48 protein-coding genes and 1 pseudogene (1 of these 49 running past the window's edge) are annotated in these 57,671 nt (G+C 45.0%); 18 read left to right on the forward strand and 31 right to left on the reverse strand.

Features of this window, described 5'->3' with window-relative positions; all coding sequences use genetic code 11:
- Positions 1-80 precede the first annotated feature (80 nt).
- Together AB4371_RS12545 and pomA are read right to left on the reverse strand one after the other, a co-directional pair.
- Complete coding sequence (locus AB4371_RS12545; protein ID WP_017060777.1) at positions 81-1,028, reverse strand: flagellar motor protein MotB; 948 nt, start codon at positions 1,026-1,028, stop codon at positions 81-83.
- 12 nt (positions 1,029-1,040) lie between these two features.
- Complete coding sequence (gene pomA / locus AB4371_RS12550; RefSeq protein WP_081229496.1) at positions 1,041-1,805, reverse strand: flagellar motor protein PomA; 765 nt, start codon at positions 1,803-1,805, stop codon at positions 1,041-1,043.
- Between the two features lie 297 nt (positions 1,806-2,102).
- Here pomA and xseB point away from each other — a divergent pair, with 297 nt between their 5' ends.
- The 3 genes from xseB to dxs are packed head-to-tail and all read left to right on the forward strand — an operon-like array spanning position 2,103 to position 5,155.
- A complete protein-coding gene (gene xseB, locus AB4371_RS12555; protein ID WP_004734405.1) occupies positions 2,103-2,345 on the forward strand; it encodes an exodeoxyribonuclease VII small subunit in 243 nt (80 codons plus the stop codon).
- A gap of 20 nt (positions 2,346-2,365) precedes the next feature.
- Positions 2,366-3,250: a (2E,6E)-farnesyl diphosphate synthase gene (gene ispA, locus AB4371_RS12560; protein ID WP_372137953.1), complete on the forward strand. Its 885-nt coding sequence runs from the start codon at positions 2,366-2,368 to the stop codon at positions 3,248-3,250.
- Between the two features lie 21 nt (positions 3,251-3,271).
- Positions 3,272-5,155, forward strand: coding sequence for a 1-deoxy-D-xylulose-5-phosphate synthase (dxs, locus tag AB4371_RS12565; protein WP_102331960.1), 1,884 nt, complete (start codon positions 3,272-3,274; stop codon positions 5,153-5,155).
- A gap of 119 nt (positions 5,156-5,274) precedes the next feature.
- Here dxs and pgpA read toward each other — a convergent pair whose 3' ends face one another.
- From pgpA to AB4371_RS12635, 14 genes are all read right to left on the reverse strand, one after another.
- Positions 5,275-5,781 carry a phosphatidylglycerophosphatase A gene (gene pgpA, locus AB4371_RS12570; RefSeq protein WP_372149878.1) on the reverse strand — a complete coding sequence of 169 codons (507 nt, stop codon included), beginning with the start codon at positions 5,779-5,781 and terminating at the stop codon, positions 5,275-5,277.
- Positions 5,781-6,755 carry a thiamine-phosphate kinase gene (gene thiL, locus AB4371_RS12575; RefSeq protein ID WP_017066823.1) on the reverse strand — a complete coding sequence of 325 codons (975 nt, stop codon included), beginning with the start codon at positions 6,753-6,755 and terminating at the stop codon, positions 5,781-5,783. The genes pgpA and thiL overlap by 1 nt, the downstream gene beginning before the upstream one ends.
- Positions 6,756-6,869: 114 nt before the next feature.
- The gene (gene nusB, locus AB4371_RS12580; RefSeq protein WP_004734399.1) at positions 6,870-7,337 is read right to left on the reverse strand and encodes a transcription antitermination factor NusB; all 468 of its coding nucleotides are present in this window, start codon (positions 7,335-7,337) and stop codon (positions 6,870-6,872) included.
- Complete coding sequence (ribE, locus tag AB4371_RS12585) at positions 7,337-7,807, reverse strand: 6,7-dimethyl-8-ribityllumazine synthase (protein ID WP_004741508.1); 471 nt, start codon at positions 7,805-7,807, stop codon at positions 7,337-7,339. Before ribE ends, nusB begins: the two co-directional genes overlap by 1 nt.
- A gap of 287 nt (positions 7,808-8,094) precedes the next feature.
- Positions 8,095-9,204 (reverse strand): bifunctional 3,4-dihydroxy-2-butanone-4-phosphate synthase/GTP cyclohydrolase II, encoded by a 1,110-nt coding sequence (gene ribBA, locus AB4371_RS12590; protein WP_017060784.1) that lies wholly within the window; start codon positions 9,202-9,204, stop codon positions 8,095-8,097.
- A gap of 108 nt (positions 9,205-9,312) precedes the next feature.
- A complete protein-coding gene (locus AB4371_RS12595) occupies positions 9,313-9,969 on the reverse strand; it encodes a riboflavin synthase (RefSeq protein ID WP_010436361.1) in 657 nt (218 codons plus the stop codon).
- 69 nt (positions 9,970-10,038) lie between these two features.
- Positions 10,039-11,118, reverse strand: a complete 1,080-nt coding sequence (ribD, locus tag AB4371_RS12600; RefSeq protein WP_372149906.1) for a bifunctional diaminohydroxyphosphoribosylaminopyrimidine deaminase/5-amino-6-(5-phosphoribosylamino)uracil reductase RibD — start codon at positions 11,116-11,118, stop codon at positions 10,039-10,041.
- 40 nt (positions 11,119-11,158) lie between these two features.
- Entirely contained in the window at positions 11,159-11,608 is a 450-nt protein-coding gene (nrdR, locus tag AB4371_RS12605; RefSeq protein ID WP_004734394.1) for a transcriptional regulator NrdR, read from the reverse strand.
- Positions 11,609-11,764: 156 nt separating this feature from the next.
- Positions 11,765-13,015, reverse strand: coding sequence for a glutamate-5-semialdehyde dehydrogenase (locus AB4371_RS12610; protein WP_372149880.1), 1,251 nt, complete (start codon positions 13,013-13,015; stop codon positions 11,765-11,767).
- Positions 13,016-13,081: 66 nt separating this feature from the next.
- Positions 13,082-14,266: a glutamate 5-kinase gene (gene proB, locus AB4371_RS12615; RefSeq protein ID WP_012604650.1), complete on the reverse strand. Its 1,185-nt coding sequence runs from the start codon at positions 14,264-14,266 to the stop codon at positions 13,082-13,084.
- Between the two features lie 76 nt (positions 14,267-14,342).
- Positions 14,343-14,732: a sigma factor-binding protein Crl gene (gene crl / locus AB4371_RS12620; RefSeq protein WP_017060787.1), complete on the reverse strand. Its 390-nt coding sequence runs from the start codon at positions 14,730-14,732 to the stop codon at positions 14,343-14,345.
- A gap of 144 nt (positions 14,733-14,876) precedes the next feature.
- A complete protein-coding gene (gene frsA, locus AB4371_RS12625; RefSeq protein WP_017060788.1) occupies positions 14,877-16,130 on the reverse strand; it encodes an esterase FrsA in 1,254 nt (417 codons plus the stop codon).
- Positions 16,131-16,219: 89 nt separating this feature from the next.
- Positions 16,220-16,684 (reverse strand): oxytetracycline resistance phosphoribosyltransferase domain-containing protein Tet(34), encoded by a 465-nt coding sequence (tet(34), locus tag AB4371_RS12630; RefSeq protein ID WP_009847475.1) that lies wholly within the window; start codon positions 16,682-16,684, stop codon positions 16,220-16,222.
- 84 nt (positions 16,685-16,768) lie between these two features.
- Positions 16,769-18,058, reverse strand: a complete 1,290-nt coding sequence (locus AB4371_RS12635) for an NCS2 family permease (RefSeq protein WP_017060789.1) — start codon at positions 18,056-18,058, stop codon at positions 16,769-16,771.
- Positions 18,059-19,121: 1,063 nt separating this feature from the next.
- On the opposite strand from AB4371_RS12635, the gene AB4371_RS12640 reads away from it, so the two are divergent.
- Positions 19,122-20,594 (forward strand): aminoacyl-histidine dipeptidase, encoded by a 1,473-nt coding sequence (locus AB4371_RS12640; protein WP_017060790.1) that lies wholly within the window; start codon positions 19,122-19,124, stop codon positions 20,592-20,594.
- 138 nt (positions 20,595-20,732) lie between these two features.
- Here the strand turns inward: AB4371_RS12640 and AB4371_RS12645 are convergent, their stop codons facing one another.
- Positions 20,733-21,272, reverse strand: a complete 540-nt coding sequence (locus AB4371_RS12645; RefSeq protein WP_017070352.1) for a DUF3332 domain-containing protein — start codon at positions 21,270-21,272, stop codon at positions 20,733-20,735.
- Positions 21,273-21,543: 271 nt separating this feature from the next.
- On the opposite strand from AB4371_RS12645, the gene AB4371_RS12650 reads away from it, so the two are divergent.
- Positions 21,544-22,590, forward strand: coding sequence for a succinylglutamate desuccinylase/aspartoacylase family protein (locus AB4371_RS12650; RefSeq protein WP_017060792.1), 1,047 nt, complete (start codon positions 21,544-21,546; stop codon positions 22,588-22,590).
- Positions 22,591-22,791: 201 nt separating this feature from the next.
- Here AB4371_RS12650 and AB4371_RS12655 read toward each other — a convergent pair whose 3' ends face one another.
- The gene (locus AB4371_RS12655; protein ID WP_017069509.1) at positions 22,792-23,109 is read right to left on the reverse strand and encodes a DUF3622 domain-containing protein; all 318 of its coding nucleotides are present in this window, start codon (positions 23,107-23,109) and stop codon (positions 22,792-22,794) included.
- A gap of 354 nt (positions 23,110-23,463) precedes the next feature.
- Between AB4371_RS12655 and AB4371_RS12660 the strand changes: the two genes are divergently transcribed.
- Positions 23,464-24,474 carry an adenosine deaminase gene (locus AB4371_RS12660; protein WP_372149882.1) on the forward strand — a complete coding sequence of 337 codons (1,011 nt, stop codon included), beginning with the start codon at positions 23,464-23,466 and terminating at the stop codon, positions 24,472-24,474.
- Positions 24,475-24,565: 91 nt separating this feature from the next.
- Here AB4371_RS12660 and AB4371_RS12665 read toward each other — a convergent pair whose 3' ends face one another.
- On the reverse strand, positions 24,566-25,750 hold the full coding sequence (locus tag AB4371_RS12665; protein WP_017084194.1) for an NnrS family protein: 1,185 nt from the start codon (positions 25,748-25,750) through the stop codon (positions 24,566-24,568).
- A gap of 308 nt (positions 25,751-26,058) precedes the next feature.
- Between AB4371_RS12665 and AB4371_RS12670 the strand changes: the two genes are divergently transcribed.
- Complete coding sequence (locus AB4371_RS12670) at positions 26,059-26,613, forward strand: gamma-glutamylcyclotransferase family protein (protein WP_102495364.1); 555 nt, start codon at positions 26,059-26,061, stop codon at positions 26,611-26,613.
- A gap of 46 nt (positions 26,614-26,659) precedes the next feature.
- Here AB4371_RS12670 and AB4371_RS12675 read toward each other — a convergent pair whose 3' ends face one another.
- The gene (locus AB4371_RS12675; protein WP_004734420.1) at positions 26,660-26,992 is read right to left on the reverse strand and encodes a tRNA-binding protein; all 333 of its coding nucleotides are present in this window, start codon (positions 26,990-26,992) and stop codon (positions 26,660-26,662) included.
- 197 nt (positions 26,993-27,189) lie between these two features.
- Between AB4371_RS12675 and AB4371_RS12680 the strand changes: the two genes are divergently transcribed.
- Positions 27,190-28,188, forward strand: coding sequence for a substrate-binding domain-containing protein (locus AB4371_RS12680; RefSeq protein ID WP_372149885.1), 999 nt, complete (start codon positions 27,190-27,192; stop codon positions 28,186-28,188).
- A gap of 219 nt (positions 28,189-28,407) precedes the next feature.
- On the opposite strand, the gene galM is transcribed toward AB4371_RS12680, so the two are convergent.
- From galM to galE, 4 genes are all read right to left on the reverse strand, one after another.
- Positions 28,408-29,487, reverse strand: coding sequence for a galactose-1-epimerase (gene galM, locus AB4371_RS12685; protein ID WP_017063325.1), 1,080 nt, complete (start codon positions 29,485-29,487; stop codon positions 28,408-28,410).
- Between the two features lie 111 nt (positions 29,488-29,598).
- On the reverse strand, positions 29,599-30,759 hold the full coding sequence (gene galK, locus AB4371_RS12690) for a galactokinase (protein ID WP_017060799.1): 1,161 nt from the start codon (positions 30,757-30,759) through the stop codon (positions 29,599-29,601).
- Between the two features lie 234 nt (positions 30,760-30,993).
- On the reverse strand, positions 30,994-32,046 hold the full coding sequence (locus AB4371_RS12695) for a UDP-glucose--hexose-1-phosphate uridylyltransferase (protein WP_372149887.1): 1,053 nt from the start codon (positions 32,044-32,046) through the stop codon (positions 30,994-30,996).
- Positions 32,047-32,274: 228 nt separating this feature from the next.
- Positions 32,275-33,285, reverse strand: a complete 1,011-nt coding sequence (galE, locus tag AB4371_RS12700) for a UDP-glucose 4-epimerase GalE (protein WP_136978116.1) — start codon at positions 33,283-33,285, stop codon at positions 32,275-32,277.
- Between the two features lie 393 nt (positions 33,286-33,678).
- On the opposite strand from galE, the gene ebgR reads away from it, so the two are divergent.
- The 9 genes from ebgR (at position 33,679) to AB4371_RS12745 (ending at position 49,214) form a co-directional block, all read left to right on the forward strand.
- A complete protein-coding gene (ebgR, locus tag AB4371_RS12705) occupies positions 33,679-34,662 on the forward strand; it encodes a transcriptional regulator EbgR (RefSeq protein WP_017069515.1) in 984 nt (327 codons plus the stop codon).
- Between the two features lie 324 nt (positions 34,663-34,986).
- Entirely contained in the window at positions 34,987-38,118 is a 3,132-nt protein-coding gene (ebgA, locus tag AB4371_RS12710; RefSeq protein WP_372149890.1) for a beta-galactosidase subunit alpha, read from the forward strand.
- 3 nt (positions 38,119-38,121) lie between these two features.
- Positions 38,122-38,574: a beta-galactosidase subunit beta gene (locus tag AB4371_RS12715; RefSeq protein ID WP_017066026.1), complete on the forward strand. Its 453-nt coding sequence runs from the start codon at positions 38,122-38,124 to the stop codon at positions 38,572-38,574.
- Positions 38,575-38,716: 142 nt separating this feature from the next.
- Positions 38,717-40,141 carry an amino acid permease gene (locus tag AB4371_RS12720; RefSeq protein WP_017063320.1) on the forward strand — a complete coding sequence of 475 codons (1,425 nt, stop codon included), beginning with the start codon at positions 38,717-38,719 and terminating at the stop codon, positions 40,139-40,141.
- Between the two features lie 573 nt (positions 40,142-40,714).
- Entirely contained in the window at positions 40,715-42,148 is a 1,434-nt protein-coding gene (locus AB4371_RS12725) for an amino acid permease (protein ID WP_017069519.1), read from the forward strand.
- Between the two features lie 427 nt (positions 42,149-42,575).
- Positions 42,576-43,640, forward strand: coding sequence for a protein YgjJ (ygjJ, locus tag AB4371_RS12730; protein WP_004734431.1), 1,065 nt, complete (start codon positions 42,576-42,578; stop codon positions 43,638-43,640).
- Between the two features lie 15 nt (positions 43,641-43,655).
- Positions 43,656-46,049: an alpha-glucosidase gene (gene ygjK / locus AB4371_RS12735; RefSeq protein ID WP_372057915.1), complete on the forward strand. Its 2,394-nt coding sequence runs from the start codon at positions 43,656-43,658 to the stop codon at positions 46,047-46,049.
- A 392-nt stretch (positions 46,050-46,441) separates the two neighbouring features.
- The gene (locus AB4371_RS12740; protein WP_017060807.1) at positions 46,442-47,782 is read left to right on the forward strand and encodes an MATE family efflux transporter; all 1,341 of its coding nucleotides are present in this window, start codon (positions 46,442-46,444) and stop codon (positions 47,780-47,782) included.
- Positions 47,783-48,104: 322 nt separating this feature from the next.
- Positions 48,105-49,214, forward strand: coding sequence for a phosphatase PAP2 family protein (locus AB4371_RS12745; RefSeq protein WP_017063316.1), 1,110 nt, complete (start codon positions 48,105-48,107; stop codon positions 49,212-49,214).
- A gap of 39 nt (positions 49,215-49,253) precedes the next feature.
- Here the strand turns inward: AB4371_RS12745 and AB4371_RS12750 are convergent, their stop codons facing one another.
- Positions 49,254-50,186, reverse strand: coding sequence for a LysR family transcriptional regulator (locus tag AB4371_RS12750; protein WP_372149893.1), 933 nt, complete (start codon positions 50,184-50,186; stop codon positions 49,254-49,256).
- Positions 50,187-50,287: 101 nt separating this feature from the next.
- Here AB4371_RS12750 and chrA point away from each other — a divergent pair, with 101 nt between their 5' ends.
- Entirely contained in the window at positions 50,288-51,433 is a 1,146-nt protein-coding gene (gene chrA, locus AB4371_RS12755; protein WP_136978112.1) for a chromate efflux transporter, read from the forward strand.
- Positions 51,434-51,546: 113 nt separating this feature from the next.
- Here chrA and AB4371_RS12760 read toward each other — a convergent pair whose 3' ends face one another.
- The 6 genes and pseudogenes from AB4371_RS12760 to AB4371_RS12785 all read right to left on the reverse strand — a co-directional run.
- The gene (locus tag AB4371_RS12760) at positions 51,547-52,563 is read right to left on the reverse strand and encodes a lipopolysaccharide assembly protein LapB (RefSeq protein WP_017063313.1); all 1,017 of its coding nucleotides are present in this window, start codon (positions 52,561-52,563) and stop codon (positions 51,547-51,549) included.
- Positions 52,560-53,531: a type II secretion system F family protein gene (locus AB4371_RS12765; RefSeq protein ID WP_017063312.1), complete on the reverse strand. Its 972-nt coding sequence runs from the start codon at positions 53,529-53,531 to the stop codon at positions 52,560-52,562. The genes AB4371_RS12760 and AB4371_RS12765 overlap by 4 nt, the downstream gene beginning before the upstream one ends.
- A 3-nt stretch (positions 53,532-53,534) precedes the next feature.
- The gene (locus AB4371_RS12770; protein ID WP_017063311.1) at positions 53,535-54,500 is read right to left on the reverse strand and encodes a type II secretion system F family protein; all 966 of its coding nucleotides are present in this window, start codon (positions 54,498-54,500) and stop codon (positions 53,535-53,537) included.
- Positions 54,501-54,510: 10 nt separating this feature from the next.
- Positions 54,511-55,821: pseudogene (locus AB4371_RS12775) on the reverse strand (CpaF family protein); the annotation flags it as partial.
- Between the two features lie 174 nt (positions 55,822-55,995).
- Entirely contained in the window at positions 55,996-57,210 is a 1,215-nt protein-coding gene (locus AB4371_RS12780) for an AAA family ATPase (protein ID WP_371721137.1), read from the reverse strand.
- 1 nt (position 57,211) lies between these two features.
- On the reverse strand, positions 57,212-57,671 hold the 3' portion of the coding sequence (locus AB4371_RS12785) for a TadE/TadG family type IV pilus assembly protein (protein WP_136979395.1). 41 nt of this gene lie beyond the right edge of the window; 460 of the gene's 501 nt are visible here — the last part of the coding sequence; the start codon falls outside the window, past its right edge; it ends in the stop codon at positions 57,212-57,214.

Consider the following 57,671-nt stretch of genomic DNA (forward strand, 5'->3'; position numbering starts at 1 on the left):
GCGCACAACAAAAAGCCCAACCTCATTATAAGGTTGGGCTTTCGATGCTATCTGCATGCTACCGTGTGTACACGTATAGGCTATTCATTAATAACAGGCACTTCGTCACTGTAAAGCGGCTCGCCCTGCATGATGCTGATTTCAACGCGGCGGTTGAGGCTACGTTGCCATTCAGTATCGTTCGGCTCGACTGGCTCGGTATCCGCCATGCCGCGTACTCTCAAGCGTTGATGAGAGAAACCACGCACCTTTTCCATCTCTTGAGCAACAGACACCGCTCGCTGTGATGACAAGTCCCAATTAGAGCGATAAAGCTCTGAATCAAGACGTTGGTTATCGGTGTGCCCTGAGATTCGGACAATACCCGGAACATCTTTCACCAACTCAGCGACCTGTCTCACCAAAGGTCGGAACTTAGGCTGTAGGAAAGCGGAACCCGATGGGAATGCGCCTTTTTCACGAATTCGAATCACAATCTGCTGACCAAGATTTTCAACTTCAATCGCGCCTTGGTCTATCTCTCGCTCCAACGCCTTCTTGATGCTTTCCATCAAGGTTTCCATCTCTTGCGATTGAGCTTCAGCTTGTTGTTGCTGTTGGTCTGACTCAGAGTTTTGATTGTCGTGAGTCGAGACTTCTGGCGACTTGCCTCCGGTCATCTTGCCTTGGTCACGCATGGTACCGCCAGCACGCTCAGATTCACCTTCATGAAATTCAAGCGTTTGCTGCGTAATATCAATCGTCTGCTGCATGATAACATCAATCGGTGTCGGCTCTGGGCGACCAGGACGGAACTCTTGTGCAATGATGCTGGTGCCTTTAGGAATGTCTTTGACTTCCAAGCGGTTTTGTACACCAAACGCAAATTTCATCGAGCCAGCGATCTGTTTGAACTTCAGTACGTCCATCTCAGAGAATGAGAGCAGCAGTACGAAGAAACACATCAGCAGTGACATCAAGTCAGCAAATGTCCCCATCCATTGAGGCAACCCCGGAGGAGGACATTTACATGGATTTTCTTCATCCATCTTCAACTCCTCTTACGCAGGTTCACCATCAATCGTACGCTTACCTTCGTTTAGGTAGCTCTTCAGGTAACCATCGATTACTCGTGGGTTCTGACCATCTTGAATCGCGAGTACGCCATCCATAACCAGACGACGGTTGAGTGTCTCTTGGTCACGACGTAGCGCAAGCTTGTCAGCAATAGGGAAGAACACCATGTTCGAAAGAATCGCACCGTACAGGGTGGTTAAAAGTGCCACCGCCATCGCAGGACCGATCGCTTTTGGATCATCCATGTTCGAAAGCATCGCAACCAGACCAACCAAGGTACCAATCATGCCCATAGCAGGAGAAACATCACCAAATGCAGAGAACACTTTCGCGCCCTGCTCGTGACGCTCTGTGGTTAATGCGATGTCTTTTTGCAATGCCGCACGTACTACATCGCCATCATGGCCATCCACCAACAGGTCGATACCCTTTTGCATGAAGCTGTTGTTAATTTCCATCTCTTCCAGTGCTAAGAAACCACCTTTACGAGCCGCATCAGCCATTTCTACAATCTTAGCGATAAGATCTTCAGGCTCGTCCGCTTTAAACATAAAAGCTTTGCCTGCGATTTTAGTCGCACCAAAGAACTGTCCCATGGTGAACTTCATTAGAACAACAAAAGTTGAGCCACCGACTACGATCAAAATGGATGTCGTGTCATAGAACATCCCGAGGCTTCCACCTAGGATCATTGCCATAATTACAAAGGCAAATCCACCAATCAAACCTATTAGGGTTGCTAAATCCACTGAGCACTCCTCATGCTTTTTTGTAGCTCTATGTCGACGATAATCTTTTTATCGGCAAGACTATAAGATCTTTTAGTAAATTCTTGGCCTAAGTATCACACTTTTGCTTTTTGTATCACAACTATTACCCGCTTCCCCGTTCTCGAGCAGTCATAAACTCGATAAAGGTGAGGTTATTAGATGAAAGTGGCTTCAAGCCTCTTAAAAACGAACTTTCTAGCAAAATTTATTGGTTACATTTGACCATCTCAACGCCCTAAGGTAACGTTCGTTCATCTTTCCAAACGCAGATTTATTATGGCTACTAAGAAACCTGAAAATATGAGCTTTGAAGCAGCAATCGAAGAGCTTGATGGCTTGGTTGATCAACTAGAAAATGGTGATCTAGCTTTAGATGATGCGCTGAAAAAGTTCGAACGAGGCATCTCCCTCGCTCGTGCCGGTCAAAGCAAACTAAACGATGCTGAACAGCGTGTTAGCATCCTACTGCAAAATGATGAAAACGCAGAACTTAGTGACTTTAACCCACAACCAGAATAACGAATTGTATGAGATCCCCTATGATTGAGACTTTATTGTCTTATCAAGCACGTAATAACGAGCAACTGAACCTTTGGCTTGATCGCCTACCACACCAAGATCAGAACCTGATTAACGCGATGCGTTATGGGTTACTTTTAGGCGGTAAACGCGCACGTCCATTTCTTGTCTACATTACAGGGGAAATGCTCGGCTGCACCGCTGAAGAACTCGACACTCCAGCATCTGCAATCGAATGTATTCATGCCTATTCTCTGATTCACGACGACCTTCCAGCAATGGACGACGATGAACTGCGTCGTGGCCATCAGACTTGTCACATCAAATACGATGAAGCAACGGCAATTTTAACTGGCGATGCACTACAAACTCTCGCGTTTACTATACTTGCGGAAGGTACATTAAGTGCTGACGGTGAAAGCAATCGCGTTCGAATGATTCAACGCCTAGCCGAAGCCTCTGGTGCACAAGGTATGTGCATTGGACAAGCACTTGATATTGAAGCTGAAAACCGCTCTGTCACGCTAGAAGAGTTAGAAGAAGTTCACCGCAATAAAACGGGCGCGCTAATGAAATGTGCGATTCGTTTAGGTGCTCTCGCTGCTGGTGAAAAAGCGTTTGAAGTGATGCCTCAATTAGACAAGTACGCCGACGCCATTGGATTAGCATTCCAGGTTCAAGATGATATTTTAGATATCACTGGCGATACTGAAACTTTGGGTAAGCCACAGGGTTCTGACCAAGAATTGAACAAAAGCACCTACCCTTCTTTGCTAGGTTTAGAGGGCGCTCAAGAAAAAGCGCAAACTCTGCTACAGGAAGCGCTTCAAGCTTTGGCTGCAATCCCATACAATACCCAGTCACTCGAAGAGTTCGCCCGATACGTCATCGAGCGCAAGAACTAAGACAATAAGCGCGCATTACCTATGACTCTTGATATATCAAAGTACCCAACTCTTGCTTTGGCTGATAAGCCAGAGGATTTGCGTCTACTTCCAAAAGAGACGCTGACACAGCTTTGTGATGAATTACGTACCTATCTTCTTAACTCAGTGAGCCAGTCAAGTGGTCACTTAGCGTCAGGCTTAGGTACAGTAGAGCTGACAGTTGCTCTGCACTATGTGTACAACACGCCTTTTGACCAGTTGGTTTGGGATGTTGGTCACCAAGCATACCCGCACAAAATTCTTACAGGTCGTCGCGACCGCTTGTCGACTATCCGTCAAAAAGATGGACTGCACCCATTCCCATGGCGTCAAGAGAGCGAATACGACACCCTTTCTGTTGGTCACTCTTCAACATCGATCAGTGCTGCACTTGGTATGGCTATCAGTTCGAAGAAAGAAGGCAAGAACCGTAAAGTCGTGAGTGTGATTGGTGATGGCGCGATTACTGCGGGTATGGCATTTGAAGCCATGAACCACGCGGGCGATATTCACAATGACATGCTGGTTATCCTGAACGATAACGAGATGTCGATCTCTGAAAACGTAGGTGCGCTAAACAACCACCTAGCTCAAGTTCTTTCTGGCAGTCTTTACACGTCAATTCGTGAGGGCGGCAAGAAAGTGCTATCAGGCGTTCCGCCGATTAAAGAGCTGGTTCGTCGTACAGAAGAACATCTAAAAGGCATGGTTGTCCCTGGCACCATGTTCGAAGAGTTAGGCTTTAACTACATTGGCCCAATTGATGGTCACGATGTCAATGAGCTGATTAAAACGCTTAAGAACATGAGAGACCTTAAAGGCCCTCAGTTCCTGCATATCATGACTAAGAAAGGCAAAGGCTACGAGCCAGCTGAGAAAGATCCAATCGGTTACCACGGCGTACCGAAATTCGATCCAGCACACTCAAGTCTGCCTAAGAGCACCAGCTCTAAACCAACTTTCTCTAAGATTTTTGGTGACTTCCTGTGTGATATGGCGGCGCAAGATCCTAAGCTAATGGCGATCACGCCTGCAATGCGTGAAGGTTCTGGCATGGTGCGTTTCTCGAAAGAGTACCCAGAACAATACTTCGACGTAGCAATTGCTGAGCAGCATGCTGTGACCCTAGCAACGGGTATGGCGATTGCGGGTGATAAGCCGATTGTCGCTATCTACTCGACGTTCCTACAACGTGGCTACGATCAACTGATCCACGATGTGGCTATCATGGACTTACCGGTCATGTTCGCTATTGACCGTGCAGGTCTTGTCGGTGCTGATGGTCAAACACACCAAGGTGCGTTCGACTTAAGCTTTATGCGTTGTATTCCAAACATGGTGATCATGGCGCCAAGCGACGAAAACGAATGTCGCCAAATGCTTTACACTGGCCACCAGCATACAGGTCCAAGTGCCGTTCGTTACCCTCGCGGTAATGGTATGGGTACTGAGATACAAAATAAATTTACCGCGCTTGAGATTGGTAAAGGTCGTATCGTTCGCGAAAGCGAAAAAACAAAAGATGGCTCGAAAGTCGCTATCTTAAGCTTTGGTACTTTCCTTGAGAGTGCACTTCAAGCCGCTGACGTCATCGATGCGACAGTTGCAGATATGCGCTTTGTGAAACCACTCGATGAAGCTCTGATCAAACAACTTGCTGCTGACCACGATGTACTGGTAACTATCGAAGAGAATGCGATTGTAGGTGGTGCGGGCGCAGGTGTGATTGAGTTCTTGATGCAAGAGAAACTGCTGATGCCAGTATTGAACCTTGGCCTACCAGACAAGTTCATTGCTCAAGGTACGCAAGGCGAACTGCATGAAGAGCTTGGTTTGGACGCGAAAGGCATTGAGAAGTCTATCACTGACTATCTTGCCAAGTAGCTTTAATACGTAAGCTCGTAAGCTCCGCAAACAAAAAAGGTTGGCCCTAGGGTCAACCTTTTTAGTATCTGCTAATTAGTTTGGTGTATCGCCAACTAAACCTTAGCCCTTCAGTTAACTCACACTAACCAACCTGCGAAATGTGCCACGGCATACAACGAAATAGCCGCCATAATACCCGCTACAATATCGTCAATCATGATACCTAAGCCGCCGTGAATTCGCGCATCTAACCAACCAATCGGCCATGGTTTTACCATGTCAAATAAGCGGAAAAGCACAAAACCAGTCAGCAGCCATTTCCAGTCATCGACAGGAATATTCAGCATAGGCACTAAGCTCATGGTGATCCAAAAGCCTGCAAACTCATCCCAAACAATAGAACCGTGGTCATGCACGCCCATATCATCAGACGTTACTTGGCAGATCTTAATACCAATAATGCAGCTTACCACCACCACAGCTACGTAAGCAGGGAACGGTAACTGAACCAACAACAGGTACAACGGAATAGACGCGAGCGTGCCCATTGTGCCGGGAATAATAGGCGATAAGCCACTGCCAAAACCCGTTGCTAAGAAATGCCAAGGGTTTTTAAGAGAAATAAGAGAAAGTGGGTTTGTCATCAATTAACCTTAAAGTGATCGTAACCAGTTAAGTTCCAGCTTAGTGGTTCACCATTATTGTGTAATTCAAAATATTCTACAGGTCTTATCTGGCCAATGCAGGTGACTTTTGTACCAGTGTGTGACAAAGCACTTTCCAGCGACCCTTTATTCTCTTCTGGTACAGTAAAGCACAGTTCGTACTCTTCACCACTCGTTAGCGCATACTGCTGAGCTGAAGTGATATCAGGAGCGAACTGACGTAACTCTGGAGAGATAGGCAGCGTGCTTACATCAATACTCGCGCCAACTTGAGAACGCTTAAGGATATGTTTTAAATCAGCAATAACGCCATCAGAGATATCAATCGCAGATGAAGCAAGGTTCACTAGAGCCTGACCCGCTAACACTCGTGGGGCGCTCACATAATGTCTCTCTTCAAGCTCAGCAGCATAGGGCTTCGCTCTGTTCTGCTCAGGGTTAAGTAACACTTCTAAGCCAGCTTTGCTGTCACCTAGATTACCTGTTACGTAAATCCAGTCGCCCACTTTCGCGCCATCTCTGCGCAGCGCTCGTCCTTCAGGAACAAAGCCCTGTACCGTCAGTGTCAGGCTTAGTGGACCTTTGGTTGTGTCGCCACCAATTAACTGAATACCAAAGTAGTCTGCGAGTTTAAAAAAGGAGTCACAGAAGGGAGCAAGCCATGCTTCATCGATTTCAGGCATGGTTAAAGCAAAAGACACCCAAGCAGGCGTCGCGCCCATTGCAGCAAGGTCACTGATATTGGAAGCCAACGCTTTGTGTGCCACCCAAGCCGGATTCGCCTCAGCTAAGAAATGGGTACCAGCCACTAAGGTGTCCGTGCTGATCGCTATCTCAACATTGCCCGGCGCTTTGACCAAAGCACAATCATCGCCAGCAGCTAGAAGAACGTCTTTACGTTGTGGTTGTCGATTTACAAAATATTTTTCAATCAGGTTAAATTCGCCAGACATCACATGCCCTATCTTTAGTCTCATAAAAATCGCCGTAATCATGGATATTACAGAAATTTAGTTACAAAAAAGGCCAGCATAAAAGCTGACCTTTAGATTCAATATACGAACGTCTTATTTCTTACGAACGTGCGGTGCAGCTTTATCAAGCACACCGTTAACAAACTTATGGCTGTCTTCTGCTGCAAATACTTTTGCAAGCTCGATAGCTTCGTTGATAACCACTTTGTATGGTACATCTTCGCGACGAGTCATCTCGTACATAGCTAAACGTAGAAGCGCTAGTTCCATCAGATCCAGATCTTGCATAGGGCGAGATACGAATGGACGAAGCTTGCTATCAAGTTCCATGTGGCTAAGAGCAACACCAGTTAGTAAGTCGCGGAAGTATGCAACGTCTGTTTCTGGCATAGCAAGAGCAGGCTCTGCAGCATGATGCTCTTCTTCATCATACTTACCACCAGATAAGAACTGTTCTTCAACGGTAGCAATATTTTCTTTAGTAATTTGCCAAGAATAAATTGCTTGTAGAGCAAATTGACGTGCGTTACGACGTGCGGCTGGTTTCACACTGGCCCCCATTAGGAATCGATTTCAGAAAGAACGTTGATCATCTCAAGTGCGCTAAGTGCTGCTTCTGCACCCTTATTACCAGCCTTGGTTCCTGCGCGTTCAATAGCTTGATCGATCGTATCAACAGTAAGAACACCAAACGCTACTGGAAGAGAATATTCCAGAGACACTTGTGCCAAACCTTTATTACATTCACTACAAACATAGTCAAAGTGAGGTGTACCGCCACGAATTACTGTACCAAGAGATACAATCGCATCGAACTTACCTGTTTTTGCAACGCGCTGTGCTACAAGTGGAAGTTCTACTGCACCAGGGCAACGAACAACAGTGATGTTGTCTTCGCTTACTTGTCCATGACGCTTTAAAGTATCGATTGCACCAGAAAGTAAACTTTCGTTAATAAAACTGTTGAAACGAGCAATAACGATAGCAATTTTTGCATTTGGCGCTGGGAAGCCACCCTCGATCACTTTCATAAGCCTTCCTTTAACTATTTTCATCAAGTGAGAATCGCCGGATTCTAGCACAAAACTGTGAGCAATATCTAATGGTAATTTAGAAGAACAGACACCGGCAATGTAAAGATGATAATGCAGCGCTGATCCCAAGCATATAGGAACAGCGAGTAACCAAGTTTGTGTGTTGAACACGTTTTGAGTCGGACTTTGCTCTTTTGGCAAGATTTATCACCAAAAGAGCCACTGAAATCATCGGTAAATTATGTTGCTACAAACGGAGAAACGTCTGCTTGCTAACGCATGGTTTATTCGCAAACGTACTCAACAACGTTAAGGCCAAAACCACCCAATGCGTGGTAACGCTTAGTGCTTGAAGAAAGCAGACGCATATCGTGCACACCTAGATCTTGAAGAATCTGAGAACCGACACCAACACGACGCGAGGTACCCTGCTTCTTCGCCATAGTTGGCTGCTCGTTCTTGTCTTGCGCTTCGAATGTCTTCACTTTGTGAATCAAAGAATCAGACGACTCTTCGTTGCCAAGAATAACCAACACACCGCCTTCGTCGCCAATACGCTTCATCGCTTTATCTAGCGACCAGCTGCGTTCAGTACCACGGTCTGAATGAAGCAGATCGGTGAACGTGTCATGCAGGTGAACACGTACCAAAGGAGCACCTTCAGATAGGTCGCCTTTTTGCATCGCGTAGTGGATCTGGTTATCAATTGTATCGCGGTAAGTCACCAGCTCGAAATCACCAAACTCTGTTGGTAAATGGCATTGTGCTACACGCTCAATCGTTGTTTCTGTGTTGTTGCGGTATTCAATCAAGTCAGCAATCGTGCCTAGCTTGATGTCGTGTTTTTCAGCAAACACTTCAAGGTCAGGGCGACGAGCCATAGTACCGTCGTCGTTAAGGATCTCAACGATAACCGATGCTGGCTCGCAGCCTGCAAGACGTGCTAAATCACAACCTGCTTCTGTGTGTCCTGCGCGAGTCAGAACACCGCCATCTTGCGCTGTCAGTGGGAAAATATGACCAGGTTGAACAAGATCAGCCGCTTTCGCATCTTTCGCCACTGCCGCTTGAACCGTCACTGCACGGTCTGATGCAGAGATACCCGTTGTTACGCCCTCTGCCGCTTCAATCGAAACAGTAAAGTTAGTGGTGTACTGTGCGTTGTTATCTTGAACCATAGGCGCTAGACCCATGCGGTTTGAACGCTCTTTGGTTAGCGTCAGACAAATTAAACCACGGCCGTACATCGCCATGAAGTTAATCGCTTCTGGCGTCACATGTTCTGCTGCCATGATCAGATCGCCTTCATTTTCGCGATCTTCATCATCCATCAGGATAACCATTTTTCCTAGGCGAATGTCTTCGATAATTTCTTGAGGAGTACTAATTGGCATTGTTCTATATCCTTTGAAATGGTTCTGCTTCCTAGAACCGACACTATTTAAACCTGATGATATTGCTTCGCTTTACAAAGTCTCGCTTAACGCACTTTGTATCAACGGTTAGGCAAAACCATTCTGCTGTAAGAATTCCATCGTTAATCGAGATTCAGGCTCAGATTCTTGTTGCTGACCTTGCAGTAAACGCTCCATGTAACGTGCTAATACATCAACTTCTAGATTCACTTTACGACCGACATTGAATTGGTCGATGGTGGTTTCTGAAGAAGTATGAGGAACGATAGTCAGCTTGAATGCGTTCTTACGTAAATCGTTCACAGTCAGGCTAATGCCATCAACTGTTACTGAGCCTTTTTGAGCCACGTATTTTGAGATTTCTGCTGGCATTTCTACCCAGAATTCAATCGCACGGCCAACTTGGTTACGTTCAACAATCTCACCCACGCCATCAACGTGACCAGACACTATATGTCCACCGAAACGCGTGGTTGGTAACATTGCTTTCTCAAGGTTAACTTTATCGCCCGCTTGGTAATCGACAAAACCCGTTTTTTTCAGGGTCTCAAGCGAAAGATCTGCACTGTAGCTGTGGTCGTTATATTCAACAACTGTCAAACACACACCATTGGTAGCGATACTGTCGCCTAACTTAACGTCAGCCATATCAAGCTTACCAACATTAACCGTTACGGTGATGTCTTCTCCGCGGGGAGTGATTGCACTCAATGTACCTACGGCTTCTACAATTCCTGTAAACATTTTAAAACTCTTTTTGTTGTCAACGACACGTATGTAGTTGGAGTAACTATTTCCACTGTGGTTTCGTTACTATCTGTTTCGAAATACGGGTTTCGCAACGATGCGAATATCCACACCAACCTGTCGAACATCTTTAATTTCTAGGTCAATAACGTCAGACATTGAAGTGAGCCCTAATGCACCCATCAAACCTCGTCCGTCACTGCCCATAAGTTTAGGTGCTAAATAAAGGATTAGCTCATCCACCAGCTGCTCTTCAATCAAGCTTTTTGCCAATGTTGCGCCCGCTTCGACCCAAATATGGTCGATATGATTGGCAGGTAATTGACGCATCAGATCGTGCAAATCGAGCTGACCTGCATCTGTGGTTGCGACTTCAATATCAGCAGATGCTTCGGCAACTCTCAACACCGATGTTGGAGTCTGGAATAACTTGAGTTCAGGACGCAGTTGGTTTTGACGATCAAGAATCACGCGAATCGGCTGACGCAGCTCGTCTTCAGCGTAATGACCTTTGATACTGCTTGGCAACTCTGCCCAACGAACATTCAACGACGCGTTGTCTTCAATCACCGTCTGGCTAGTTGATAACACAGCGCCTGATTTTGCTCGGTAGTTCTGAACATCACGACGTGCTTCTGGCGATGTGATCCACTGGCTTTGGCCATTTTCCAATGCCGTTTGCCCATCAAGGCTAGCGGCCATCTTTAACTGAACGAATGGCATGCCAGTTTGCATACGCTTGATAAATGCAGGGTTCAAGTCGAGAGCGTCTTGCTCTAGCAAACCGATTTCAACCTCAATACCCGCATCGCGTAGCATTTTGATACCACGACCTGCGACTTTTGGGTTTGGGTCCTGCATGGCACAAATCAATTTGGCTACTTGAGCCTTAATCAAACCTTCAGCACAAGGCGGCGTTCGACCGTAATGAGAACAAGGCTCTAGCGTGACATAAGCCGTCGCACCTTTTGCTTTGTCGCCTGCCATTCGCATGGCATGTACTTCAGCATGAGGTTCGCCAGCTTTGGCATGAAAACCTTCACCAACGATCTGACCGTCGGTTTGTACAATGACACAACCCACATTAGGGTTTGGCGCAGTAGTGTAAATGCCGCGTTTTGCTAACTGAATAGCACGCGACATCATTTGAAAATCTAGGGGAGTAAAGTTTGACATGATTGAGGAGTTAATCCTCTAATTTAGCGATTTCTTCGCCAAACTCTCGGATGTCTTCAAAGCTGCGGTAAACAGAGGCAAAACGAATGTACGCCACTTTATCCAATTCTTTCAATTGGCCCATCACAAGATTACCAATCATCTCGCTTGGTACTTCACGCTCACCAGTTGCACGGAGTTGTGACTTAATCGTACTGATCGCAAGTTCAATCGCGTCAGCACTCACTGGGCGTTTTTCTAGGGCGCGCTGTACACCACCCACCATTTTATCTTCATTAAATGGTTCGCGGTTTCCATTCGACTTTATGACTTTAGGCATCACAAGTTCTGCCGATTCGAACGTAGTAAAACGTTCACTACATGCAAGGCATTGACGGCGACGACGAACCTGATGGCCATCGGCTACCAGTCTTGAATCGATTACTTTAGTGTCGTTCTCTGAACAAAAAGGACAATGCATATCACCTCCAAATAATTGAATATCAGTGTAACGGAATTGCCAAACGTTAGGAAAGAAAAAGGGCCAATTAAGGCCCTTTTGTGTGGTGATTCATTGATTATTGCTACTCGACCGCCATTTCAAAAATGAGCTGAGGAGTAAAATTAACGACCAGCGTTAACCGCGGACTAAATAGTTCGCTTTACCTACCCATTTGTAGCTTGTCAGCTCTTCTAAGCCCATTGGGCCGCGAGCATGCAATTTCTGAGTAGACACGGCAACTTCAGCACCTAAACCAAACTGTGCTCCATCAGTGAAACGTGTTGATGCATTCACATAAACCGCTGCAGAACCAACAGAGTTAATGAAACGCTCTGAGCTCTCTAAGCTATTGGTCATGATCGCATCTGAATGACTCGCGTTGTGTACACGCATGTGGTCAATCGTTTCTGCCACATCCGCTACCACTTTCACGCCTAGCGTGTAGCTTAGCCATTCAGTGTCAAAGTCGCCTTCAACCGCATCACGTTGGTCTTCAAAACCCGCTAGCAGCGATTTTGCACTGGTATCAGCAACTAAGGTTACCTTGCCGGCTAAACGCTGTTTCAGCTTAGTTAGGAAAGCTTCAGCAACCGCTTCATGCACTAGCAGTGTATCTAACGAGTTACACGCCGATGGACGTTGAACTTTTGAGTTTTCGACCACATCGACAGATTTCTCAAGATCAGCGCTTTCATCAACGAAGATATGACTGATACCAAAGCCGCCGATGATTACTGGGATGGTGCTGTTCTCTTTACACATCTTGTGCAGACCAGCGCCGCCACGAGGAATGATCATATCCACGTAGTCGTCCAGTTTAAGCAGTTGAGAAACGAGTTCACGATCAGGCTTCTCGATGTACTGAACAGAAGCGGCTGGAAGCTCCGCTTTCTCTAATGCAGACTGGATAACTTTAACCAGTTCCATGTTCGAGAAGAACGTCTCTTTACCACCACGCAGGATACTTGCGTTACCTGTCTTCAGACACAGAGCTGCAATATCGATGGTTACGTTCGGACGCGCTTCGTAGATAACACCCACCACACCAAGTGGCACACGGCGGCGAGACAGTGACATACCGTTTTCTAGTACCTTACTGTCGATTTCGCTGCCTACAGGGTCGTTAAGGCTAATCACGTTACGAACATCATTCGCAATGCCGGTTAAGCGCTCTTCATTAAGAAGTAGACGATCAAGCAGTGCGTCAGTTAAACCCGCTTCGCGACCTAATTCGATGTCTTTCGCGTTCGCTTCTAAAATCGTTGCTGCGTTTGCTTCTAGCTCATCAGCGATAATCGCCAATGCTTTATTCTTTTGCGCCGTTGATGCGGTCGCTAGGTGGAAAGCAGCGTCTTTTGCTGCGATACCCATGTTAGTTAAATCCACGTTTAACTCTCCCTAAATTCTGTCTGTCTTTGGATGCAAAAAGGCGATTCGCCTTATCATCACGAGCTACTCTTGAATCACAACTAGGTCGTCACGGTGAATGACTTCTGACCCATAATCGTATCCAAGGATGTCGCCAATATCTTTACTGTGCTTGCCTGCAATTTTTGCTAGGTCTTGGCTTGAATAACTGGCGATACCACGCGCAATTACTTTGCCTTTACTGTCTGTGACTTGGGTAACTTCACCACGAGAGAATTCGCCTTTAACTCGAACAACCCCTTTCGCCAACAAGCTGCTGCCTTTGGTGTTGACTGCGTTTACTGCGCCGTCGTCAACCACGATGTCACCTGCTGAAGCAGGGCCCGCTAAAATCCAGCGTTTACGGTTTTCAAGCGCTTCAGCTAAAGGCAAGAAACGTGTGCCTTGTGGGTTATCACTCAGTGAATCAAACACCACATTTTCAGCACTGCCCGCAGCAATAATCACTTCGATGCCTGCGCGACGAGCAATATCAGCCGCCTGCAGTTTTGTTGCCATACCGCCGGTACCTAATGTCGTACCGCTGCCGCCTGCGATCTTACGCAGCGTGTCATCAATGGTTTTCACTTCTTTGATGAGCTCAGCATTTGGGTCTTTACGAGGGTCAGCTGTAAACAGGCCTTTTTGGTCTGTTAGTAGCAAAAGCTTATCAGCACCGCACAAAATACCCACTAAGGCCGACAAGTTATCATTGTCGCCCACTTTAATTTCGTTGGTTGCTACTGCGTCGTTTTCGTTTACTACCGGAATAATATCGTGTTCAACCAGTGCGTTGATCGTGTCACGTGCATTAAGAAAACGCTCGCGATCATCGAGATCAGCACGAGTCAGTAGCATCTGGCCAATCTTAAGGCCATAGATAGCAAACAAAGACTCCCAAACTTGAATCAACTGGCTTTGCCCAACTGCCGCAAGCAACTGTTTGCTCGCCATTGAGTTGGGAAGTGCGGGGTAACCAAGGTGCTCACGTCCTGCTGCAATTGCGCCAGACGAAACCATAACCACAGAGTGGCCTTGTTTTTTTAATTCAGCACATTGACGAACCAGCTCAACCATATGAGCGCGGTCTAATGCCAATGTTCCACCAGTTAAGACACTGGTACCCAGTTTAACAACGACAGTTTTACGCTGTGTTGTTGTCCCGCTTTGATGATTTGTTGTCATGAAGTCTTTTATGGATAAAACAAATAAGAGGTGATGTTTTAGCAATCAAAAGGGGAATTCACAAGCAGAAAAGGTGCGAAATCGCACCTTTTTGCTTTATATAGAAGAGTAACCTTTAAAATTAGACGAATTCGACAGACTCTTCGTCTAATTGGATACTGATTTCAAACTTACTTTGAAGTTCATCAACCAGTTTTTTGTGGAAGGCTTCTTGAGTTCGAGAGACCTCAGCGACCGCCTTTTTAGGTAACGGCAAAGAATCCCAGTTACCATCGATGTTGTACTTGCCGATATTGTACTTCGCCGAATATCCCTCTTCCGACTTATCCAATTCCAGCCACCAGCCCCAGAACTCGCGTTCTTCTGGTGATTTTTTATCGTTCACACATACAGACAAGCAATCAAAGATATAGTGGCCTTCTTCTGATTGCGGTTCCCTTAAGTAAGGCCCGATCGCCTTTAAAACATTCAACAAGCGGTAATGCGTAGGTTGTTGTGTCACTTCTGACATATTGAATCTCCATTTTCAATGTTAAGAATGACGTTACTCAGACTGTTATACGTAGAAACTACGCATTTGGATTTTATAAATTATCTCTGAGTATCAGGTACTTAGTTTGTACACTTTTCATGCTTAACTAATTTAGGAGAAATGTCATCTAAATAATTCATCCTCAAGCCACTTTATCGCCAATTCGAGGGATTGCTCATAACCTTGTGTAATTGACTTAGCTTTGATTTTCTTCGCTTTTCCGTAATCACTGTAAATAGCAACCAGTTGATTATCCATTGGCGGTGAAACCGGGTCACCTTCCAGAGCCAATGCCAAGATAGGAACACTGGTTTTACTGTTTGACAGCAAGCCTTGTACCTTGAGTGACCACGCCATCAACTGCCCAGAAAGGCTATTGATATCGACCGCCCCTTTACCAAGACGCGAAGCCAACACATCTAGATGCATCTTAGGCATCTGTTTCAGTTTGTCGGCATGAACAAAGATGTCGTGAATTGGCGCGCCTAAAGAGATACACGCTTTAATCTTATGTTGCTCAAGGAAAGATAATCTCACCATCGCATTGCCACCGAAGCGGAAACCAAACAAGCCGACTTTGTGGTGATCGACCCATGGGATGTTAGGCAGTTCATTGAGCACAGCTTGGTGAAGGCAAGACGAGTCTTCAGTTAAAGGCCAATGCGCACTGTGCCCTATCGACGGCATATCGACCGTCAACATAGCAATGTTTTTAGGGGCTAGGTAATCTCTAAACAAGCGCCACATATCGGTTTGCAAACTGTCTAGTCCAGCGCTCACAATCACAACAGGCTGAGGTTTATCTGTTTTGGTTAGATGCAAGTTCGCTTTGATCTTCTTGTTTTGGTATGGAATATCAATCTGCTTGACGATCAACTTAGTGTGCTTGATCGCTTCAGAATACGCTGCGTTGGCCAACACTTGAGCCTGAGCTGCCAAGTTGTCGTTCTTGAGGTGTGGGTAACCCGCAATACTGAAGCACAACGATGCGGAAAATAGCTCTTCAGCCATCTCTTCACCATTCTTCTCATTAGAACGATTTTGATGCTGCATACCCAGCTTGGTCCATTCGTATGCCCAGTTACCACTTCGGTAACCCATGACCGTATCAAGCCACTCATCGGTTGTACGAGAGTTATCTGATGACGCGATGCGAGCCAATACCGCTTCCTGCTCTATTGGATTAACGCCTTGCCATACCCACTGAAGACGTCTTAGGTTTCGATACCATGATGAGTTTTGCTGTTCACGTTTCTCATCCAATAGCGCTTCAGAGCTTGGCATGTATTGTGTCAACATTGAGGTCTCTTTCGCTTGCTTGTGCTTTACAAACAAAGTTTCCGAAAGGTTCGAGCTCGTTTCTTCTGGTTCAGACATTGGGATACTTAATAAGAAATGGTTGTCACTAATAATATAAAAAAAAATGACCCTATAAAGGATCATTTCTCAAAAAACTAAGTTTACGCTTATTTTGACTTGCGATTTACTGGCTCTACGTAGCTTAGGCTAGTATCCCAAGGTTGCTCAATCCATGTGTCTTGAGCGATATCAACAATGTACTCGTCTAGCAAATCAGCGCCAGATGGTTTTGCACATACAGCGATCAGTTTCGCTTTAGGGTACATTTCGCGAAGCTTACGTGCAGTGTCACCACTATCAACCAAGTCTTCAACGATTAGGAAGCCTTCGCCGTCACCTTCAGGTGCTTTAACTACTGTCATATCACGTTGGTGATCGTGGTCGTAGCTAGAAATACAAATCGTATCTACGTGACGAATACCTAGCTCACGAGCCAAGATTGCACCAGGAACCAAACCACCACGGCTTACTGCCCAGATGCCTTTCCACTGCTCTGCTGGCATTTGCTTTTCAGCAAGTTGACGGCAGTAAGTCTGCATGTTGTCCCAAGTGATAACGAATTTGTTGCTCATAGTATAAAACCTAATAATTTTGTCATGTTATTAGAGGCTATTTCAAACATAGCCTCTTCAGCGATTAAGCAGAAATCTAGACGATTAAGCGAAAATGTATTTAAGAATAAAGATAGCCGACATTACCCACACAGCAGGTGAAACGTCGCGACCTTTACCACTTAGCAGCTTAATTGCAGCGTAAGCGATGAAACCTAGTGAGATACCCTCAGCGATAGAGTACGTCAGCGGCATAAGCAGACATGTTACCACGACTGGTGCTGCTTCCGTAAGATCACGCCAATCAATGCCAACTAGGCCAGACATCATCAGAATTGCTACATAGAAAAGTGCACCTGATGTTGCGTAAGCCGGAATCATACCTGCAAGTGGCGAGAAGAAAAGAGCCAGTAGGAATAAGATACCAACAACAACAGCCGTTAGACCGGTACGGCCGCCTTCAGCAACACCCGCAACACTCTCAACATAAGAAGTAGTATTTGATGTACCTAGCAGTGCACCAATAGATGTTGCTGTAGAGTCAGCAAGCAGTGCTTTGTTCAAGCGAGGTAGTTTGCCGTCTTCTTTGATTAGGTTTGCTTTCGTTGCAACACCAACCAGAGTACCCGCTGTATCGAACAAATCGACGAACAAGAACGCGAATACCACTGAAATCATACCGATTTCAAATACAGCAGAGAAATCAAGCTGCATGAATGTAGGAGCAAGGCTTGGTGGTGTAGACATGATGCCGCCGTATTGAACGTCACCAATAACAATGCCAAGAGCTGTGATAGCTAGAATCGCAATCATTACTGCCCCTTTCACGCCACGGTGAACAAGAGCAATCGTTAGGAAGAAACCAAGTGAGCCTAGGATAGGAGCAATCGCGGTAATGTCGCCCAGTGAAACTTTAGTTGCTGGGTTAGAAACCACGATGCCAGCATTGCTCAGTGCAATAAACGCTAGGAAAAGACCGATACCTGCAGAGATACCAACACGCAGAGACATAGGGATCGAGTTGATAATCCATTCACGGATCTTAAAGATGCTTAAGAAGATGAAGATTACGCCTGATACGAAAACCGCTGCCAGAGCAACTTGCCACGTATAACCCATACCCATTACAACAGCGTAGGTAAAGAATGCGTTCAAACCCATGCCTGGAGCTTGAGCAATTGGGTAGTTAGCAACAAAGCCCATGATGAAACAGCCAATAGCAGCCGCTAAACAGGTTGCTACAAATACAGCGCCATGGTCCATACCAGCATCAGCTAGAATCATTGGGTTTACAAAAATGATGTAAGCCATTGTTAGGAAGGTTGTTAGACCTGCGATGATTTCAGTGCGCACATTGGTGCCATTTTCACTGAGTTTGAATAGCTTTTCGAACATTATCGAATCCTATAAGGGTAAAAAGTAAACGGTTGCGTAATCGATTGGCTGTGGATTATAAAGTTATCAAATAACAAATTCCAGATAGAATTAAGGCTCTAATCGATATTTATCAGAATGCCGTATGAAACAAAGCGATTAAAAATGAAGATATCATCGATAAATAACCATTAAAAACAAACAATTAACAACAATAGACTCACTAAAACTAGTTGGTTGTTTTTTCTACCATCGGTTATTTTCATTGATAATCTAGCCAGTAAATTCTGAATTCAAACTCACAATAGTTATGTATTTTTCAACAGGATCAGTAATAAGGCGCAAATTGATATTTCGGCGTTTAAAAAACAACCACGCAGAACAGCAAGGAAAGTGACAAGCGAAAGCGGTTTGGAAAAGTAGCAGGCAAAAAAAACGCCACTCAAAACTGAGTGGCGGTAGAATCTGTCAACCAAAAGGGCTGTAAAAGAATTCCAATATATAGGGGTGAACAAAACTGTTCGAGTTACATGCTTACGGTATTAGTAACCAAAGCTTGTAGGGTATGCAAAGTTGCTAGTGTAAACAGAGCTGTTAATCCAGAACATTGCAGATGGTAAACCTTTCATAACTATCACCTTAATAAATCAATAAAAAACGAATTTGATTTCTCGGTTCCTTGGAGGCGATAAAACGGACTCATCCTTTGAGCATTTACTCTTCATCTCAGAAGTTGGTTATTAATATACCCTAAAGAAAAAAGATTACAAGTATTTTTTGCTATACGTCACATTTTTGGCCATTTACGGTTATTTTACAAACTTATTTTGTAATAAAACTACAAAACAGAATTAAACAAACGTTTGCCTGCTCCATTTATAAGCATCAAGGCGCTTAGCTGTGATCAGATGGACAAGATCGCTTTCAAAATTTGAGCTATTTGAGGTTTAGAACCGCTACTCGTCAAAACGCTCAAGTGGTATGCTGTTGCCATCAAAACAGACCCATATTTTAGATTTTTGTTCTAGGTTTTTCCCCATACAAAACCTAAATATATGGTTATTAAATAAAAAAGGAGTCATCCGTGTCTGAATTCCATTCTGAGATCAGTAAATTATCCCCTGCCCCTATCTGGCAGTTCTTCGATAAGATTTGCTCAATCCCACACCCTTCTAAGCATGAAGAAGAGCTTGCTCAATACATTATTGCTTGGGCAACAGAGCAAGGCCTAGATGTACGTCGTGACCCAACGGGTAACGTATTCATCAAAAAGCCAGCAACGGCGGGTATGGAAAACAAAAAAGGTGTAGTGCTACAAGCTCACATCGATATGGTTCCACAAAAGAACGAAGACACAGTTCATGACTTTGCTAAAGATCCAATTCAACCATACATTGATGGTGAGTGGGTTACAGCTAAAGGCACAACGCTTGGCGCTGATAACGGCATGGGCATGGCTTCTTGCCTAGCGGTTCTTGCTTCAAACGAAATCCAGCACGGCCCTATCGAAGTTCTACTAACAGTAGATGAAGAAGCAGGCATGACTGGTGCTTTCGGTCTTGAAGCGGGTTGGTTAGAAGGCGATATCCTTCTTAACACCGATTCAGAGCAAGAAGGCGAAGTGTACATGGGTTGTGCTGGCGGTATCGACGGCGCAATGACATTTGAAATTGCTCGTAATGCGATTCCAGCTGACTTCGTAACACGTAAGCTAACGCTAAAAGGCCTAAAAGGCGGTCACTCTGGTTGTGACATCCACACAGGTCGTGCAAACGCAAACAAACTGCTCGCTCGCTTCCTAGCGGGTCACGCAAAAGAGCTAGACCTTCGCATCGTCGAATTCAAAGGTGGTAGCCTTCGTAACGCGATCCCTCGTGAAGGTTTCGTAACGGTTGCTGTTCCTGCGGCAAACCAAGAAAAACTGGCTTCACTATACAACTACTACACTGAGCTGCTTTCAACAGAGCTAGGTAAAGTAGAAGACAGCATCGTGACTTTCAATGAAGAAGCTTCTGTAGAAATGGGCGCACTTGCGTCAGCAGACCAAGCTCGCTTTATCGCTGCACTTAACGCATGTCCAAACGGCGTGATTCGTATGAGTGACGAGATTGAAGGTGTTGTGGAAACGTCTCTAAACGTAGGTGTTATCACAACAGAAGAGAACTCAATCACAGTACTTTGCCTGATCCGCTCTCTTATCGATTCAGGTCGTAGCCAAGTAGAAAGCATGCTTCACTCTGTTGCTGAACTAGCAGGCGCTAACATCGCGTTCTCTGGTGCTTACCCAGGTTGGAAACCAGACGCAGATTCAGAAATCATGCATATCTTCCGCGACATGTACGAAGGTATCTACGGTCACAAGCCAAACATCATGGTTATCCATGCTGGTCTTGAGTGTGGTCTATTCAAAGAACCTTACCCGAACATGGATATGGTTTCTTTCGGCCCAACCATCAAGTTTCCGCACTCTCCTGATGAGAAAGTGAAGATCGACACCGTTGAGCTATTCTGGAACCAAATGGTTGCATTGCTTGAAGCGATCCCAGAAAAAGCTTAATTCGATAAGCTATGTTTGTTCAGTAAATGGTGTTTTACAGTAAACACCGTTTATCTGAGACAAAATAAAACAGGTACTCAATGAGTACCTGTTTTTGTATCTAATCTTTGTAGCTACTACTTGTGACTAAATAAACAATTAAGCGCGTGAAGCCGCGTAGCTTTCTAGCTCATCAATTGAAGTTTGTGCCACAACTTCGCCATCGATGAAGTACGTCACCATCTCGCCATCACGAACACCGATTAACGTCGCACGCTCACCAGACTGGTAAGTAATGTCCATTTGGATCGTGTTTTCATCAATCTGCTGCATTTGACCTTTTTCGATCACATCTGCACTCGTGATAGGACCCACTGGCGCTTCCGTTAGAGACGGATCAAGTTGGTGGTTGATGTCTAGGTAAGTATCAGTCTTAGTATCAAAGATGTGCGGAGCACCTGTTAGTGGGTTGCTACCAGTCCAGAACTCTAGTGAGTTGAATACTAGGTAATCGGCAGCAACTGTTAGACCGTATGCAGGTGCAAATAGCATGTTCAAACCACCACGAGCGTAACGGTTATCAACAGCCTTGATGTTGAACTTCATTAGGTAACCCGTTACTGCGTTGCTACCAACACAGCCAGATAAAGCAACAGATACCACCGCTAGTGCTACAACTTTTGAAATTGTTTTTTTCATTTTGATCTCAATATTTGAATTTGGCCGCCAAAAAATGGCGGTGGATAATACCAACGAACTGAATGACAAATATCAGCTCTAAGTTAATGTATTGTCAGAAAATTCAAAATTTTAAACACCCTTCAATTAGCCAGATAAAAAACTGAAACCAATTCAGAAGCCCCTTCATAAAAAACTTTTGTCGTCACCGTAAAGCGATTGATTCGTACTAAAAATCAACGATTGCTACATTCCGTGTTAACGAATTATCACCATGTTGAGAACAACCTAAATGGCAAGACTAAAACCTAATCAACCATTCGAATTACTTGGTTATACTGTTCAGCCAGGACAGCGAATGGAGATTGAACTGCAAGCGGCTCAGCTTTACACGCATTCTCCACTTTCGATCCCGATTGAAATTATTCACGGTCGCCAAGCAGGCCCAACACTGATGGTAAATGCGGCTATCCACGGCGATGAGCTAAACGGTGTTGAGATTGCACGACAACTGACCAATGCGATTGATCCAAAGAAACTGAAAGGGACATTAATTGTTGTGCCTATCGTTAACGTATTTGGCTTTATCCATAAATCTCGTTACCTACCAGACCGTCGTGACCTAAACCGTTGCTTCCCTGGCAGTGAGAAAGGATCGTTAACATCACGTATCGCTTACACCTTCTTTGAGAACGTGGCAAAGCACTGTGATTACATTCTGGATCTACACACGGGCGCGATTCACCGTACCAATCTGCCACAGATTCGTGCAAACCTATCGAACCCTGAGACACTGCGCATCGCAAAAGCGTTCGCAACACCCGTGATTATTGATTCTCCACTGCGCGACGGTTCACTGCGTAGCGAAGCGGAAAAACTGGGTATTCCTGTATTAACTTACGAAGGTGGTGAAGCGCTGCGTTTTGATCACCTCGCGATTCGTGCGGGTTACCTTGGCGTGCATCAAGTGATGAAAGAAATCGGCATGCTGCGCCCTAACCGTAAGAAGTTACCAGAGCCAGTATTGAGTAAATCCACCAGCTGGATCCGCGCTGAATCAGACGGTATTTTGCGTAACATGGTAAGACTTGGCGAACAGGTTGAAGCAGGACAAACCCTTGCTTACATCAGCTCTCCATTGGGTCACCAAGAAGGCCAAGTGATCACAACCAAAGGCGGTATCGTGATTGGTCAGCAAACTCTGCCTTTGGTCAACGAAGGTGATGCTGTGTTCCACATCGCTTACTTCAAGCAAGACGATGAAGAAGTAGGACAATCAGTAGAAAGCTACATTGAAGAAGTGGCAGAAGACGATTGGCTAACTGCACTGAATAACTGATCAGACAATGCTTAACAGTTTAAGAGCTCGACGTTAAAAGCGAGAAGCCAAACCGAGCTCTTAAACACAATAAAACAGAACTCCACAAACTAAAAAGCCCCAAAACACTTTTAACTCGAAAGAAAAAAGTTGTATCGGGGCTTTTTTTTCACAAATCCCTTATCTTAAATTAAGGGATCTATAAATTAGTCATGCACTGAATTATTCAGCGTCTTGTTGCTCTTCTGCACGAGCTTTAGCGCGCGCTTCACGTGCTTGCTCAGCTTTAAGCTCTTTAGTGTGACGTAGTTCGTCACGCTCTTTACGTTGCTCTGATTTACGCTCGTTACGTTCAGCTTGGTTAGCGATGAAAGATGCTAGCTCTTTCTCTGCCCACTCTTGTGCTAGAGCTTCAGTTTCGAAACCAGACTCACGCTTAGATACTGTAGTGCTGCGAGACGTTACTTGACGAGTAATCTCTGCACACCAACCGTTGCGTTTTTCTGTAAGGCGGATATCAAATTTTTTGTTCTTAGACATGTTCTATTTTTTCCTAAGGGAGATCATTAAGGGATCGGTCAACTTTGATAACTCCATCTAAGTGAGCATCTTTTAACACCATCCCTTGGTAAGCGCGGTATTAGAGCACAAATCAATGAATATTGCTGCAAATATTTGCAGCGGATCACACTCCAATGCTGCAAATCGTTTGCGCCTAATTTCAATCGGTTCATAACTCTCGGTTCACCATCAACTTCTATCCTATTTTATCGATAACAATGAAATGAACTATGCTCAAACAGAGATAAATGAAAGAGATACCTGCTTGCTCAGGTTTATAGACTCTACTGTCTCACCTACTCCGCTCATAATTAAAATAGCTAAGGAGTTGCTATGGATAGCTTCATCAAAAATTTACCCAAAGTTGAGCTGCACTTACATATAGAAGGCACATTAGAGCCAGAGCTGATGTTCCAACTCGCCAAGCGTAATAACCTGTCGATTCCCTTTGAGACCCCAGACCAAGTTCGAGACGCGTACCAGTTCCACAATCTTCAATCCTTTCTCGATATCTATTATCAAGGTGCAAACGTACTGATTCATGAACAAGATTTCTACGACCTGACCTGGGCTTACCTGTTGAAGTGCCAGCAAGATAATGTGGTTCATACTGAGATCTTCTTCGACCCTCAAACTCACACTGAACGCGGCACTGCCTTTGAAGTCATCGTAAGCGGGATCACTCGAGCTTTAAATCAAGCGGAGCAAGAGCTTGGCATCAGCAGCCAACTGATCATGTGTTTTCTGCGTCACCTTGATGAAGACAGCGCTTTTGAAACACTCAAACAAGCCCTTCCTTATAAAGATAAGATCATTGCCGTTGGGCTGGATTCATCAGAACAGGGCAATCCGCCAGAGAAGTTTAAACATGTATTCCAAGAAGCGATCAACCAAGGCTTCCTGACTGTCGCGCACGCCGGAGAAGAAGGCCCAGCACAAAATATTATCGACGCAGTGAGCTTGCTAGGCATTACCCGAATTGATCATGGCGTTCGCTGTGTAGAAGATGAAGATTTGATGGAACAGCTAATAGCAAAACGTACACCACTGACGGTCTGCCCACTATCGAATACCAAACTCAAGGTGTTTGAGACCATGCAAGAACACAACATCGTCGAGTTGCTGAGAAAAGGGCTGTGCGTCACCATCAATTCCGATGATCCGGCTTACTTCGGCGGCTATATGAATGATAACTTCCTCGCGGTCGCCAATGCTCATCAACTGACGAAAAACGAATTAGCGCAGTTTAGTATTAATGCTGTCGAAGCGAGTTTCATCTCGCCTCACGCCAAAGAAGATCTCATTGCACAAGTGCGCCAATATCTTGCCGAAAATACTCCCTAAGAGAATGGACCTTTGAGAATGGAGCTTTGCTGCGATCAAAAAAGGGAAGCTCAGTGCTTCCCTTTCAAAATGGGTTCGAAAATCAATAGGCTTAGCCTGGGTGACCATCCACTCTTGGCGTTAGAAGCATCATGCCGAACTTCCAGATAAACAACCCGAATGCTAACGTCCATAAACCCGCGCTGATGTTCACCATCTCAAATAAATACGCAGGGAAGAAAGTCACACCTACGCTGCGAACCAAAGCCGCGACAAAAATAGCCGAGAACGCTAACGCCATACTTGGCCCTTTATAGATAGCACGACCGGTATGCCCCATTGTCACGCGCGTAATCATCGCAAGAATTAACCCACTCAAACCGCCAATCGCAAACAAGTGCAGCATGTTGTGGCTCGCGAACGGGTTGTCTAATAAACCACGTAGCAGCAAGCTTAAAGGAATACATAGGTAAGCCGCATGCAGTGACCACACCAAGGGCTCAGATAACGTAGTCCAAGGCTTCCAGCGGATAAAGCGCACCAACTGAGTCACACCTGCAAATACCATCAACTCATTGCCGACTTGAGCAAAGGTCAATGGGAAGAAGCTCAATACAAATAAGCCAACCAAAGGTAGATTCGCTAACCATTCTAACCAAACCAGTGGTTGTGCTTTTTCAAAATCGAAGCGACGTGCCGTGAAGAACGGAATAACTCGCCCACCCATCACTGATAGCAGCAAGGTAAACCACCATAACATTGCGTGCCATACTGCAGACGATGGGAATGGAGGCATACCTTTAACGGTCGCGTAACTAGCAAAGTTCGCCACGATAGCCAATATAAACAGCGGCACAAAGAATAGATTCTTCCAGCCTTTCGATTTAACAACTCGGAAACCAATTTCGTAAGCGGCGAAGATTAAGAACAACGCCTCAACCGATGAGATCAGCCATAACGGTGCGGGGGTCCAAAACAGAATACGAGGTGCCAACCACAAACCAACCAGTACCGCTAATCGATAGTGTTTGGTTCCATTGACGCCCGTCCACGTTTGCACCGCAGTTAACACAAAACCGACCACAATCGCCATGGCAAAGCCAAACAGCATTTCATGTACGTGCCACCAAAGCGCCGGTACTTTTAGCATTTCTGGCTGACCGTTTTGGAACATGATGACCCAAGCCACAATCGCGATCACAGCATAGAGACTGCCTAAAAAGAAGAAAGGTCTAAAACCTAATCGAAGATATGCAGGAATCGCATCTTCTACACTTTTATCTGTGATATTTAACAAACTCGTTCCTCATTTCAGATAACAAGCCAAGAGTGGCTTCTGGGAATTGCTATTTCATAGTCAAATTCATGATGCAGTAATCATCACTGCAATATTGCCTAACGTAATGCATGAAACGCGCCAAAGGTATAAAGCCAATAAAAACAAGCAACAAGGAGTCTTTAGGCTTCAAAAAAGTGTCAATAAAACACACCTCATAAAAGTCATTTAGACTCATAAGTGTGCAAAGTAAAAAACTACTGACATTTGATGAAGCCAAACATATAGTAAGACTAGTCTCAAATACAAAAGAACAGACAGGGAACGCGATGTATATTTTTGGTTATGGTAGCTTGATCAACTCCTCTTCTCGTCAACTCACAGGTCAAACAGGACAAGCGATTCCTGCGATAGTGCATGGCCTAGTTCGTCATTGGAGTAAGATCGATGACAGCTATGTTTTGTCACCTTTGATCGTGAACCTCGGTGAGGGACAAGTGAATGGAGTTTTACTTGAAGTGGATGATATTGCGCTGACTGAGTTTGATCGCCGTGAGCGTGGTTATCACCGAATCGAATTAAAGGCCTCTCAGATAGAAAGCCAAAATAAGTTTAAACAGGATCAAGCGATCTGGGTTTACATCAAAGACGAGATTCAAGCACCTTGCGAAAACAGCCCTATCGTTCAAACCTATGTCGATACGGTCTTAGCTGGATGTTTAGAAGTGTCTGAAAGCTTTGCGGCGCACTTTGTTCAACACACACAAGGTTGGCATCACCCATTAGAAAATGATCGCCACCAGCCTAAATACGGCAATCTTGCTGGGGTTTCAGATCACCACCACAGTGTGATTGATGGCTTGATACTGACTGTTCGAAGCTAGTTGATTTAGGTTGGTGAACACATTGACTCACCAACCTAAAGCGATCTTAAACGACACGAATACCTGCAGGCATCGCACGTTCCGGGGTCAGCAATACACTTTCAGATTCATCTTCCGTTTCGGCACATAACAACATGCACTCAGAAGTGTGGCCTCTCATCTTCGCCTTCGCTAGATTACACAAAACAACAACCTGCTTACCCATCAACTCTTCTTCGGTGTAGTAAGGCACTAGGCTGGTCACCGTTTGTAGCGTCTTCTCACCGATATCCACTTGCACGATGTAAAGCTTGTCTGCGTTTTCATGACGCACAACCTCAATGATCTTACCGACACGCATTTCTAACTTAGCAAAGTCACCATAAGAGACAGTATCCATTTCTCACTTCATATATTGATTTATTTTCACTCACCAAATCATTTACTAAAATTAAGTAAAATGTAAATGTTTACACTAGCATTAAGCCTAATAATTACAAGCGGTAAAGATCTCATTACTGGAAGTAAAATGAGAGTTTCGTTGCCTTGCACTCATTGTCGGTGTTAAATAGATGCAGCAATGTATAGAGGTTAAAAATGGCAACAATTAAAGATGTCGCAAGGGAAGCAGGTGTTTCTGTTGCAACCGTATCTCGAGTCGTGAATAAGTCTCCGAAGGCAAGTGCGAACTCAATTGAATCCGTCACCAAAGCGATGTCTAAACTCGGCTATCGCCCGAATGCCAATGCTCGCGCGCTGGTAAGCCAGAGCACCAATACCGTCGGTGTGTTGGTTGGTGATATCTCCGATCCTTTTTTTGGCACGCTGGTTAAGGCTGTCGATAATGTCGCTCGTGAGAACGGAAAGCATATCCTCGTCGGTAATGGCTCACACGATCGTGAAGAAGAAAGACAAGCGATTGAGTTACTGATCAATAGCCGTTGCGACGCCTTAGTGATCCACTCAAAAGGCCTGACAGACGAAGAACTGATTGCCTACTCAAAAGAAGTCAAAGGCTTAGTGCTGATCAATCGCTATATTGCTGAGATTGCTAACCGTTGTATTTTCTTGGACAACAAGAAAGGTGCGTATCTTGCGACTGAATATCTGATTCGTCATGGTCATAAAAATATTGCCTGTATCGCTTCATCGCACAGCATTGAAGATGCCGATGAGCGTGTACAAGGTTACTTGTCAGCACTCTCGGATTACAAAATAGCGTTATCTGACAGCTATATTGAGTACTCAGCTCCCACCAGTGAAGGGGGTGAATACGCCATGACCAACCTTTTGACTAAATCACTGCCAATCACAGGCATTGTTGCGTACAACGATTACATGGCGGCAGGTGCTTTGTCTGTCCTAGATGAAAACGGTATTCAAGCGCCGGACAAAATGTCGATCATCGGCTTCGATGATGGCTTGATTGCACGCTATGTTCATCCAAAGCTAACCACCATTCGCTACCCGATTCAGATGATGGCAGAGAAAGCGACACGACTCGCGTTGCACTTAGCCAAAGGTGAAAACACCTCAACTGAACCAATGATGTTCTCTCCAACTCTGGTACGCCGTAATTCGGTAGAGAAAGTCTAGGTTCTGGTCGACTCATCAAGCAATAAACAAAAAAAAGCCCTAACAGAATCGCTTCTGTTAGGGCTTTCCTACCTTACTCAGATACTCAACAATTGCGCTTAATAAACCGCACTCTTGTTGAGCGCCACTTTTGCTCATCCCCCAAGAACAACGCGATAATTCACATCGTCCTATTCACAAACAAAAGATATTGACGTAACCGCTTTGAGCTAGAGCGTACTAGTTTGAAGAATCCCCCGAAAATTCAAACTGGTAACAGGTACTGTAGTTATATTCTTGTTCAGGCTTGAGAATACAACTGTCCTGCTTCCACTCTGGGTGGTTAGGAGAGTCAGGTAAGAACTGGGTTTCTAGCGCCAAACCAGCGTAGTCTTCATAGCTGCCACCACTTCGGTTTGGTGTGCCACCAAGCCAGTTTCCGGTGTATAGCTGCATCGCAGGTTTGGTTGAAAATACTTTTAGTGTGACGAGCGCATCCGGTGAGGTTACGGTCGCGGCGCATTGAGTGCGTTTGCAGCCATCAGCCAATAAGAAAGAGTGGTCGTAACCCTTTGCTGCTTTCTGCTGTTCATCGCCCAACAAACGCTCTGAGATCATCATAGGCTGATTGAAGTCAAAGCTGGTCGATTTCACTGATTTAAGGTTACCTAACGGAATACCCACCGAATTGGTCGGTAAGAACTGATTAGCATTGATACTGACAATGTGTGACAAACAATCGTGTCCAGCTTCAGCGCCAAGTAGATTGAAGTACGCATGATTCGTTAGGTTGACTACAGTCGGCTTGTCTGTGGTTGCAGAGTAATTAATGGACACTCGATTGTCTTCGGTGATGTCATAACGTACCGACACATTCAAATTCCCCGGGAATCCTTGGTCGCCATCAGCAGACTCTAGACTGAACACCACTGACGTTTCGGTTTGCTCGGCAATATTCCAACGGCGTTTATCAAATCCGTTCGGGCCACCATGTAAGGTATTGCCCGCTTGGTTGGTTTCCAGCTTGTAATTCTGACCATCAATTTTGAAACGACCATTAGCAATGCGGTTAGCATAACGGCCAACGGTTGTGCCCATATAGCTGGCTTGTTTATCGAAGTTCTCCATTGAGTTAACACCCAACAACACTTCTCTTTTGTTTCCCTTTACTGGCAGGATACAGCTCAACCATGTTGCACCAATATCCATGAATGTCACTTGAATCCCATGCGTATTTGATAGCGTCACTAACTGAGCGGGTTGGCCATCATAGGCTGGAGTCTGCGCCATGGATTGATGCAGGTTTTGCTCTTGTGTCATTCTAAATTCCTTCTAGTGCCAGTAAAAAGCCTCTACCTGAAGTAAAGGCTTTAGCATTTGGCCTACCATGATCTTTTTACTTGGTAAGCTCTATATTAAGTCTCGAAGCCGTTAGATTACTTCAACTAAGCCTGCTCCGTCTTTCGCTTGGCACACATAAATAGATTCTTTTAGCCCCGTCGCCGCTTGATATTTCTGTTCAACGGTTGTTTTGATTTCATCAACCAATGCAGGTGGAACCAATGCCACAATACAACCACCGAAACCACCGCCAGTCATACGCACGCCACCTTGTTCACCGATCACTTCTTTGACCATATCAACCAGCGCATCAATCTCTTTCACCGTGATTTCAAAATCATCACGCATTGATGCATGCGATTCAGCCATCAACTCGCCCATACGCTTCATATCATGAGTGCGTAGAGCTTGAGCCGCTTCAACAGTACGGTCATTTTCAGTAATCACGTGACGAGCACGTTTCGCGACCATTTCATCCAATTCAGACTCTTTCGCTTTGAATTGCTCAATGGTCACATCACGAAGTGCCGGAACACCAAAGATGCGCGCCGCTTCTTCACACTGTTCACGACGTGTGTTGTATTCGCTGTCGACTAAGCCGCGTTTCTTGTTTGAGTTAATGATAACCACAGCCATATCTTCTGGCATTGAAACCGCTTGAGTCTCTAGGCTACGACAATCCAAAAGCATCGCGTGGTTTGCGCGACCTTCTGCAGAGATCATTTGGTCCATGATGCCGCAGTTACAGCCCACAAATTCGTTTTCGGCCTGCTGACCATTTAGCGCCACTTCAGCTTGGCTGATCTCTAGGTTATAAAGCACCTTGAATGTTTGACCAATCACCACTTCCAGCGCCGCAGAAGAACTTAAACCTGCACCTTGAGGCACGTTGCCCGTTACAGAGATGTCTGCACCTGTAAATTCAAAGCCGCGACCTTTTAAGCACTTCACCACACCACGAATGTAGTTAGCCCACATCTTGTCTTGTTGGAATGTGATCTCTTGAGTTAAATCGAACTCATCGACTGCATTACCGTAGTCCACTGATACTACGCGAACAATGTTGTCGTCACGCTTAGCCGCGGCGACTACCGTTTGGTAGTTAATGGCACACGGTAGAACAAAACCATCGTTGTAGTCAGTGTGCTCGCCGATCAGGTTCACACGACCTGGTGCTTGGATAATATGAGTCGCTTGGTAACCAAGGACTTGCTCAAAAGATGCTTTCACGTTTTGGATTAGGTCAGACATAAGTAAACTCTCTGGTTAAACTCTTTGTTCAATTGGTTATGGCCCCTTTACGGCACCACTTTAATTCTTTTAGATTCCCTATATCGTTCGTCGCTCACGGTAGGGAATGACAACATCAGCGACTAAACTTTTAAGCTTCTAAGCTCTTAAACTTATGGGCTTTTCACCTGTCGTCATTCCAGAATCGAGGGACGAGATATCAGGAATCTCGCTTGTTATCTACGAAGCAACGTATTACTGCTCTTTATAGTGAACGTCACTCAAATCACGCAGACGCTGCGCTGCTTGTTCTGCGGTTAAATCACGCTGAGACTCAGCCAACATTTCGTAGCCGACCATGAACTTGCGAACCGAAGCACTACGTAGCAATGGCGGGTAGAACAACGCATGCAGTTGCCAGTGATCGATGTCGGTGCCTTCTTCGAAGAACGGTGCATAGTGCCAGCCCATTGAGTAAGGGAATGTACACTGGAACAAGTTGTCGTAACGACTGGTCAGCTTCTTAATCGCAAGCGCTAAATCATCACGCTGCTCGTCAGTCAGTTCGCTCATACGGCGAATGTGTGTTTTTGGTAGCAACATGGTTTCAAATGGCCACGCCGCCCAATAAGGAACCACAGCAATCCAATGTTCAGTTTCAACCACAGTGCGAGAGCCGTCTTTCATTTCAGCTTCAACGTAATCCACTAAAAGATTCGAACCTTGTTGTTCGAAGTACTCTTTTAAGAGTTTCTCTTTGCGTTCAATCTCGTTGGGCAGAAAGCTGTTCGCCCAAATTTGACCGTGTGGGTGAGGCTGAGAACAGCCCATGGTCTCACCTTTGTTTTCAAACGCTTGAACCCACAGGTAGTCTTTACCTAGTTCTTCAATCTGTTCATTCCAGGTATCGATAACACCACGGATCTTGTTTACCGGAAGCTCCGGCAGCGTTTTGCTGTGGTCCGGAGAAAAACAGATCACGCGGCTCAACCCGCGAACACCTTGAGTCTTGAATAGAGGGTTATCAGACTCTGGAGCGTCAGGCGAATCAGGCATCAACGCCGCGAAATCGTTACTGAACACGTAAGTGCCGTCATAATCAGGGTTTTCATCACCCGAGATACGCGTGTTGGTTGGACAAAGGAAGCACTCTTTGTCGTACGCAGGCAGTTGCGCAGTGGATGGCTTTTCATCTTGACCACTCCATGGACGTTTCGCACGATGTGGCGAGACTAAGATCCACTGACCCGTTAATGGGTTATAACGACGATGCGGGTGGTCTACTGGGTTAAATTCAACTTTTGACATGTTTAGATTGCTCTCAAATTTTGTGTCTTGGTCAATTCACCAAGATGAATAATTCTTCTACAAGGAGATTCCCTATCACGCTCGTGCCTCGCTGTAGGGAATGACGTGTAATCTCGTTGTGCTATTTGTGCAAAGGCCACCACTTCATAGCCTTATGCTCATCCGTCATTCCAGAATAAAGGCACGAGATATCTGGAATCTCTATTTTTTCAATAGCTTAAAAGTTCTTTAGTAACCTTGTGGGTTATTCGACTGCCAATTCCATGTATCCGCCGTCATCTCCATCACGCTACGCGTCGCCTTCCAGCCAAGCTCGCGCTCTGCTTTTTCAGTACTTGCCCAACATTCGGCAATGTCACCTGCGCGGCGTGGGCAAAGTTCATAAGGAACCGGTTTGCCCGATGCTTGTGCGAAGGCTTCAACCATCTCGAGTACACTTGAGCCTTTGCCCGTACCTAGGTTGTAAATGTGTAAGCCCGCTTTCTCGCCCACGGCTTTTAATGCTGCTACGTGGCCATCAGCCAAATCCATTACGTGGATGTAGTCTCTAACACCAGTTCCATCCGGTGTTGGGTAATCGTTTCCAAAGATAGAAAGCTTCTCTCTACGGCCTACAGCAACCTGTGCGATGAACGGCATTAGGTTGTTTGGAATGCCTTGTGGGTCTTCTCCCATGGTGCCTGATGGGTGTGCACCAACAGGGTTAAAGTAGCGCAGTAAAGTCACGCTCCAGTCGTTTTCAGCGTTGAACAGATCGCTCAAGCACTCTTCCACCATATATTTGCTGCGACCATAAGGGTTAGTTGTCGCGCCAGTTGGTGAAGTTTCAGTAATCGGCACTACTTCTGGATCGCCGTAAACGGTAGCCGAAGAACTAAATACGATGCTTTTCACGCCCGCTTTCTTCATGCTTCGAGCTAACACTAGTGAACCATTAACGTTGTTATCGTAGTACTCCAAAGGCTTAGCCACCGACTCCCCTACCGCTTTCAGGCCAGCAAAGTGAATCACCGCTTGGATATCGTTTTCTGAAAACACGCCATCTAGAAAAGATTGGTCACGAATGTCGCCAAGATAAAACGTTGGTCGCTTGCCAGTTAACGATTCGATTCGTTTCAGCACTAGCTCTTTGCTGTTGCAAAGGTTATCAACAATGATCGGCTCCATACCTGCCTGTATCATTTGAATGCATGTATGACTTCCGATGTAACCCATGCCGCCCGTAACCAGTACTTTCACAATCAACCTCTCTTTGTCGTCATTCGTGGGCTAACTCGAACTGACATTCAGCTCAGTAGCACCGTATGTCAGAAATAGTAGCAGCCATTTTGACTATAATTCTGTGATCAAAACCACGAAGTGTAAACGTTTACACTAACTTTCATCATTGGAACTGATCATGACATAGAGAGAACGTATAGCTGTTAACCTCTAATTCATTGAATTTTAATAAGATAATTATAGACAGTTAGATTTGAGACATCACAGATGAGTTGAGCATTTATTTTACTAAAAGTTAATGCAATGACGTCCAGTTTGATTACAATAGGTCTGTAGAATAAAGAGGTGCATTGCTTTTTTACTAAATACCAATTTCAAAGCAGCGCAATGTTCCAATAACAGGAAGTGAGTATGGCAACGTTAAAAGATATCGCGACTGAAGCGAATGTATCATTGGCTACAGTTTCAAGGGTTCTCAATGAAGATCCAACATTAAGCGTCAAGGAAGAGACCAAAAGGCGTATCTTTGAAATTGCAGAGAAGTTGGAATACAAAACCAGCAGCTCACGAAAAACCGTTAGCAGTAAAAAACAAAACCATCACTTCCTAGCACTGTATAACTACAAGCAAGAAGCGGAAGTTAACGACCCTTACTATCTATCGATTCGCCACGGGATTGAAACCCAATGTGAAAAGATGGAAGTTAAGCTAACCAACTGTTATGAAAGTAAAATACAGATCAATTCAGCACCAATCACAGGTGTTTTGTTGGTGGGTAGAATGACACCAGAGGTTATCGAGCAAGCTAAAAAGCTGAGCGATAATATCTGTTATGTCGATTTTACCGATCACTCAGAACCTTATGACTCTGTCGATATCGACCTGGCTTTGATCAGCAAAGAGATCACCAACTTCTTTATCAACCAAGGCTATGAGCGCATCGGCTTTATTGGTGGCCAAGACGACGTCAATACCCCTGATATTCGTGAAGTCGCTTTTGCTGAATATGGTGGCCTCAAGAACGTTGTCAGTGAGCAAGACATCTACCGTGGTGACTTCTCTAGCTCATCAGGTTACAAGCTTGCAAAACAGATGCTCGCGACGGGCGACTACCCTAAAGCCATGTTTATTGCGTCAGATTCCATCGCAATTGGCGTTTTACGAGCAGTTCATGAGCACGGATTAAACATCCCTGAAGATATTGCGCTGATCAGTGTAAACGACATCCCAACAGCTAAATTTACCTTCCCATCTTTATCAACTGTTCGTATTCACTCTGAATTAATGGGAATTCAAGGCGTTAATCTGTTGATTGAGAAAGTACGCGACGGCCGTACTATCCCACTGCGTGTCTATGTACCAAGCAAATTAAAGCTGCGTGACACGACAAAATAGTTAAAAATATCAAATAGATAAACTAAGGCTACCTTTGTTGAAGGTGGCCTTTTTTGTACCCATCACATACGCCTATATACACATACCTGCCTCTTTAGCCTGCTTCATAAAACAGCCAATAGCATTCTTTTAAGTGGATCACACAGCACTGTAAAAAGACCATAAAAAACGTGATGGAGTTAAAGTAAAACGTTTTCACCAATTTCATTTAGTAAAAGTTTTACTAATAATTACCTCAGTCCAAAAATACTCGTATTCACTACGACCCAATTACGCATAAGAACGTCGGTCAGCAAACTGCATTCAGACCGAGAGAGAGGCAACGTGAACAACTGGGAAAACTTCCTGAACTTACATGAGAACCGTATGGCACCACGTGCTTACTTCTTCTCATACGCATCAGAAAAAACCGCTAAAACATTTCAACGTGAACTAAGCAGCCACTTCCAACTACTAAGTGGTCAATGGAATTTCAGCTACTTCACTAACCCGCTCTTGGTTCCTGAAGAGTTTTACTCTCAAGAGATGAGCGATTGGGGCCACATTACGGTGCCAAATATGTGGCAAATGGAAGGCCACGGCGATCTTCAATACACAGATGAAGGTTTCCCATTCCCAATTGATGTACCTTTCGTACCGTCAGATAACCCGACCGGCGCATACCAACGCTCTTTCTTCCTTGGCGACAGCTGGAACGAGAAACAAACCATTATTAAATTCGATGGCGTAGAGACCTACTTCGAAGTTTACGTAAATGGTGAGTACGTTGGTTTCAGCAAGGGCAGCCGCCTCACCGCTGAATTCGATATCTCTAGCCACGTAAAAGCGGGCAACAACCTACTTTCTATTCGCGTGATGCAGTGGGCAGACTCTACCTACATTGAAGACCAAGACATGTGGTGGACGGGCGGTATCTTCCGTGACGTTTACCTTGTTGGTAAAGAACAACTTCACGTTCAAGACCTAATGGTTCGTACTGATTTTGACGACGCTTACCAAAGCGCGACCCTTTCGTGCAACGTTGCTCTAGAAAACCTAGCAGCAGCGACTAACGCAACTCTTGAGTACGCATTGCTTGATGGCAGCCAAGTTATCTCCCAAGGCTCAGTAGATAACTTAACTGTTCCTAACCAACAGACTGGCGGCAATGCGAACACTCAATTCTCTATCGATGTCGTGAACCCTGTTCAATGGAATGCTGAAAACCCATACCTTTACCAACTGTTGCTGACGCTGAAAGATGGTGACGGCAAGGTGTTGGAAGTGATTCCACAGCGCGTTGGTTTCCGAGACATTAAAGTTCGCGATGGTCTGTTCTACATCAACAACAAATACGTGATGCTGCATGGTGTAAACCGTCACGACAACGACCACCTGAAAGGTCGTGCTGTGGGCATGGATCGCGTTGAGAAAGACTTGGTGTTGATGAAGCAACACAACATCAACTCAGTACGTACTGCGCACTACCCGAATGACCCACGTTTCTACGAACTGTGTGACATCTACGGCCTGTTCGTGATGGGTGAAACCGATGTCGAAACTCACGGCTTTGCTAACGTTGGCGACCTAAGCCGCATCACTAACGATGCAGCATGGGAAGCGGTGTTTGTTGAACGTATCGAACGTCATATCCACGCTCAAAAGAACCACCCTTCTATCATCATGTGGTCTTTAGGTAACGAATCAGGCTACGGCTGCAATATCCGCTCTATGTACGATGCGGCAAAAGCGATTGATGACACCCGCTTGGTTCACTATGAAGAAGACCGCGATGCTGAAGTGGTCGACATCATTTCAACCATGTACTCACGTGCTCAACTGATGAATGCCTTCGGTGAATTCCCACACGAAAAACCACGCATTATCTGTGAATACGCACACGCAATGGGTAATGGCCCAGGTGGCTTAACCGAATACCAAAACGTGTTCTACAAGCACGATGCAATTCAAGGTCACTACGTTTGGGAATGGTGTGACCACGGCATTCTAGCGCGTGATGAAGCAGGCACAGAGTTCTACAAATACGGCGGTGACTACGGTGACTACCCGAACAACTACAACTTCTGCATGGATGGCTTGATCTACCCAGACCAAACGCCAGGCCCTGGCTTGAAAGAGTACAAGCAAGTGATTGCCCCGGTGAAGCTTCGCGATTTCGATGCACAAACGGGTACCTTCACAGTAGACAACAAGCTTTGGTTCTCAAACATCGATGATTACACCATCACTGCGGAAATCCGCGCTGAGGGTGAAACCATTGCCGTACAGCACATCAAGATTGAAGAGCTGGCTGAGAACTCTAGCCGTGAACTGACGCTTAATTTGCCAGAGCTTGATGAGCGTGAAGTGTTTGTGAACTTTACAGTTCGTAAGGATTCTCGTACTTCATACAGCGAAGCGAACCACGACATTGCGGTTTATCAGTTCCAAGTGAAAGAGAACACAGCACAGCTTGACGCCTTCACTAACAATAATGCGACAGCACTGAATGTTGAAGAATCTCGCTTAGCCTACCTAATCAAAGGCCACAACTTTGCTCTGAACTTCTCGAAAGTGAACGGCAAACTGACGTCATGGTTAGTGAATGGCGAGGAACTGATTAAGTCTGAGCCTAAGCTGAACTTCTTCAAGCCAATGATCGATAACCATAAGCAAGAGCACGATGGTTACTGGGAGCCTGCACACTTGCAAATTATGCAGGAGCACTTCCGTAGCATTGACCTTGAATGCGTTAACGTTGAACAGGTAAATGGCAAGGTAGAGATCACCACCACCAGCATCATTGCTCCACCAGTATTCGATTTCGGCATGCGTTGTGAATATCGCTACCAAGTTAATGCTGAAGGCCAATTGAACGTTGAGCTAAGCGGCGAACGTTACGGTGAGTACCCTCATGTAATTCCTGTGATTGGTTTTGATATGGGCATCAACGGCGACTTCGACCAAGTCCAATATTACGGACGCGGCCCTGAAGAGAACTACCAAGACAGCAAGCAAGCCAACATGATTGATGTGTACCAATCAACCGTTGCAGACATGTTCGAGAACTACCCGTTCCCACAGAACAACGGCAACCGCCAACACGTTCGTTGGGCTGCGCTTTCAAGCCGCGCGGGTAATGGTATTGCAGTAAAACCACAGCAAGAAATCAACTTCAGCGCATGGTTCTACACCAACCAAAACCTGCACCAAGCACAACACACCATTGAGCTAGAGAAAAGCGGTTACATCACGTTAAACCTAGATCACCAAGTGATGGGCTTAGGCTCTAACTCTTGGGGCAGCGAAGTGCTCGATTCTTACCGCGTTTACATGGACGAGTTCCGCTACGGTTTAACTCTGATTCCATTCCAAGCAGGCGATTGCGATGCGCAGCACCTAATCAATCACAACTTTGGCGATGAGTTTTTTACGGTGAATGCACCAAAAGCTCAACCACAACTGAACGAGGCATAAGCGATGATCGTTTTAGAGAACTTAGAACAATTTAAAGTCGTCTACCGCGATGGTCGTAAATGGCAACGCTGTGTAGAAGCGATTGAAAACATCGGAAACATCAAAGATGGCGTGATGTATTCAATTGGTGATTCATTGGCTTACATGATTGAAGACGGTGTGGCTCGTAACACAGAAAACTTCACCGGTAATCGTCGTTACTTCGACGTGCACTACTACCTAGAAGGCCGTGAAACGGTTGAATTCGCAGCGAAATCAGAGCTAGAGCAGATCCAAGCTTATAGCGATGAAACCGACCGCGAACACCTAATGGGGAACGGTGAAACTCGTGAGCTAGCTGAAGGCCAAGTGGCGATCTTTGACAACAATCAGGCTTACCGTTTCCACGGTGATAACCGAGTTCGAAAAGTGGTACTGAAAGTGACCATTGAAGACGGTTACTTCCTCAATAAATAAACAATAACGCTATCTATTCACAGTATGTATCGAGCCTTGCCGTTCAAGGCTCCAACATGCTGAACAAAGCCTCAATGCTTCCTCCCTACAAGGAAGCATTGAGAAATAACGACTATAATTACGTGATTCCTCGGAGGACACTATGTCTGAATCTGTACGCGGTAAGTTAGGCAAATTTGCCCTACTCTCCATGACATTTGCAGCGGTATTTAACGTTCGCAACATTGTAAACAACAACATCGAATTGGGATTGAGTTCAGCCCCTATCTTTTTGCTCGCGACCCTTATTTACTTCATTCCGTTCGTGTTCATCATTGCTGAATTCGTATCAGCAAATAAAAATTCTGAGTCAGGCATGTATGACTGGCTAAAAAAACCACTAGGCTCAAAAGCAGCCTACCTAGGTTCCTTCCTATACTGGTTCGTAAACCTTTTCTGGTTTGTATCCCTGCTACCAAACGTAATCGCCTATGCGTCTTACGCGATGTTGGGCTATGAATACGCCTTCTCGCCAGTCGTCACATCGGCTATCTCGATTGCTCTGTTTGCTGCAGCAACTCACATCTCAACCAAAGGCGCGAGCTGGCTAGGTAAGATTGCCGAGATCGTGGCCTACGGTGTATTCGCTCTGTTTGCAATCTACGTTATCGGTGCACTAATGGCACTGGGCGGCAACCATGAGCCAGTAGAACCAATCACGCTTGAAGCAATGACACCGACCATCAACTGGGCAACGCTAGGTATCATGTGTTGGATCTTCCAAGCAGCCGGTGGTGCAGAAACCGCAGCCGCTTACCTAAACGATGTTAAGGGCGGTCACAAGTCTTTCATCAAGGTTATCATTGGTGCAGGTATCGCAATCGGCGCAATGTACGCAGTGGGCTCTCTTCTAGTAAACGTATTCGTTGCTCGTGATGAACTGACCTACGCTGGCGGCATGGTTGAAATCTTCACAGGTATGGCGAACTACTTCGACATTTCACAATCTCTAACGGGTCGCTTCGTCGGTATTATCCTATTCGTTGCTATGTTCGGTTCGATGATGATGTGGACAGCAGCTCCAGTAAAAATTCACTTCTCTGAAATCCCTAAAGGTGTTTACGGCGAGAAGACAACAGAGCTTAACGAACACGGCGTGCCAGTACGTGCAGCTTGGTGGCAGTTCGCGTTTGTATTCGTGATGCTTGTGGTGAACGGCTTCGGTTCTGAATCAGTACAAGACATGATGAACACAGCAATCAACCTAACAGCAGGTACCGCAATGCTTCCGCCGATCTTCATCATGGTGGCCTACTTTGTATTCCGCTTGAAGCATGACGACACACCACGTGATTTCCGCATGGGTACTCGAGTTCAAGGTATGGCAGTAGTATCGGTACTGATTGGTATCTTCATTGTGAGCATGACAGCATCGGCATTCCCGACAGGTGTTGACCTTGTTCAAGCCTTCTTCATCAACGTCTTCATGACAGCGGTATTCTCTGGTATCGCATGGTGGTGGATCTCTCGCTTTGAAAAGAAGCAAGCAGGTAAAGAAGCAAAGCTAGAAACGGCTAAGCAGTCGTAATCCAGAATCTATACATCTAGTTAAAAGCGCCTTAATTGGCGCTTTTTTTGTTTTAAATCAGATAATTAAAATAAAAACCCCAAAAATAAAACGGCGTTCCGTCAAGGTTTCAGTTCACGAAAAACACCAATTAATAGGTAATAAAACTCAAATAAAAACCAAGGTAAAACATTAACTAAATTTATTTACTCAAGGTCACATATTTGATCAATTTCGATTAACTTCCCGCCGCTTAATCTTTAATCTTCTTGCTGAAGAGACAAACTGATTCATATAAAGAAAGCGACAAAAAAGCCCCTACACGCCTTATAAATCGTCGCTCATGAAACAAGCAATCTCTTCAATGAACTTCTTAATCTTTAACTCTTTGTTTTGGTAATAAGTTTACTGAAATACCAAAGAAAAAAACCCCAAAGAAGTCCGATCGTAAATCTATAAAAACAACAATGAGCCAACCCTGACAAAACAAAGCGGGTGTTTGCCAAACCAACATAACAATAAAAGTGCGGCCTAGAGCTTCCCTCTCTAGGACCAAGTTATAACGATCATCAACGTGATTCACCGGAGAACATCATGTCCGAAAATAAACGCAGTACGATAGGCAAATTTGCCCTACTGTCTATGACCTTCGCGGCGGTATACAGCTTCAATAACATCATTAATAACAACATCGAGATCGGCCTTTCCTCGGCTCCGATGTTCTTTCTAGCAACCATCTTTTACTTTGTGCCATTTTGTTTGATCGTTGCAGAGTTTGTGTCACTGAATAAAGACTCTGAAGCGGGTGTTTACTCTTGGGTTAAAAGCTCTCTAGGCGGCCGCTGGGCGTTTATTTCAGCTTACACCTACTGGTTTGTTAACCTGTTCTTCTTCACCTCTCTGCTCCCTAGAATCATCGCTTACGCGTCGTATGCGTTCTTAGGTTTTGAGTACATATTCACGCCAATGACCACCGCAATTCTAAGTACTATTTTGTTTGCGGTCGCGACTCATATCTCGAATAACGGTGCGAAATTACTGGGCCCTATCACCTCACTAACATCATCACTGATGCTGCTGCTAACGATGTCTTACATCTTGCTATCTGGCGGTGCTTTGGTAGGCGGTATCGAGCCAGCTGACCCAATCACCATTGAAGCCATGACACCAAGCTTCAACTGGGCATTCCTTGGCGTAATCACTTGGATCTTCATGGCGGCAGGCGGTGCAGAATCGGTCGCGGTTTACGTTAACGACATCAAAGGCGGTCACAAGTCTTTCGTTAAAGTCATCATCATTGCCGGTATCTTCATCGGTGCGCTTTACTCGGTAGGATCTGTGTTAGCAAACGTGTTTGTTTCGCGTGAAGAGCTTAAATTCACAGGCGGCTCAGTTCAGGTATTTGAAGGGCTAGCAAGACACTTTGGCCTGTCTGAAATCTTGATGAACCGTTTCGTTGGTGTGGTTTCATTCACGGCGATGCTGGGCTCTCTGCTGATGTGGACGGCAACACCCGTTAAGATTTTCTTCTCTGAAATCCCTAAAGGTATCTTCGGTGAGAAAACGGTCGCTCTAAACAAACAAGGCGTTCCAGAGCGTGCGGCTTGGATTCAGTTCTTGATTGTGATTCCACTGATGTTCATTCCGACACTGGCGTCCGATACGGTTCAAGATCTGATGAGTACCATTATCAACATGACAGCTGCAGCATCGATGTTGCCACCGCTATTCATCATGATCGCGTACCTTAATTTACGTTTGAAGTTGGATCACTTACCTCGTGATTTCAGAATGGGCTCACGTATGACAGGCATTACCGTGGTCTCGATTCTGATCGGCATTTTCACTGTTGGCTTCTTTGCGTCAACCTTCCCAACAGGTGCTGACATCATGACCATCATCTTCTACAACGTGGGCGGGATTGTTATCTTCCTTGGCTACGCGTGGTGGAAGTACGGAAAATATGAAAAAAGCTTATCTCCAGAAGAGAAAAAACTAGAAGCAAAACCTGAACCGGCGAACGCTTAGTTTACCCTGCACTCTGATTTAAACTTCGGGCACTCTGACTTAAACTTCAGGCACTCACATTTGGTGAGTGCCTTTTTATTTGTCGGTACATTTCCACTAACCATCTCGATTAAATCAAAGCCATTCAAGAATCAAAACATTCGAACCAACAATCTAACCACCCATCAAACAATTCACCTCCCGAATACTTACAACCCTAGCCATACCTCTGCAAATTCAACTGAAAGTCAAAATAAAAACAAAGTAAATATTTACTAAAAATAGATCACACTTTTAAACTTAATTAATTTTAAACATCAAAATTATCATTAATATTGGTTTTGCGATCGTAAGTAACCTGACCAATACGCCTTGAAGAGCACCCCATATTAGAAGTCAGAACTGCTTGCGAACCTTCATTTATAACCCCGACACAGAAGTGATTAAAATGAAAAGTAGTTTTACTAAAAACACTCTTATTACAAGCTGTATTCTTGCTGCCTTAAGTACCACTGCCCACGCGGAAGAGTCCGCAGCAAACCACAGTGATACTCAGCCTCCTCAGACAGAAACTGAAACCCTATTTAACTTTTATGGTGAGCTTGGCCTTGGTGGTCACGTGGCACTCGAAGGTGATGATAAAGGCCGCTACGCAGACGGTACTTACATTGAAGCTGGCTTGGCTATCGAGCACGGTAATTGGTTTGGTCTTGCTTATATGGAGGGCTGGACAGTACAAGCCGATGACGAAGGCAATGCTTGGGCAACGGGCCACGGCTGGGGCGGTTTTGAAGGTGGTTTCAACCGCTTTTACGCTGGCTACCGCACAGATAACAAAACAGAATTCATGATTGGTCGTATGGACTCTTCATTAGATGACGTTCAATGGTGGGGTGACCCTACGGTTGAATACGGCTACGCGATCTCAAACACGCGAGACGTGCACCTTGGTGTGAAGATTCAAAACCTAGAAGGCAAGCTTCGCTACAGCGTTTCTTTCGCGCCAGAGTCTGACTTCTCGGAAGACGATGCTCTTGTTCACTTCGGTAAATACGACAGCTTCGCAGACCAATGGAAAGATAAGAACGCCATGGTCAATGGTTACCTTCAATACGATCTGACCGACGACTTAACCCTAATGGGTGGTGGTGAAGTTCGTAACAACGATGGTGGTGAACTATTGCTATTGGGTGCTGAGTACAAAAACTTCGCCACTCGTGTTTGGCACGATACAGATAAAGGCAACCAAGAGTCTTTCGGTAGCGAGTCTGGTATTCAAACCAGTGCATGGTACGAAGCGGCACAAGGCGTTTACCTATCTGCAGCCTACAACTACGCAAACTTTGACGGTGACAATGGCGACAAAGAAATCACCTCTTACATCAATGCTGGCGTTTGGTATGAATACGGCAACGGCGCGTTTGCGACTGCTTTCGATAGCCGCTTTGGCGTAGGCAGCGACACTGAAATCGGCGACGCTCAGGTGTTCGCAATGCAATACTTCTACTGGTAATAACAGGAATTGATCATGAAACTGAATAAATCATTCGCAGCTCTCGCTATCGGTGCAGCCCTTGTCGTTACTGGTTGTGCTTCAAACTCAATCTCTGGCTCAGGCTCTGACACAGAGCAACTGCAAGCCAACGAATTTAAGAACGTTATCGACCGTACTGGCTCACCTGAATACATGCGTGACTACGACTTCGATGACCACCAACGCTTTAACCCATTCTTCGACCTAGGTGCATGGCACGGTCATCTGCTGCCAGACAGTGCAGAAGGCATGGGCGGATTCCCAGGTACAGCACTGCTTACCGAAGAATATATCAACTTCATGGCTGATAACTTCGACCGCCTAAGCGTGTTCAAAGACGGCAAAAAAGTGGCTTTCACTATGGAAGCTTATAGCCTACCGGGCGCATTGGTTCAGACGCTAAAATCTGACGATGTGACCGTAGAAATGACGATGCGTTTTGCTTCAAACCGTACCTCTCTGCTAGAAACAAAAATCACTACCGACTCACCGGTTGAATTAGTGTGGGATGGTGAACTGCTAGAAAAGACGCACGCCAAAGAAGGCGTTGCACAAACCGACAAAACAATCGCTGAAACTTACCCTGAGTATGACCGTCAAATCGTCGCAACCGACGATGGCCTAAAGGTGACCTTCGGTAAGGTTCGTTCGACATGGGATCTACTGACTTCTGGTGAGTCTGAATACCAAGTTCACAAGTCGATTCCAACGAAAACCACGGTTGATGGTTTAGCGTTTACTTCAACGGCAAACATTGAAGCATCGACGACTATCTACACCACATACTCGCATGTTCTAACGGCAGAAGAAGCGCAAGCGGAACAGCCTGAAATCAAAAAGATCATGGCAAACCCTACCGACTTCTTAGCCGCATCAGCAGAACGTTGGGAAGGCTATCTTGAGATGGGTTTAACCAACCCGAACGCGACACCAGAGCAAGAGCGTGTTGCGGTTAAAGCGATGGAAACCCTAAACGGTAACTGGCGTGGCGCTGCAGGTGCGATGGAGTTTGACTCTGTGACACCATCCGTGACGGCGCGTTGGTTCTCGGGCAACCAAACTTGGCCTTGGGACACATGGAAGCAAGCCTACGCAATGGCTCACTTCAACCCAGATGTAGCGAAAGATAACATCCGCGCGATGTTTGCCTACCAAATTCAAGCTGACGATCCTGTTCGCCCTTGGGATGAAGGTTACGTGCCAGATCTATTGGCTTACAACCTAAGCCCAGAACGTGGCGGCGACGGCGGTAACTGGAACGAACGTAATACCAAACCAAGCCTAGCTGCATGGGCCGTGATGGAAGTCTACAAGACCACCAGCGATGAAGCTTGGCTAGAAGAGATGTATCCAAAGCTAGTGGCTTACCACGACTGGTGGCTACGCAACCGTGATAACAACGGCAACGGTGTTCCAGAATACGGCGCAGCACGCGACAAAGCACACAACACACCTGAAGGTGAAATGTACTTCACCGTGGTTCGTGGCGATAAACACGAAACAGTCGTAGGCCAAGCTGAACTGGATAAAGTGGTAGCAGAAGGCAACTACGATTACATCGAGAGCCCAGCTCAAACCGCTGCGTCTTGGGAATCAGGTCGTGATGATGCAGCAGCCTTCGGTTTCATCGATAAAGACCAGCTAGACGCGTACGTTGCTAACGGTGGCAAGCGCAGTGATTGGGATGTTGAATTCGCTCAAAACCGCGCTGAAGACGGCACTTTACTTGGCTATTCATTGCTGCAAGAGTCCGTTGACCAAGCAAGCTACATGTACAGCGATAACAAGTACCTAGCAGAAATGGCTGACATTCTAGGTAAAGACGCAGAAGCGAAAGAGTTCCGTGAAAAAGCAGAGCACCTATCGAACTACATCAACACCTGTATGTTCGACGAAGGCACTAACTTCTTCTATGACATTCGTATTGAAGACAAGCCTTTAGCCAATGGCTGCGCAGGCAAACCGATTGTCGAGCGTGGTAAAGGCCCTGAGGGTTGGTCACCACTGTTCAACGGTGCAGCAACACAAGCTCACGCTGATGCCGTGGTCTCTGTGATGAAAGATACCTCAGAGTTCAACACCTACGTTCCACTGGGCACAGCAGCGCTTTCTAGCCCAGCATTTGGCCCAGATATTTACTGGCGTGGACGTGTATGGGTAGACCAGTTCTACTTCGGCCTAAAAGGTATGGACAGCTACGGCTACCGTGACGATGCGATTGAAATGGCAGGCGCATTCTTCGACCACGCCGATGGCTTGGTACAAGACGGTCCTATCCGTGAGAACTACAACCCGCTAAACGGTGAACAACAAGGTGCTCCAAACTTCTCTTGGAGTGCTGCCCACCTATACATGTTATACAACGATTTCTTTACTGACGCAGAGTAAGTAAAAACTTATACCTGTCTTCTGAAATTCAATGAAAATCTAACCTCATAAATTTCAGACTTTGGCACTCAGTTTCTCGCTGAGTGCCTTTTTTATACCTGAAGCAAATAATCTAAAAAAAAAGTATTTAGACTATTTGGCCTACTATGATCCTTTTACTCTGTTCGTTGTACTCAGCTAACACAGGCAAGCTTTTACTCACAAAAAGCAAAGAGTGCTCTTGCTATGAAATCCCATTCAAAAATTTCATCACCCTCACTGAAATATTGAATTCTGAAGACTTATTCGAATTTTATTTATCCTTATTAGCCTTCCGGACATTAATTTGATAGTCGTTTACTAAATAATAGCTAAACTATAGTGTCGCCTACCCCTTTTTTGAGAAAACCTAAATGCCTAATGCTGATTCCACCCTAAACAAACGTATGGGAATCGTTGCGCTCACCTGGCCAATTTTTATCGAAGTTCTTTTAAGAACCGCACTCAACACCAGTGATGTATTCATGTTATCGGGATACTCGGACAAAGCCGTGTCTGCCGTTGGTGTTATTTCTCAGATATCCTTTTTCCTGATCATTGTCTCGACCATGGTCAGCAGTGGTACGGGTATTCTAATCGCGCAATACAATGGTGCTTCCCGCACTCAAGAGAGCGCTCACGTGGGTGTAGCAAGTATCATTCTGGCCATTATTGCCGGTGTGCTACTGAGTGTGATTGCCGTTCTTGTTGCTGAATATTTTATCCCGCTTTATCAACTCGAACCTCAAGTCGAACAGTACGCGCAAGAATACCTGTTCATCAGTGGTGCTCTCACCTTCAATGTAACCATAGGTGTGGTTCTCACCACTATTTTGCGCAGTCATGGCTATTCAAAGTCACCGATGGTGATCAATATGATTGCAGGTGTCATCAACGTATTCGGTAACTACTGTGCCTTATATCAACCTTTTGGTTTGCCTGTATACGGCGTGCAAGGGGTTGCGACCGCGACCGTCATTAGCCAAGTAATCGGAATGTTGATCTTGATTGGTGTGGTCAGAAGCAAAGGGATTTATCTACCAGTGAAGCAGTTTAAATCTGTGCCGAAAGCCATCTATCAAAAAATCATGAAGATCGGCTCGATGAACGCTGGAGAAGTGCTCTCTTATAACATGGCTCAGATCAGCATTACCTTCTTTGTAGTGCAGATGGGTACGTCTTCACTGGCTGCGTTTACTTACGCACAAAACATCGCTCGCCTCTCTTTTGCGTTTGCACTGGCAATTGGTCAAGGCAGCCAAATCCAAACAGGCTATTACATTGGTAAGGGTTGGATCGACGAGATTACCAAGCGCGTGCAACGTTACTTTGTGGTTGGCTTTATCGCGTCAACCGCGATCACCTGCATGGTGTATGTGTTCCGTTTCGAAATTCTCGATCTGTTCACGCAAGATCCAGAGATCATTGCGCTAACGGCGGCACTGATTGCAGGTTCCATCATTCTTGAAGCTGGACGAGTATTTAACCTTATCTTTATCTCTTGTCTAAAGGCTGCTGGCGACATTAAATTCCCGATCAAAATGGGCATTCTCAGCATGTGGGGCATTGGGGTTGCCATGAGCTATTTGCTTGGCGTGCATTGGGGTTATGGCGTATTGGGTGCTTGGATGGCAATCGCGATGGACGAGTGGTTCCGTGGAATCATCATGGCCTATCGCTGGCGAGCTAAGAAATGGACTCGATTCTCTTTTTAGGTTGTTGTTGATACGTCGAAATTTATCTCGACCAAAAGAAAAAAGCGCTAGGGGGAGCTAGCGCTTTTAAGACCAACTAAGTCCGTTTAGCCTGGTAGATTTTTAAGCTATATCATGAGGATATAACCAATTTTTTTACTTAGGTAAATCAAAAAGCCTATTCTTTACGACTGCCTTGAGTCGTAAATTAAGTATAGTCGGGTTGTGAAAAATGGAAGGAATTATTTCATTTATTTTTGTCGCAGAGACCAAGCCCAGAGTAGAAAAACAGCTCAGATGAACTAACCTTTAATCATGATTGGAAATCTTGAGGAGGGGCTATATGGATTCAGAAACGACCACCGCCAAGCCCGCGCCTCGAAAAGAACAATCAACCTTGCTAGCTTCCCTACTCCATGAATTTAGAAGAAACAAACTGATTTTATGGTACGTGGCATTCATTGCTCCGCTCACCTTAACCATCAACCTATTTGTCCCAAATAATATGAAGTATGACATCTATAGTTATATCGATGTCTTAATTACCATTTGCTATGTCACTTTTATTATCTGGGCAACGTATTATTACTGTTATTTACTGTTTAAGAGAGAAAAAAAACCGACTATACGATTCATCAAAAAAGTGAAGTCACTGCTATTTCCTATCTCGAAACCCATTTACTTTGTCTTGTTAATGCTCGCTTTGAACATCTCATTTTCGAGTTACACGTTTATCAAATCACTCATCCCGCACTTCAATCCTTACACTTTAGACCTCGCTTTTTACCACTTAGATAAGTGGTTGCACTTTGGCGTATCTCCATGGGAACTCACACACTTCTTCCTGCCAAATGCAGCTTCAACTTTGGTGATGAACTTCTTATACAACTTATGGTTTTTTCTGATGTGGGGAATGTTACTTTTTTTCATCATCTATCGAAAAGATGACCAACTTCGTAATCAGTTTATCCTGACCTTTTTGATATCTTGGTTTCTCCTAGGTAACGTCATAGCGACGCTGTTGTCGTCTGCGGGACCCGCCTACTTTCACCACTTCTATGAACAAGATCTCTATCTTAGGTTAATGGAACGTCTACAAGCGCAAGACCTCCAGTTAAAGCAAGCGAATCTATTCCCACTTTGGATGCTATCCGCGCAGGATATGCTTTGGGATAGCTATGTTACTGGCATAAGAGGCCGAGGAACGGGAATATCTGCGATGCCTAGTTTGCATGTCACTATCGCAGTGTTAATGGCAATGACAGCATTTAGGTTGAACAAAAAGCTGGGATATTTGGCGTGGGGTTATGCTTTTATTGTCCAGATCGGCTCCGTTCACTTGGCTTGGCACTATGCAATCGACGGATACTTAGGGGCGATATTAGTCGTCGCTCTTTGGCACGCTATTGGTTACTGGTTGCGAAGACGGACACCACCAATCAAAGCTCCATAAACTAGATATGTCCCACCCTTTATCACATCGGATTACGAGTTAATCTCTTCGACCCGTTACTTCTTCAACAGCCTGACTAATGGTTTTTCTCAGGTGGATACTTTTATCATCGAGTTGCTTTCCCTTGTGGTAAACAAGTTGAATGTCAAAATCAGGAACCTCTATCGGCGGGGCAACGGCTATCAGCGAGCTCTCCACATTAGGGTCAGTTCGGGCGACCAACTTAGGCACGATACACAGCAACTTCCTGCCACTTATCAGTCGTTTTACCGTCAAAAAATTACTCGATGCAATCGCCACTTTTCTCGTATAACCGAGTTCCGCTAATTTAATATCTACACCCGTTTTTAGAGAACCATTGGGGGAAACTAATGCATGCTCGACAGACACAAATGTCTCTAGCGACATCGGCAGTTCAACACCAAGCACTGAGCTATCAAGTAAGCAAACATGCTGCTCGGTGTAGAGTTGATCAATACCAAACAGCTTAGGCACCTCTCCAAAACTACCTATCGAGATATCCAGCTTTGCCTCTTCAAATACTTGCTGATAGTTGCCTCGATTAACATTAAAAAATGCGACTTGAGAGTTTGGTGAAGCTTCTTTGATCAAATCGAATATCATTGGGCCAAACATCTGCTCTGCGTAATCCGTCAACCCTATTTTCCAGCTCCCTTTGAAACTCTCGGTCTCAAAACGTTTAGATAACAGAACTTCAGACTGGATGGTATTCAGTAGCGCGTCCACTGTGCTCGATAGTTCAATGGCTCGGTCGGTCGCCTCCATCTTGCTACCTACACGCTCAAACAAAGGGTCATCAAACAACTTTCGTAGCCTTTGTAAGCTATGGCTCATCGCAGATTGGCTTACATAACAACGCTCAGCAGCCTTACTCACGCTATTTGTTTTATACAAAGCCTGCAGTGCAATCAATAAGTTAAGGTCGATCCCTTTCCAATTAAAATCAGCCATTCCAAATAACCCATTTCATTCATAGTTATAATTAAAATAATTAATTTGAATCATAGTTCAACTCCACCTAAATTACGCTAAACATTTATCTGGAATCGATCATGCTTTCAATTTTTAAAACCTTTTTCTGGCTTGGCTGGATTAGCTTCGGTGGACCAGCGGCACACATTGGCTACTTCCGTAAAACCTTTGTTGAGAAACTGAATTGGCTATCCGACGAAGAGTACGGGCAAATTGTCGCCCTCAGTCAATTTCTGCCGGGCCCAGGTTCAAGTCAGGTTGGCTTTGCGGTTGGCTACAAGAAAGGTGGACTAACAGGTGCTATTGCTGCATTTGTCGGCTTCACTTCCCCATCTGTGATTCTGATGCTGATATTGGCGTTAGTCAGCAACCAACTATTGGAAGCACCACTTTTCAATTCAATCATTCACGGGCTTAAGTTATTAGCGGTAGTGGTTGTAGCTGATGCAACCTTTGGTATGTACAAGAACTTTTGCCAATCGAAGATAGCGACCGCCTTATGTGTGATTACCGCGATTGTACTACTACTGATTCCAGGCATCTGGCCTCAAGTTTTAGTGCTTCTATTTGCAGCAATGGTTGGCAGTAAGTTCTTGACGTCTCAAGAGCTCAAAACGATACCTTCAACGCAAAAAATATCGGTAACGCCTCTGGTGATTTTTGTTGCTTTGCTGGTTGGTCTGCCTCTATTCAGTGCTTACTCTCAAGGTATTGAAGTGTTTGGCCTGTTCTACCAAGCAGGTAGCTTAGTATTCGGTGGCGGCCACGTGGTACTTCCGTTGCTACAAAATGGTATTGGTGACCAACTGTCTCAAGATGCCTTCCTAACAGGTTATGCAGCAGCACAGGCAGTACCAGGGCCTATGTTTACACTTGCGACTTACTTAGGTTATGTATTGATGCCATCGGCACCGATCACAGGCGCACTACTCGCAACGATTGCTGTGTTCTTACCGGGCTTCTTATTGCTACTCGGTATATTGAAAAACTGGCAGGCGATTGCAAGCAAACCTTTGGTGGCAGGCGCTCTTACTGGTGTGAATGCGGCGGTTGTCGGTTTATTGTTGGCAGCGCTATATCAACCGATCTTCACAAGCGCAGTAAGCAGCGGCATAGACTTCGCTCTGATCATTGTTGGTGTGTGGTTATTGAAAACAATTAAGATGCCGATTATAGGTTTAGTGGGTACCTTTATCGCCGCTGGTGCGATGCTTAACTATTTATAATTAAGCACTTAGATACCCAACTTTAGATACTAAACTGAGTTACAAATAATAGCCCCTGATCAGGAAACTCATCAGGGGCTATCTTATTTAGAATGACTTAACTTGATAGGGCGTTATATCGGGGTGCTGGCTTTCATTTCCCTTACCTCTGCCAACGCTCTATTTAGGTTCTCATTAGCAATTTTGTAGTAAGACGGCTTTTTATCGATCGCTTGTTGAAGATAAGGAATCGCTTCATCAGGTCGACCTTGGAGAATTAAAAAATACCCGACATTATTCAACGCTTCGGGAGCATCCATATGACGCATAAAAACGTTGATCGCCTTTTTCACATCGCCGGAAGCTAAGTAAATAAGGGCAAGGTTATTCTGAGCTTTCTCATTGTTAGGCTCAATCTCTAACGCCGAACGAGTGTATTGATACGCTTCTTTGTAGTTGCCATACATGTAATGGGAGTAGCCCATGTTCAACAAGGCTTTTACTGAGGTTTTATCGATAGTGAGCGACTTTTTAAAATACTCTTGAGCTATTTGATGCTTACCTTCAACATCCTCCAATACCCCAATTCCCATATAAGCGAGTGCTGGCGACATGCTATCCACCTTCAAGCCAGCAACTTCACTTTGGCTTAACGCTTGGTAATTTTTAGTCGTTTCACTGCTTTTCAAGCGAACTTGATCGGCATTAATCGCTTTAAAAAAATAACTTCGTCCTTCATCGGTGCGGCGCTGCTTGGTATATAGAACCCCAAGTTGCTCCAACACTTCAGTATGCGCCGGATTAAAATCTAGTGCCGCCAGATAGGCTTTTTCAGCGAGCGCGTAGTTGCCTCTCGATGAGTGAATTCGGCCAATCGTAAACAGCGTTTTATCGTGAAACTCTTGCTCAGGGAAAGACAGAGATCGGATGTACTCATAAAGCGCTAGATCGATATTGTTATCTCTCAGCGCCACATCACCACGCATGATCGCTTCTTTTTCACTAACCGGAGGATCGTCACTGGTTAAGGTGTCAATGGGCTTCCCCGAATACAACTCAGCATCAAACTGATTGGTTGGCTCATCAGAAGAAGCACACCCTAAAACTAATAGCGGCAGCAAAAGTAAAACCATTCTGTTCATTAGCATCATAAACCAACTCCTGGCGCACTTAATGCGTCCATAACAATCATCATCCCAGGTCCTAGGGCAACAATAAAAAAACACGGCCAAATAAATAACAACATAGGAAACAACATTTTAGTTGGTATTTTTGCTGCAATCTCTTCCGCAGCTTGTTGGCGCTTATCTCGAAAATCTTCGGTATAGTCTCGTAACGTTTGCGCTAAGCTCCCCCCCATTCTGGAGGCATGTGAGAGCAAAGAGACGAGCCCGTCTAATTCATGAAGGCCAGTCCGTTCGACAAGTTGACTCAAAGCATCTGGCATCGTGACACCCGCCTGAATTTTGGCAAAAACCGTATCCAGCTCATCGGCAAGTTCGGGCTGTGAGATGTATAACTCATTAGCAACTCGTCCCAGCGCCGCATTAAAGCCAAGGCCTGATTCAGTACAAACCACCAAAAGGTCGAGCGCGTCAGGTACCCCATTTCTAATTTTTCTCTGTCTCTCTTTTTGCATTTTACTCAATACAAAGTTGGGTAAAAACGTGCCGACAAAGATACAAGTCACAATCAATAAGTTGTTATAACTGTCACCAATCGCCAGATAAAACACCACGAACGCACAGACAAACCCGATAAGAGCGGAAAGCACTTTGATGGAATAAAAGACTGAAAGCGCACTTTTTTCATGGTATCCAGCGTGCATGAGCTTTTCTGAATAGCTTTCGTTGTCCTTTTTGTTCCCTCGCCCAATAAATGGCGTTAACGACTCCAAGGTATTCGTAAAATCATAAGACTTCCGGCTGCCCGTTTGGCTACCTCCAGAAATCTGTTTTAACTTTTTATCCAACGGTGAACGAGCGCCAACAAAAAGAAAACCAAGAGTGAGGGTAAGTAACATCGTGGTCAGCAAAATCATCCCGTAGAGTAAGGTTTGACTGCTGATCCCGAACTCAGAGAGTGCTTGTTTCCATACTTCTAAATCAAAGAATTCCATAATTTATATCTCGATATTTATTATTTTTCTTATCCACAATGCCCCAATCGCCAACAAGATCACTCCAATACTGACCATCGATATTCCTCTAGGGTCACTGTACAAAGGCTCAATGTATTCAGGGTTTACGAATTTAAGACCGAAAAACAGGGCAAACGGAGAAAGGGTCAGTATCCAAGCAGAAAGGCGACTCTCAGCTGACAGGGTTTTGATCTTTCTTTCGAGTTTAAAGCGGGCTCTTAATACCTCAGATACTTTTTGCAGATTCTCAGAGAGGTTCCCCCCTGTCTCTTTCTGCAACATGACGGCACTTGAGAAAGCCAACATCGAAACGGTCGGTGCTCGCTCTGTCATTTGCATGATCGCGAGCCTCAAGTCGTAGCCATAATTAAGCAGGTTATAGGTGTTCTTAAACTCAACACCGATCGGCTCAGGCATCTCTTCACCCACCTCATTGAAAGACTGAACCAATGGCTGCCCCGCTTGTAAGGCTCTTCGAATAATATCCAGAGCCTCTGGCAGCTGCTCTTCGAATCGAGCCATCCTGTATGTCACTCTATTTTGGACAAACAGATAAGCGACAACCCAAGCGAAGACGAAAGCGGCTACACAAATGAACCACACTTGATTAAACACTAAAGCCATTAAAGCCAATAAGGTTCCGCACAAAAATACGATGAACAAAAAGCGACTTAACGTAAGGTGGAGACCCGCTAATTCCAGCATACGTTTTAGGTCGGCAAAGAAAGGAATCACAATTAATTTTCGGTCGAGCGGTGATAGCTCTTTGTTGTAGTGCTCTTTTAAGAGCGACAAGCTCTCTTCATCAATATTTCTTTGTGTCTCTTTTAGACGGCGAGATAACTCTTTGTGTTTGGCTTTTTTCCCGGCTGCTGGCAATAACAAGGCTTGCGAAATAAACAACACCGCAACAAACAACAGGACCAGCGAGACAGTTACGTTATCCATAATCCGTTCCTCAGCTATGTGATTCAGTAAAGAGCTCAAAAGGCAGATCAAGACCACGCTTAACCAATTGGTCATGAGACTGAGGCACTACACCGGTTGCGGTGTAATAACCTAAAATATTGCCATGCTCATCGATGCCTTGACGCTGAAAGTTGAAGATCTCAGACATAGTGATGACCTCTCCTTCCATACCATTGATCTCTTGGATACTAACCATACGGCGCTTACCATCTTCTTGCCTTTCCATCTGAACTACTAGATGGATAGCAGAAGCAATCTGCGCTCTGAGATTTTTGGTAGAAATGTTCCAGCCCGCCATCGAAAACATGTTCTCTACACGGCTTAGTGCATCACGAGGGGTGTTGGCGTGAATGGTTGCAAGGGAACCGTCATGCCCGGTATTCATCGCAGCCAACATATCGACCGCTTCACTACCACGCACCTCCCCGACAACGATACGGTCAGGTCGCATACGTAACGTGTTTTTCACTAGCTCTCGCTGACTTATCTCACCTTTTCCTTCAAGGTTTGCCGGACGAGTTTCAAGACGAATAACGTGGGGTTGCTGGAGTTGAAGCTCTGCGGAATCTTCTATTGTGATGATTCGTTGATCTCGTGGGATGAAACCAGAAAAGATATTAAGCGTCGTGGTTTTCCCTGACCCCGTACCGCCTGAAATTAATATATTGAGCTCACCTTTAACGGCCGCTTCGACAAATTTCGCCATTTGCGGAGAGGCTGACTTATATTCCAGCAAGTTGTCCATAGTTAGGCTGTCTACCGCAAAGCGTCGTATGGATACCGATGGGCCATCTAAGGCAAGAGGTGGGATAATTGCATTTACCCGAGAGCCATCGGCCAATCGTGCATCAACCATAGGAGAGGCTTCATCAATTCGACGTCCCACTTGGCTAACAATACGGTCAATGATGTTTCTAAGATGTCGGTCATCCAAAAACGTATAAGGGGTCTTTTCTAACTTACCACCTCGCTCAACGAACACATTTTTAGGCCCATTAACCAAAATATCAGATACGGTTTTATCGGCTAGCAATGGCTCTAAAGGCCCCAAACCAAACACTTCATCTTCGATTTGTTTGATCACTCTTTTCCGGCCTTCCGCACTCAGAGCATGGCTTTGATCGTCTGCCATTAGCTGAACAATCGCTTCATGAAGGTCAACTTTAGCGCGCTCTTTATCAAGGCTTGAAAGCAGACCAAGGTCAAGTGTCTCTAAGAGCTGTTTATGAAAATAGTGCTTAATTGAAAGCTCTTGTTCTAAGACTTTTTTTGCTTCATTAACCGATTTTTCTTGTTCTTCGTTGGCATCTAGCCCTTTAAGAACAACAGAATCACTAACGGCTCCTTGAGGAAAGGCAGCAATGTTCTCGCTTTCTTGTTGCGAAAACTGTTCTACTTTTTTTTCAAACTCCGGATTTATATTTTTTCGTTTAAAGAACATAACGATCCCTCATCTATGCTTAGAACAAACAACCTATGAAAATATCTTTTTGAGCCAACTCTTCTCTTCTTGCTCTGGAGGAGAAAGGATATGAGACAAATCGATGATCGAGCGTGTAATCGAACTCTTCTTTTTTGACTCAACCAATGGTTGACCTAAATTGGCACTCTCCAATGCGACCTTAAAATCGTTAGGCATTAAATGGATATCATGCTTCCCAACGGTTTGTTCTATGTCTGATAACTTAATGGTTTGTCGTTTCTCATAACGATTCACGATGATCTCGATTGCGTCTTGTTGTAACCCGTACTCAAATTTCAGAGTTCTGACTAAACGGTTACTGTTTTTGACCGACACTAAGGTTTGTTGAGCAACGAGTAACACCTTAGTCGCAGGGGAGATAGCTGATGCGAAAATATGATCTAACCCTCGAGAGAAATCGATAACAATGTAACGATAGAAGCGACGTAATACGGGTAATAACCTCCCAATCTTTTGGGCATGTTCATAATCATCCGCGTTATTTTCATGTTTGAAGCTTAAAACGTGTAACCCCGATGAGTGCTTGTTAACTAAGCTATTCAAAGACATCTCATCCAAATCATTTGAGCTGTCGATAGCATCCGAAATACTGTAGGCTGGGGTGATATTCAAATATTCAGGAATAACTCCAAATTGAAGGTCTATATCAAGTAAAAGCACCTCATTCGGATGGTAACTTGCTATTTCAACGGCCGTGTTTAGCGCTAAGGTTGTCGCCCCCATTCCACCTTTGGTGTTAATAAACAGGAACACCTCCCCGTAGCTAGAGTTTTCAATTTTTTCCGCTGCGGTTTTCTTGAGTAACGGTAAGAGACCAGAAATAGAAATGTCATGAGATAGGAAATCAGAAGCACCCAGTCTTAGCGCTATTTTTAATGATCCATTGTCATTCTCATCACCGAATACAACCAAAGATAAATCATGCTCTTCCAATTGCAGATTATAGCTTTGCAGATCGACCATTTTCTGAGCCCAACCACCACTCGCTTCGACAAAGATAAGGTCGGGAGTATCTATGCTTCTCACATATTCTTCGGTCATGCCTAATAATGAAAAAGAGTCGATATGAACATTTCGACAACGTTTCAATTGCTGCCTCATATGAGCATGAAAGTTTTCATTGCTATAGATAAGCCATACATTCAAGTTGGTTTTAAGGCGAATCGCATCGTCTTCATTCGGTAAAATATCAATTGCTTCGCCCATATTACCCACCCTGTATTTGTTCCGGACATCTTGTCCTAGTATTTGTATTGGCTTTGATTACACCTAAATTCTCAGCGGGTAAAATCGTCTCAAACGCAGGTGCCGCAAGAAACCCATTTGTCCCTAAAAAGCTGAGGTTGCTGATCAGCTGAATGCCATAGCCTGTCGCTCTTGCTCGTACAAACTTAATCGCACTAAAATTGGTTTCGAAATCAGAGGCAATTTCAGAGCCAGCAGCATCCAAATACGCCACCTCCAAGTTGCTATCGCTAAACCCCAGTAGTGGAATGTCTTCTACAACAATCCCCGCAATGTTATCGCGGTCTAAGACGTAACAAACGGTCGCTAGCCTTGCCGCTTTTCTCGTCGCCTCGTTAACAATCTGGAGTGAGAATACATAAGCCCCCAAAGCCAAAATCAGAAAAATCAGCAAGAAAACCAACCAAGAAACTATCGTAAAC

The organism is Vibrio sp. 10N.261.51.A3, assembly GCF_041471965.1.
Taxonomy (GTDB): domain Bacteria; phylum Pseudomonadota; class Gammaproteobacteria; order Enterobacterales; family Vibrionaceae; genus Vibrio; species Vibrio crassostreae_C.

Coding starts and splice junctions, on each gene's coding strand:
- AB4371_RS12695 (WP_372149887.1), bottom strand. CDS start 32,046: ATGTCAAAAGTTGAATTTAACCCAGTAGACCACCCGCATCGTCGTTAT.
- nrdR (WP_004734394.1), bottom strand. CDS start 11,608: ATGCATTGTCCTTTTTGTTCAGAGAACGACACTAAAGTAATCGATTCA.
- ygjK (WP_372057915.1), top strand. CDS start 43,656: ATGAAACTGAATAAATCATTCGCAGCTCTCGCTATCGGTGCAGCCCTT.
- AB4371_RS12765 (WP_017063312.1), bottom strand. CDS start 53,531: ATGGAATTCTTTGATTTAGAAGTATGGAAACAAGCACTCTCTGAGTTC.
- chrA (WP_136978112.1), top strand. CDS start 50,288: ATGCTTTCAATTTTTAAAACCTTTTTCTGGCTTGGCTGGATTAGCTTC.
- AB4371_RS12650 (WP_017060792.1), top strand. CDS start 21,544: ATGGCAAGACTAAAACCTAATCAACCATTCGAATTACTTGGTTATACT.
- AB4371_RS12745 (WP_017063316.1), top strand. CDS start 48,105: ATGGATTCAGAAACGACCACCGCCAAGCCCGCGCCTCGAAAAGAACAA.
- ebgR (WP_017069515.1), top strand. CDS start 33,679: ATGGCAACGTTAAAAGATATCGCGACTGAAGCGAATGTATCATTGGCT.
- AB4371_RS12675 (WP_004734420.1), bottom strand. CDS start 26,992: ATGGATACTGTCTCTTATGGTGACTTTGCTAAGTTAGAAATGCGTGTC.
- ribD (WP_372149906.1), bottom strand. CDS start 11,118: ATGATGTCGCGTGCTATTCAGTTAGCAAAACGCGGCATTTACACTACT.
- frsA (WP_017060788.1), bottom strand. CDS start 16,130: ATGTCTGAACCAGAAGAAACGAGCTCGAACCTTTCGGAAACTTTGTTT.
- AB4371_RS12595 (WP_010436361.1), bottom strand. CDS start 9,969: ATGTTTACAGGAATTGTAGAAGCCGTAGGTACATTGAGTGCAATCACT.
- AB4371_RS12715 (WP_017066026.1), top strand. CDS start 38,122: ATGATCGTTTTAGAGAACTTAGAACAATTTAAAGTCGTCTACCGCGAT.
- pgpA (WP_372149878.1), bottom strand. CDS start 5,781: ATGACAAACCCACTTTCTCTTATTTCTCTTAAAAACCCTTGGCATTTC.
- AB4371_RS12670 (WP_102495364.1), top strand. CDS start 26,059: ATGTATATTTTTGGTTATGGTAGCTTGATCAACTCCTCTTCTCGTCAA.
- AB4371_RS12780 (WP_371721137.1), bottom strand. CDS start 57,210: ATGGGCGAAGCAATTGATATTTTACCGAATGAAGACGATGCGATTCGC.
- AB4371_RS12760 (WP_017063313.1), bottom strand. CDS start 52,563: ATGATGCTAATGAACAGAATGGTTTTACTTTTGCTGCCGCTATTAGTT.
- nusB (WP_004734399.1), bottom strand. CDS start 7,337: ATGGGGGCCAGTGTGAAACCAGCCGCACGTCGTAACGCACGTCAATTT.
- galM (WP_017063325.1), bottom strand. CDS start 29,487: ATGACACAAGAGCAAAACCTGCATCAATCCATGGCGCAGACTCCAGCC.
- AB4371_RS12770 (WP_017063311.1), bottom strand. CDS start 54,500: ATGGATAACGTAACTGTCTCGCTGGTCCTGTTGTTTGTTGCGGTGTTG.
- AB4371_RS12655 (WP_017069509.1), bottom strand. CDS start 23,109: ATGTCTAAGAACAAAAAATTTGATATCCGCCTTACAGAAAAACGCAAC.
- crl (WP_017060787.1), bottom strand. CDS start 14,732: ATGTCAGAAGTGACACAACAACCTACGCATTACCGCTTGTTGAATGTT.
- ygjJ (WP_004734431.1), top strand. CDS start 42,576: ATGAAAAGTAGTTTTACTAAAAACACTCTTATTACAAGCTGTATTCTT.
- AB4371_RS12645 (WP_017070352.1), bottom strand. CDS start 21,272: ATGAAAAAAACAATTTCAAAAGTTGTAGCACTAGCGGTGGTATCTGTT.
- AB4371_RS12720 (WP_017063320.1), top strand. CDS start 38,717: ATGTCTGAATCTGTACGCGGTAAGTTAGGCAAATTTGCCCTACTCTCC.
- xseB (WP_004734405.1), top strand. CDS start 2,103: ATGGCTACTAAGAAACCTGAAAATATGAGCTTTGAAGCAGCAATCGAA.
- AB4371_RS12635 (WP_017060789.1), bottom strand. CDS start 18,058: ATGTTCGAAAAGCTATTCAAACTCAGTGAAAATGGCACCAATGTGCGC.
- AB4371_RS12545 (WP_017060777.1), bottom strand. CDS start 1,028: ATGGATGAAGAAAATCCATGTAAATGTCCTCCTCCGGGGTTGCCTCAA.
- thiL (WP_017066823.1), bottom strand. CDS start 6,755: ATGTCTGGCGAATTTAACCTGATTGAAAAATATTTTGTAAATCGACAA.
- ispA (WP_372137953.1), top strand. CDS start 2,366: ATGATTGAGACTTTATTGTCTTATCAAGCACGTAATAACGAGCAACTG.
- galK (WP_017060799.1), bottom strand. CDS start 30,759: ATGTCTGACCTAATCCAAAACGTGAAAGCATCTTTTGAGCAAGTCCTT.
- AB4371_RS12750 (WP_372149893.1), bottom strand. CDS start 50,186: ATGGCTGATTTTAATTGGAAAGGGATCGACCTTAACTTATTGATTGCA.
- ribE (WP_004741508.1), bottom strand. CDS start 7,807: ATGAAAGTGATCGAGGGTGGCTTCCCAGCGCCAAATGCAAAAATTGCT.
- ribBA (WP_017060784.1), bottom strand. CDS start 9,204: ATGCCAATTAGTACTCCTCAAGAAATTATCGAAGACATTCGCCTAGGA.
- AB4371_RS12725 (WP_017069519.1), top strand. CDS start 40,715: ATGTCCGAAAATAAACGCAGTACGATAGGCAAATTTGCCCTACTGTCT.
- AB4371_RS12680 (WP_372149885.1), top strand. CDS start 27,190: ATGGCAACAATTAAAGATGTCGCAAGGGAAGCAGGTGTTTCTGTTGCA.
- AB4371_RS12660 (WP_372149882.1), top strand. CDS start 23,464: ATGGATAGCTTCATCAAAAATTTACCCAAAGTTGAGCTGCACTTACAT.
- dxs (WP_102331960.1), top strand. CDS start 3,272: ATGACTCTTGATATATCAAAGTACCCAACTCTTGCTTTGGCTGATAAG.
- AB4371_RS12740 (WP_017060807.1), top strand. CDS start 46,442: ATGCCTAATGCTGATTCCACCCTAAACAAACGTATGGGAATCGTTGCG.